We start from the raw sequence: 55,846 nt of genomic DNA on the forward strand, positions 1-55,846 counted from the left end.
CGCCGATCACGTCGATGCCGACGAACAGCAGGCCGCGCCGCCTGAGTTCCGGGCCCAGCGCTTCGCAGATTTCCAGTTCGCGTTCGGTCAGCACCGTCTTCGCGGCCGAACCGCCCACGGCGAGGTTGGAGCGGATCTCGCCCGCGCCGGGAATGCGGTTGACCGCGCCCGCGACTTCGCCGTCGACCAGCACGATCCGCTTGTCGCCTTCCGCGACGCCGGGGATGAAGGCCTGCACCATGAAGGGTTCGACCCAGGAGGATTTGAACAGTTCCACCAGCGCGGAGAGATTCGCGCCGGACCGCCCGACATGGAAGACGGCATTGCCCGCATTGCCGTAGAGCGGCTTCACCACGACTTCGCCATGCTGGGCGAGGAAGGACTTCACCTCCTCCAGGTCGCGGGTGATCATCGTCGGCGGCATGAAGCGCGCATAGTCGAGCACGAACAGCTTTTCCGGCGCATTGCGGACGGAGGCGGGATCGTTCACCACCAGCGTTTCTTCCTGCACGCGCTCCAGCAGGTGCGTGGCGGTGATGTAGCTGAGGTCGAAGGGCGGGTCCTGCCGCATCAGGACCACGTCGACGTCCCGGCCAAGGTCCAGCACCTCCGCCTCCCCGAAGGCGAAATGATCGCCCTCCACCTTCTGCACCCTGACCGGCCGCGCCCGCGCCAGCACGCGGCCGTCGCGATAGGTGAGGTCCGGGGCGAGATAATGATAGAGCCGGTGTCCCCGCGCCTGCGCCGCCAGCATGATGTGGAAGGTCGAATCGCCGCCGATCCTGATGCCCTCCATCGGGTCCATCTGCACGGCGACGGTGAGCGGGTTGAGTTCGGTCGTCATCGACTTGCTTTTCCTACCGTTCGGGATGGGCCTGTCGAAGCCCATCCCTTTCCTGAAGAGAAGTTTCGCCGTTGAGCAAGCTCGGCCCTCGGGTCGACAGGCTCAGGGCGAACGGAACGGGAGGATCGGTTCAACCTACCCCCCGTGCCAGACATTGGCCAGATGGCGCGGCGGGCGGCCCGGCGCAAGGAGCATCACGTCGATTCGCATGTCGTCGCCCGGTTTTGCAAGGTCGTGGAACAGGATTTCCGCCGCCGCCGCGACGCGGGAGAGGCGGCGTTCGTCTATGGCGAGGTGAAGATCGGCATCCGTCGCCCTTGCCTTGACCTCGACGAAGGCCAGCATCCTGCCGCGCCGGGCGACGAGGTCGACCTCCCCCGCGGGCGTGCGCAGGCGGCGGCCGACGATCTGCCAGCCCTTGAGCCGCAGCCACCAGCCGGCGATGCGCTCCGCCTGTTTTCCGCGCTTTTCGGCTGCCCGGCGCTTCACCCCCCGAGTTCCCGTCACCCCCTGAGTTCCAGCGCGCGATCGTAGAGGGCGCGGCGGTCGAGACCGAGCTTCTTCGCGACCTCCCCAGCCGCCTTGGACAGGGGGAGGCGTTCCATCGCCTCCAGCAGCGCCGCGTCGGCATCCTCGGCGCTGGGGGGCGGCGCCTCGCCGGGGGGGCCGACGGTGACGACGATCTCCCCCCTGGGCGGGGCGTCGGCATAGCGGGCGGAGAGTTCGCTCAGCGTGCCCGTGGCGGTTTCCTCGAAGGCCTTGCTGATCTCCCGCGAGACGGCGGCTTCGCGGTCGCCCAGATGCTCGGCCATGGCGGCAAGGCTTTCCGACAGGCGCGGGCCGCTTTCGTAGAAGACGAGCGTGGCGCGCAGGGCAGCGACTTCGGCGAGGACGTCGCCCCGCGCCTTCTGCTTCGACGGCAGGAAGCCCATGAAGACGAAGCGGTCGGTGGGCAGGCCCGACAGGGTGAGCGCGGCGATGGCGGCGCTGGGGCCGGGCAGCGTCGTGATCCTGCGTCCGGCGGCGCGGGCGTCGCGCACCAGCTTGTAGCCCGGATCGGAGATCAGCGGGGTTCCCGCGTCCGAGAGAAGCGCCACCGATTCGCGCGCCATCCGCTCGATCAGGCGGGCCCGCACCCCCTCCGCACTGTGGTCGTGATAGGGGACCATCGGCCGGTCGGACCCGGCATGGCGCAGCAGCCGTGCGCTGACCCGTGTATCTTCCACGGCGATCACATCGGCCAGACGCAGGACTTCGGCCGCGCGGGGGGTTAGGTCTGCAAGGTTGCCGATCGGCCCCGCAACGATGTAAAGCCCCGGTTCAAGCCTAGACGGTTCAGTTTCCATAAGGATGCCAGATGACAGAGACGGATGCCCCCCGGCAAGCGGACTTGTTCGCTTCGATGCGACGCGCCGGGCGGATTTTGTTCGCCGCGACGGCTTTGCTGGTCGCCGCCTGTCAGTCGATCGTGCCCAAGGGCCCCGGTCCGGCGCAGCCCAGCGGGCCGGTGCAGACGGGCCCGGACGTCACCGAAGGCCTGCCCACCGACACGCTGCGCCATCGCGTCGCGCTGCTGGTGCCAATGAGCGGTCCCAATGCCGGGGTCGGCCAGTCGATCGCCAATGCGACCACGCTGGCGCTGCTCGACACCAAGGCCGACAAGGTGCGCATCACCACCTACGACACCGGGGTCGGCGCGGCGGCGGCGGCGAACAAGGCGCTGGCGGACGGCAACAAGCTGATCCTGGGGCCGTTGCTGGCGGAGGATGCGCGGATCGTCGGCCCCATCGCGGCGCGGGCCAATGTGCCGGTCATCAGCTTCTCCAACGACACCAGCGTGGCCGGGAACGGCGTCTACATCATGGGCTACAACCCCAACCAGTCGATCGAACGGGTGGTGGAATTCGCCAGGGGCAAGGGCCTGTCCAAATTCGCCGCGCTGGTGCCCAAGGGAACCTATGGCGAGCGGTCGGGCACCGCCCTGTTGCGCGCGGTCGAGGGTGCGGGCGGAACCGTGGTGTCGATGCAGACCTTCGACCGCAGCCCCACCTCCATCACGGCGGCGGTCAGGAAATTGCAGGCGTCCTCCAGCTATGACGCGCTGCTGATCGCGGACAGCGGCCGGGTGGCGGTGCAGGTCGCGCCGATCGTGCGGAAGAATGGCGGCGCGACGGCGCGGCTGCTGGGCACCGAATTGTGGAATACGGACAGCGGCCTGGCGTCCAGCCCGGTGCTGCGCGGCGCCTGGTTCGCCAGCGTGTCGGATGGCCTCTACCGCCAGCTCGCGACCAAATATCGGGCGCGCTACGGCAATGCGCCGTTCCGGTTGTCGGCGCTCGGTTATGACGCGGTGCTGCTGACCGTGCGGATCGCGCGCGACTGGAAGCCGGGGACGACCTTCCCGGCGGCGCGGCTGCGCGATGCGGGGGGCTTTGCCGGGATCGACGGCGCGTTCCGCTTCGGCCGGGACGGCATTGCGGAACGGGCGCTGGAAGTATCGGAGATCGGCGCGGGCACCTTCACGGTCGTCGCGCCCGCGCCACGCGCCTTTGCCGAATAGCGTGCCGCGTGCTCCTGCAACGGCGGGAGCACGCCGCAGATGACGGTCAGGACGCGGTCCGCCCGGTCGGCAGGATCAATGGCCAGTCGCCATCCGTTTCTATGCGTGCCGAAATGCCGTACACTTTGGCGAGATGCCCTGCCGTCAGCACGTCCAGCGGCGCGCCGTCGGCCACCGGCGAGCCGCGATCCATCAGCACCAGCCGGTCGCAATAGCGCGCCGCCATGCCCAGGTCGTGCAGCACGGTGACGACCAGCGATCCCGCCCGCGCCTCTGCCCTGAGCAGGTCCATGACGTCGATCTGATGCCCCGGATCGAGCGCGGCCAAGGGCTCGTCCGCGATCAGCGCGGGCGCGCCGACCGCCAGCGCCCGGGCCAGCAGCACGCGGGCGCGCTCGCCCCCCGACAATTCGGTCGCCACCCTGCCCTTCAGATGCAGTGCGTCGGCGCGCATCAGGGCGGCGTCGATCAGCGCCTCATCCTCCACGGAAAGGCGGGACAGCGGCCCCAGATGCGGCAGACGGCCCAGCGCCACCAGCCGCTCCACCGCCAGCGGCCAGTGCAGCGTCTGTCCCTGCGGCAGATAGGCGATGCGCCGGGCGATCTGCTGCCGGCCGAGCCGCGCGCTATCGGCGCCGTCGATCAGGACGGAGCCGTTTTCCCGTTTCACAAGGCCCAGCATGGCGCGGATCAGCGTCGACTTCCCTGCGCCATTGGGACCGATGATGCCGACCAGCTCGCCCGGCCCGAGCGCAAGATCGACGCCGCTTACCGCCGGATGGCGGCCCAGCCTGACGGAAAGCCCCTGTGCGCGGATCGTCACCATAGCCGCCTCTCCCGCATCAGATGCATCAGGAACACCGGAACGCCCAGCAGCGCCGTCAGCACCCCCAGCTTGAGTTCGCTGCCGGTCGGTATCAGCCGCACGCCGATGTCCGCCAGCGTCAGCAGCGCCGCGCCGCCCAGCAGGGAGGGCAGCAATATGGCGGAGGGGGAGCGGTCTGTCAGCGGCCGCACCAGATGCGGCACGATCAGGCCGACGAAGCCGATCGCCCCGGACACCGCCACCGCGCCGCCGACGCCGATGGCGACGCCCAGCATCAGGCGGATGCGCGCCCGGCGAAGGTCGATGCCGAGCGCCTGCGCCCCATCCTCCCCCAGCGTCAGCGCGTCCAGCGTCCGTCCGTCCGCGATCAGCAGCGCCGCCCCCACCACGACGCAGGGCAGCGCGATCCAGACATGGCCGTAGGCGCGGTTTTCCAGGCTGCCCATCAGCCAGCTCATGATCTCCATGGCGGCGAAGGGATTGGGCGACAGGTTCAGCGACAGGCTGATCCCCGCCCCCGCCAGCGTCGCGATGGCGATGCCGGCGAGGATCAGCGTGAGCGGGCTTTCCGCGGGCCCCGCGAGCAGGAACAGCGCGGCTATGCCGATCAGGCCGGTCATGATGGCGAGCGCGGGAAGCGCCAGCGGGTGCGCCTGCGCCAGCCCGAAATAGAGCGCGCCGACCGCGCCCAGCGCCGCGCAGTTGGATGCCCCCAGGACCGAAGGTTCGGCCAGCGGGTTGCGCAGATAGCCCTGAAGCGCCGCGCCCGCCAGCCCGAGCATCGCGCCGACGATCAGGCCAAGCAGCATGCGGGGCAGGCGCAGGTCGAGAAGGATGGCGCGGGCGACGTCATCGCCGCCGCCGCCGAGGACGGCGAAGATGCGCGCCGGGGAGAGCGGAACCGCGCCAAGAGTGAGGGAAGCAAGGGCGGCCAGCAGCGCCAGCGCCGTCAGCGTGGGGATCAGCAGCGGATGGCGCCGGGCGCTCATGGCTTGCGCGTCCTTCCCTGCTTGCTACAGCGTGCCGTGCTCCTGCGAAGGCGGGAGCACGTTGGTTTGTTGAGGCACGATCCGGGAGCAGCAGCGTGCGGTGCAGAATGATCTTTACAGCGTTCTGCGCCCTGGCCCTGACCGGCGCGGCGCTCGCCCAACCCCGGCGCATCGTGTCGCTCAACACCTGCGCCGACCAATATGTGCTCGCTCTGGCGGACCCGGCGCAGATCGCCGCGCTCAGCCCCTATGGGCACGACCCGGAACTGTCGGCGGCGGTCGGCAGGGCCCGCGCCTTCCGCACCCTCAAGCGCCCGGCGGAGGAAGTGCTGGCGATCCGCCCCGACCTGCTGATCGGCTTTCCTTCCGGCGGCAGCGTCGTCGGCGCGCCGCCGGGCGAGTGGCGGACCCTGGGGCTGGCGAGCGCGGACAGCTATGCCATGATCCTGACGCAGATCCGGCAGGTGGCGGCGGCGGTCGGCCATCCCGAACGGGGCGAAGCGATGATCGCCCGGATGAACCGCGACCTGGCCGCCCTGCCCCCGCCGAAGCGTCGTGGGGTTGCCGCCTATTATCAGCGGCGCGGCTATATGACCGGCACCGGCACGCTGGTCGACGACCTGATGCAGCGGGTGGGCCTGATCAATCTGGCCCGCAGGCTGGGCAAGCCGGCGCTGTCGCAACTGTCGCTGGAGGAGATGATCGCCGCCCGTCCGGACTGGCTGATCGTGGAGACCGGCAGCGAGAAGGTGGTCGATCAGGGGACGGAAATGCTGCACCACCCCATACTGCGCGCCATCCCGCGCATCCGCGTGCCGCAGGCGTGGACGGTGTGCGGCGGCCCCGCCTATGTCGAGGCGGCGCGGGGCATCGCAGCGCAGCTTGACGGCGCTGCGCACAAGGGCACAGCGCAGCTTGACGGCGCTGCGCACCAAGGCACGGCGCAGCGCAAGGGCACGGCGCGGGTGAACGCCGCGCCGCGCCATTAGGCTATTTTCAGAAGCGCGCACGCACGCCGCCGAAGGCCGACCGGCCGTAGGTGCCATAGCCATGGACCGTGGCGTATTTCTCATCGGTCAGATTGTCGATGCGGCCGTAGATTTCCAGATTTTCCCGGATCGGGAAGGATGCCCGCACGTCCGTCACGGCATAGCCGTCCAGCCGGATCGCGTTGGTCGCATCGTTGAAGCTGTCGCCTACCATCGTCACGGTCGCGCCGGTCGACAGGCCGAAGGGCCAGACATAGTCCGCCGAAACGCTGACCGCATCGGCGGCGCGGCGCGGGAGCCGGGCGTCGGTATTGCGGTCGCGCGCATCGACATAGCTGTAGGCGGCGGTGACGGTCAGCGCATCGACAGGCTTCAGGGCCAGCATCGCCTCCACCCCCTTGGCGCGGGTGCGGTCGAGATTATTGTAACCGCCGTAAAGACCGATCGAATAATCATAGTTGATCTGGTCTTTGGTGTCGCGGCGGAAAGCCGTGACGGAGAGGATCGCCCGGTCGCCGTCCAGCCTTTGGTCGAAGCCGATGTCGTAGCTTTTCGACCGCTCCGGGCGCAGGCCCGCATTGCCGACGTCGGCGCCGTAAAGCTGGTAGAGCGAGGGGGCCTTGAACCCCTCCCCATAGCTCATGCGGATGTTGGTCGCGCCGGCGTTGGGCGTGTAGTTCGCATTGGCGCCGAAGGTGGTCGCGCCGCCGAACTGGCTGTGATCGTCATGCCGCGCGCCGGCGGTCAGCGACAGGCCGGCGACCGGCTTCACGATGGCCAGCGCATAGACGCTGTCCATATCGGCCCGGTGGCTTTCGGTCGAGCCGAAGCCGGAGAAGTCGTAGTCGGGCCGTTCATGTTCATAGCCGAAGACCAGCTTCGCCTGATCGACCGGCTGATAGACGCCCTCATATTCGAAGCGCAGATTGGTGCCCGAATAGCCATAAGGGCCGAATGCGGATGTATAGTCGCGGTCCATGCGGAACCAGGTCACGGCCGCCCGGTTGGTGAGCCTGCCGTCGAACAGCGACAGGTTCAGACCGGCATAGCCGACATATTGATCGGATTTCGAGCTGTCGGCGGTGCTGTCCACCACGCCGTTGTCGGTATCCAGATCGGCATGGATATAATAGCCGCGCAGGTCGAGGCTGAGCGTATCGGTAAAGGCCAGCTTGAGCTTGGCATTGGCGGCGATATTCTCATACCCGTCCTTTTCCGTGCCGCTGGCGGCGGAGGAAATGCCGTCGGTGTTGAAATAGGCGATGCCGACGCCGCCCGAAGCGATGCCGCTGCCGCCCGAAACATCCGCCTTGGCGTTCAGCGTATTGCTGTAACCGTAATCGACCGAGGCATTGCCCGCGAAACCGGCGGCAGGCGTGCCGGTCATGATGTTGACGACGCCGCCTATGGCCTGGCTGCCATAGGCGATGGAGTTGGACCCCCTCAAAATTTCGATTCGCCGGATATTGCCGGTCAGCAGATTGCCGAAGTCGTACATGTCGCCGATGCCGCTGGTGTCGTTGACCTTGACCCCGTCGATCAGCACCAGCGTCTGCGTCGTTTCCGCCCCGCGCAACGAAACCCCGGTCACGCCGCCAAGGCTGCCGCTGCGGTTGAAGCGCACCCCCGGCGTGGTGGCCAGCAGGTCGACGACGCTGACGCTCTGGCGGGTGCGGATGGTGTCGGCGTCGATGACGGTGACTGCCTGGCCGACCTCGTCGCGCGGCTGTTCGATGCCCAGCGCGGTGACGATGATCTCATCCTCCGCCAGGGCGGGAGCGGCCGCGAGCAAGGCGGCGATGGAAATGGAAATCCTCAACATGGCTATATTCCCCCTGAGCGCCGGTGCAACATGGCTCAGGGCGTCCGCTCGCGCGGCCGGACGGGGGAAATGGCCGGCGCCCGTGCCCTCCCCCCGCACCGATGCGGCCCTGCGCCGCTTCGTCGCTCAGACGGAGAACACCGTGCCATGGCCATACCCTGGACCAAGGCAAGAGCGACCATGCGCCGGCAGGTCTCCTGGCTCGCGGGTCAATGCGGCGATGCACGCCTTCCCGGACTTGCGTCCAGTGGCCGGCCCCTGGGCCGAAGTGCATCGCGCTCACCGCTTACAGTTGCAGGGACAGCCGCGGAATAGGACGGTTTCCCGTCCGCACCGCATTCCCGTTTTCAGCCCCCTTCGGGGCACCGGCGCGATCTTCTTTTTGCGCGCGAAGGCATTGCCCCGCCCGCGTCCCGCGCCATAAGGGAAAGCGGCGGCCATGCCAAGAGGCAGCCATGGAAGGAGATTGCATGCCGTTCGCCATCAGCCCCGCCGATGTCGAGGATGCGGCGCGGGTCATCGCCCCTGCCGCCATCCGCACGCCGCTGCTGGAAAATGCGGCGCTCAACGCCCGCTGCGGCCGGCGCGTGCTGGTGAAGTTCGAAGGCGCGCAGCACAGCGGATCGTTCAAGTTCCGCGGCGCCTACAACCGGCTGGCCCGCCTGGACGCGGCGGAGCGGAAGGCGGGGGTCGTCGCCTGGTCTTCGGGCAATCATGCGCAGGGCGTGGCCCTTGCGGCGCGGTTGCTGGGCATGGCGGCGACGATCGTGATGCCGGCCGACGCGCCCGCGATCAAGACGGCGAATACGCGGGCGCTGGGCGCCGATGTCGTGCCCTATGACCGCTTCACCCAAAGCCGGGAGGAAATCGCCATGAGGCTGGTGAACGAACGGGGCGCGGTGCTGGTGCCGTCCTTCGACGATCCCTTCATCATGGCCGGCCAGGGGACGATCGGGCTGGAGATCATGGAACAGGCCGCCGAAGCAGGGGCGGAGATCGGCCAGATCCTCGTCAATTGCGGCGGCGGCGGCATGGTGTCGGGAATCGCGACCGCCGTGAAGGCGCGCCAGCCCGGCGTCGCGATCCTGGCGGTGGAGCCGGAAGCGTTCGACGATACGGCGCGCTCGCTGGCGAGCGGCGTGCGGGAAAGCGTATCGCCCGATGCGCGGTCGATCTGCGACGCCCTGCTGTCTCCCGCGCCGGGGGCGCTGACCTTTCCCATCAACCGGGCCTATCTGGCGGGCGGCCTCGCGGTGAGCGACGATCAGGTGCGCGACGCGATGCGCTTTGCCTTTTCGGCGCTCAAGCTGGTGGTGGAGCCGGGCGGGGCCGCGTCGCTGGCGGCGATGCTGGCCGGGCTGGCTCCGGATGCCGAGGGGGCGAGCGTCGTGGTGATCTCCGGCAGCAATGTCGATCCCGACAGCTATGCCCGGATCATCGCGGGCGGCGCATGATGCGGCTGATGGGGGCGGTTCTGGCCGGCGGGCGGTCCAGCCGGTTCGGCAGCGACAAGGCGCGGGCGATGCTGGACGGGCGCAGCCTGCTGGAGCATGCGGTGGCGGCGCTGGGGCGGCAGGTCGAAACCGTGGCGGTCTGCGGCCGGCAGGTGGAGGGGATGATCGGGCTGGCGGATCGCCCGGCTGCGGACATGGGGCCGCTGGGGGGCCTGAACGCGGCGCTGCATCATGCGCGGGCGCTGGGTTATGACGCGGTGCTGACGACCGGATGCGACGTGCCCGCCTATCCGGACGGGCTGGCGGAGGCGTTGATCGGACAGGGAGCCGCCATCCTCAAGGGGCAGCAGCTGATCGGCTTCTGGCCTGCTTCCCTGGCTGGCGAGTTGGACGCGCATCTGGCGGAGGAGAATAACCGGTCGATCCGTGGCTGGCTGGAGCGGGTGGACGCGCGGATCGTGGAGCGGCCGGAGTTCGTGCTGCCCAACATCAACCGGCCGGAGGATCTGGAGGATCTGGCAAGGAGCGGTCGATAGGATAACAGGCTCCCGGGAAGGCGCTCGGACGAGACAAGTCGCTCGCGAGAGCGCGGTCCGCTATGATGACCCGGTCAGCGCGACGCTCGCCATGCTCTCCACCGGCGCATGCGTCCCGGCCACCGCCTCCCCGATCAGCAGCAGGGTCGGGTCGTCGTCGCTGATCGTCCGCACCAGAAAGGCGAGCGCCGACAGCTTGCCGCGGATCAGGCGTTCATTGGGCAGGGAGACGTTGACCGCCACCATCACCGGCGTTTCGGGATCGCGTCCGGCGGCGATCAGGCAGCGGCCGATCTCGCCCGCCGCCGCGCGGCCCATATAGATGCCGAGCGTGCCGCCCGGACGGGCCAGCGCTTCCCAGTCGAGCCGCAGCGGCTCGCCCGCCTTCAGATGCGCCGTCACCAGCGTCAGTCCCCGCGCCACCCCGCGCAGGGTGAGCGAGGCATGCCCGCTCGCCGCCGCCGCGCTGGCCGTGGTGACGCCGGGGCAGATGCGCACGGCAACGCTCGCCTCCGCCAGATGGGCCATCTCCTCCGCCGAGCGGCCGAAGACCGAGGGGTCGCCGCCCTTGAGGCGGACGACGCGGCGACCCGCCCTGGCGGCCGCGAGCAGCAGGTCGTTGATGCTGCCCTGCGCCTTCGAATGGCGGCCCGAACGCTTGCCGACGCTGACCCGCTCGACGCCTGAGGGGATGAGGTCGATCACGCCCGGCCCGACCAGCGCGTCGTGGAAGACGACATCCGCCGCCGCGATCAGCCTTTCGGCCTTGCGGGTGAGCAGGTCCGGATCGCCCGGCCCCGCGCCGACCAGCCAGACCTGTCCGGGGGCGATAAGATCATTCGGCTGCATGAAGCGTCTCCTGCATGTTTTGGGCAAGGATGTTGGCGAGCGCGGGCCGGCACGATCCGCAATTGGCGCCCGCGCCCAGCGCCCTGCCGATGGCGGGCACATCGACCAGTTGCCGTTCGCGGATCGCGGCGACGATCTGGTTGAGGCCGATGTCGAAGCAGACGCAGACGGTCGCGCCCTTGTCTCCAGCCGCGCCCGGTCCCCGCGCCGCGAGGACGGAGCCGCCCACCCCCTCTGCCTGCAACTGGCCGATCAGCCAGTCGCGCGAGGGCAGCAGGCCGCTGCGCGTCACGAACAGCACGCCGTTCAGCCTGCCTTCGCCGATGGTCGCGATGCGGCGCGTGCCGCGCGATGCGTCCATCGCCTCGACGCGGTCGCCCTTCGGAAGAAAGGCGTCGAGGCGGGCGGGGTCGCCATTGCCGGCGATTTCGTAGAGCGCGCCGCCCGGCACGGCGATCCGGGTGGACCAGAGGCAGGGCAGCTTCACCGGCTGCCCGATCCCTTCCCGATCGCGCAGGATGAGGAAACCGCTCCACTCGGTCGCGACCTTCCCGACGCTGGCCGGGGTGGATTTGAAGCCGGGCTGGCCCGAATGGGGATCGACCAGCGGACGCGGGAGCAGGCCGGTGCGCCCGCCGCTGGACGTCTGGTCCGTCCAGTGGATCGGGGTGAAGATTTCGCCGCGCCGCTGGCCTTCGTTCAGGCTGACGCGGAAGATGCTGTTGCCCTGCGCCGTCTCGACGCGGGCGAGGTCGCGGTCGGCAATCCCCAGCGCCGCCGCGTCCCGCGGGTGGATTTCCACCAGCGGCTCTTCGCGATGGCGGGCGAGTTTAGGGGACAGGCCGGTGCGGCTCATCGTGTGCCACTGGTCGCGATAACGGCCGGTGTTGAGCGTCATCGGCCACTGTTTCAGCGGCTCCTGCATGTCCATCTGCTTCGTCAGGACCAGCCGCGCCCGGCCGTCCGGCGTCGGGAAGCGGCCGTCGGCAAAGGGCGTGCCGCCCCAGCGGAACGGCTCCATGGCGTCATAGGCATCATTGCCGATGGCGGCCCAGGCGCGCAGGTTCAGCACCCGCTGCCCATCATTGCCATAAGCGGTGAGCCGCGCATGTTCGCGCCAGATGTCGGCGGGCCGATCATAGGCGAAGGCATTGCGCCACCCCATGCGGCGCGCGACCTCCTTGACGATCCACCAGTCCGGCTTCGCCTCTCCGGGCAGCGGCAGGAAGGGGCGCTGGCGGCTGATCGTGCGGTCCGAATTGGTGACGGTGCCGTCCTTTTCCCCCCAGCCGGCGGCAGGCAGGCGGACATGGGCATGCGCGCCCGTATCGGTGTCGGCCATGATGTCCGACATGACGACGAAGGGACAGGCGGCCAGCGCGTCCCTGACCCGGTTCGCGTCGGGCATGGAGACGGCGGGGTTGGTCGCCATGATCCAGAGCGCCTTGATCCGGCCTTCGTTGATGGCGCGGAACAGGTCGACGGCTTTCAGGCCCGGCTTGGTGGCCATGGCGGGGGCGGCCCAGAAGCGGCCCACCCGCTCTACATTTTCCGGCGCGAAATCCATATGGGCGGCAAGGCTGGAGGCAAGGCCGCCGACTTCCCGCCCGCCCATGGCGTTGGGCTGGCCGGTGATCGAGAAGGGCGCCGCGCCCGGCTTGCCGATGCGGCCGGTGGCGAGGTGGACGTTGATGATCGCGTTCACCTGATCGGTGCCGCGGATCGACTGGTTGATGCCCTGGCTGAACAGCGTCACCGTGCGCGGCGTGGCGGCGAACAGCGTGTAGAACTGCTCCAGCAGCGCGGGCGCGACGTCGCAGGTCTTCGCGGTCGTCCAGAGATCGTGCCCGGTGCGGACATGTTCCCAGAAACCCTCGGGCGCGCTGACATGATCGGCGAGGAAGGCCGGATCGGTGAGCCCCTGCTGCGCTATCCAGGCCAGCAGGCCGTTCATCAGGGCAACGTCGGTGCCGGGCTTCACCGGCAGATACAGATCGGCCCCTTCGCAGGTTTCGGTGCGGCGCGGGTCGATGACGACCAGTTTCGTGCCGCGCGCGGCGCGGGCCGCCTGTATGCGCTGATAGACGATGGGGTGGCACCAGGCGGTGTTGGAACCCACCAGCACGATCAGGTCCGCCTGCTCCAGATCGTCATAGCTGGCGGGCACGACATCCTCGCCGAAGGCCCGGTTGTGTCCGGCGACGGCGCTGGACATGCAGAGGCGGCTGTTGGTGTCGATGTTGGAGGAGCCTATGAAGCCCTTCATCAGCTTGTTGGCGACATAATAATCCTCCGTCATGAGCTGACCGGAGACGTAGAAGGCCACGCTGTCCGGGCCATGACGATCGATGGTTTCGCGAAAGCGCCGGGCGACAAGGTCCAGCGCCTTGTCCCAGCCTGCCCGCCTGTTGCCGATCATCGGGTGCAGCAGGCGGCCGGTCAGCCCTGTCGTCTCGCCCAGATGCGTGCCCTTGGAACAGAGGCGGCCGGCATTGGCGGGATGCGCCGCGTCGCCCCTGATCGTGACCGAGCGCGGGCCGGTCGGCGTCGCTGAGATGCCGCAGCCGACGCCGCAATAGGCGCAGGTGGTGCGGATGGCGCGCTCCATTCACCCCTCCCCTTCGGGTTCGCCTGTGGGGGCTGCCCCGGCCCCTCCCCTGAAGGGAAGGGGGTTTTTGCTGTGCCGGTTCACGCCGCCGCCCTCGCCTGCTCCGGCGGTGCTATCAGGATGCGGTCTCCTTCCATCCGCACCGCTATGGTCGGGGTGCAGCCCTTATCCCCGCCCTGCGCCTCGCCCGTTCTGAGCGCGATGGTCCAGTTGTGCAGCGGGCAGGCGACGCTGTGGCCGTGGACGATGCCCTGACTGAGCGGGCCTTTTTTGTGCGGGCATTCATTGACCAGCGCGAAGACATGGTCGTCGCCGGTGCGGAACACCGCGATTTCCTTCTCTCCTGCGATCTGCACGGTACGGGCGCCGCGCTGGGGAATGTCGGCCAGCGTTCCGATGTCGATCCAGTCGGTCATGTCGTTCACTCCGCAGCGATGGCGCCAAAGGGCATTGGGGGTTCGAGGGGCTGGTGCAGTTCGCTGTCCGCACCGGCTGCGCGCTGCGCCCAGGGATCATCCTGGGAGAAGCTCTGCGAATAGAGGAAGCGGCTGCGCAGCGCCTCGCGGCCTGCTTCGTCCTCGACGATCCGGCTCTTCACATAGTCGACGCCGACGCGCTCTATCCACGGCGCGGTGCGCTCCAGATAGCGGGCTTCCTCGCGGTAGAGCTGGATGAAGGCGGCGCAATGATCGAGCGCCTCCTGCTCGGTCGAAACCTTGCACAGCAGGTCGGTGGCGCGGACATGGATGCCGCCATTGCCGCCGACATGCAGTTCATAGCCCGAGTCGACGCAGACCACGCCGAAGTCCTTGATCGTCGCCTCCGCGCAGTTGCGGGGACAGCCCGACGCCGCGATCTTGAACTTGTGGGGCATCCACGATCCCCAGGTCATCCGCTCGATCCTGACCCCCAAGCCCGTGGAATCCTGCGTGCCGAAGCGGCACCATTCGGACCCGACGCAGGTCTTCACCGTGCGCAGCGACTTGCCATAGGCATGGCCCGACACCATGCCGGCGGCGTTGAGATCGGCCCAGACGGCGGGCAGGTCTTCCTTCCTGATGCCGAAGATGTCGAGCCGCTGGCCGCCCGTCACCTTCACCATGGGCGCGTTGTACTTCTCGACCACGTCGGCGATGGCGCGCAGTTCCCTGGGGCTGGTGAGGCCGCCCCACATGCGCGGCACGACCGAATAGGTGCCGTCCTTCTGGATGTTGGCGTGCATCCGTTCGTTGACGAAGCGGCTCTGCTGGTCGTCCCGATATTCGCCCGGCAGCGCGCAGAGCAGATAATAGTTCAGCGCGGGGCGGCAGGAGGAGCAGCCGTCCGGCGTCGACCAGTGCAGCAGTTGCATGACTTCCGGGATGGAGCGCATATTCTGCGCCACGATTTCCCGCCGGACATCGTCATGGGTGAAGCTGGTGCATTTGCACAGGGTCTTCGGGCCGGACTGGACCTCATCGCCCAGCACGACGCTCAGCAGATTTTCGACAAGGCCGGTGCAGGAGCCGCAGCTTGCCGACGCCTTGCAGGTGGCGCGCACCGCGTCGAGGCTGCACGCGCCCTTTTCGATGCAGGCGACGACCTGGCCCTTGGCTACGCCGTTGCAGCCGCAGATCTCGGCATCGTCCGAGAGCGCCGCAACGGCCGCCTTAGGGTCCAGCGCGCCCCCTCCCGAGGCGCCAAGGGCGGCATAAGCCTGACCGAAGATCAGCAGGTCGCGAATGCCGCTGACATCCTCCTCGCGCTTCAGCAGGTCGAAATACCAGCCGCCATCGACCGTGTCGCCATAGAGCACCGCGCCGACGATCCTGTCGTCCCTGACGACGACGCGCTTGTAGATCCCGCGCGAGGCGTCGCGCAGGACGATGTCCTCGCACCCCTCTCCGCCCGAGAAGTCGCCGGCGGAGAAGACGTCCAGACCCGCGACCTTGAGCTTGGTGGAGGTGACGGAACCCCTGTAGCCGCTATGCCGGTCGGTCAGGCCGTCAGCGAGGCTGCGGCACATCTCCCACAGCGGCGCGACGAGGCCGTAGACATTGCCGTCATGCTCGACGCATTCGCCGACAGCGAGAATATCGGGGTCGCTGGTGACCATATGGTCGTCGACCCTGATGCCGCGATCGACCTCCAGCCCGGCTTCGCGGGCAAGAGCGGTCGAGGGACGGATGCCCACAGCCATCACCACCAGACTGGCGGGGATTTCGCGGCCGTCCTTCAGCCGGACGCCCTCGACCTTGCCGTCGCCATAGATAGATTCGGTGTTGGCGCCGGTCAGGATGGTCTGGCCCCGGCCCTCCAGAGCCGACTTCAGCAGCCAGCCCGCCGCTTCGTCGAGCTGCCGCTCCATCAGCGTGTCCATGAGGTGGATGACGGTCACCTTCATGCCGCGCAGGGTCAGGCCATGTGCGGCTTCGAGGCCGAGCAGGCCGCCGCCGATCACCACCGCGTCGCCGCCCTTTCCGGCGGCCTCCAGCATGGCGTCGACATCCTTCATGTCGCGGAAGCTGATGACGCCGGGCAGGTCCTTCCCCGGAACCGGGATGATGAAGGGGTCCGACCCGGTGGCGATGAGCAGCTTGTCATAGCCGACGGTGCGACCCGATTGGCTCGTGACGGTCTTTCCGGCGCGGTCTATCGCCGTCACCGGATCGCCCGCGATCAGTTCGATATTGTTGTCGCTGTACCAGTCGCGGCTGTTGATGATGATGTCGTCGAAGCTCTTTTCCCCGGCCAGAACCGGCGAGAGCATGATGCGGTTATAATTTACATGGGGCTCCGCGCCGAAGATGGTGACGCGGTAACGGTCCCTGTCCCGCGCCAGCAGTTCCTCGACCGCGCGGCAGCCGGCCATGCCGTTGCCCACCACCACCAGATGTTCGCGAACATCGTCCGAAGGCATGAAGAGCGCCTCTTCACTGGCCGTTTCCGGTCCGGCGTTGTTCTGAAAATCCATCCTTCGACTCCAGAAAAGAAAAAGGCCGCCATCCGGACCCCCGGTCCTGAAACCGGAAGTCTGGATGGCGGCCTTGCCATCATAAGCGCCTTGATCGTCCGTCTGTGGACCACCGCGGCTATGGAAGAAGGACAACCCTGTCCCTTGCATTGCAGCATATGCTCTTGACGATTCGGGTCAAGCGATTCCTCGCAGCACGAGGTATTTTTGTTGCGGCGCCCCTGCGCCTTGCCGCAGGCGCGAAAAGGGCGGCGGCCTGTCGTGGGCCGCCACCTCCCTCTCCTTGCCGTAACCCGATCAGATGCGCGCTGCGCCGGTCCAGGTCGCGCGCCAGCGGGCGCGGACCAGCGTGATGCCGAGGAAGGCGGCCAGCGCAAGGCCCGCGAAGATCAGGAAGCCGGGCGCGAAGCTGCCGGTGAACTGCCTGGCGATGCCCAGCGACGAGGCGAGATAGAAGCCGCCAATGCCGCCCGCCATGCCGACCAGCCCGGTCATGACGCCGATTTCCGCCTGAAAGCGCTGCGGCACGAGCTGGAAGACCGCGCCGTTCCCGACGCCCAGCGCCAGCATCGCGGCGACGAAGAAGCCGAGGGCGGAGAGCAGCGTCGGCGCATAGGCGACGCCCGCCAGAGCCAGCGCGGCAGCGATATAGACCATCATCAGCGCCTTGACGCCGCCGATCCGGTCGGCCAGCGCGCCGCCCATCGGGCGCACCAGCGACCCGGCGAAGACGCAGCCGGCGGTGCAATAGCCCGCGACCACCGGGGTAAGGCCGAATTGATCGGTGAAGTAGATCGGCAGCGAGGCGGCCAGTCCCACGAAACCGCCGAAGGTCACCGAGTAGAAGCCCATCAGCCACCAGGCGTCGGCGCTTTTCAGCGGATGGAAATAATCGACCAGCCGCTTGGGCGCGGGCGCATCGGGCGCGTTGCGGGCCATGACCATATAGAGGATGAAGACGATGGTCAGCGGAATGCAGGCAAGGCCCAGCACCGCGTTCCAGCCGAACAGCCTGGCCAGCATCGGCGCGAACAGCGACGCCAGCACCGTGCCGGAATTGCCCATGCCGGCAAGGCCCATCGCCTTGCCCTGATGTTCGGCGGGATACCAGCGGCTGGCGAGCGGCAGCGCGATCGCGAAGCTGGCCCCGGCAAAGCCCAGGATCACGCCCAGCGCCAGCGTGCCGCCGAAGCTGTCGACGCCGAGAAGCCATGCCGTGAAGAGGCCGAGGATGACGACCGCCTGGCTGATCGCCCCCGCCTGCTTGCAGCCGATCCGATCGACCAGCAGGCCGTTGACGACCCGCAGCACGGCGCCCGCCAAAGTCGGGACGGCGACCATCAGGCCCTTTTCGGCCGGCGTCAGGCCCAGGCTTTTGGAGATGGAGGGGGCCAGCGGTCCCAGCAGCACCCACACCATGAAGGCAAGGTCGAAATAGAGGAAAGCAGCGATGAGCGTGGGCGTGTGCCCGGCCTTCCAGAAACTGGTCTGGCCGGCTTCTCCTTCAACCCCCGGAGCCTGGTCCTCCGGACGCTCCCAATATGCAGTTGCCATGATGACGTCCCTCGAATCTTGTGAAATGGGCACGAAAAAAGCCGCTTCCGGACCTCGCTCCTGCGAAATCCGGCCAGCGGCTTTGCTGTATGATCGGAGGGAGAACGCGATCCCGACCTTGGGAAGGGCTCATCCCGGAAAACGCGCCTCGTCGCGCGACTCTCATCTTATCTCGCGATTCGATCCATGTTGCAAGGCACAAATTGGCGAGCGCGAGGGCGGGATTTCAGAAGCTGGCGAGGAAATCCTCGATCCGCTCCGGATCGAATATCCGGCCGTCGAAGAAACGGTCCGGCCCCAGCGTCAGTTCGCCCCGTTTCGATCCCACCGCGAGCGGAGAGGCCACCGCCCCTTCCACCTTCATGCTGGCGCCCGGCATCGCGACGTCGCTGTCCGCCAGCGCCCGGCGGAAGATGTCCGGCCGGAACACCGACGCGGCCCGGGCGGCATTGTCCGCGCTATGGTCCACCATCTTCCAGCGGACGAGCTGCGAATAGATCCACAGCGCCTGGCTGCGCCACGGAAAGGGCGTCGCCTCCCGCGAGAAGAGCATGAAATCGGGCATGGAGAGCGGCGCCATGTCGATGCGGGGCACGATCCTGCCCGACAGCGCGCGCAGGATCACCTCCGCAGGCTGGTCCACATATTGGGGGCGCGAGAGAAGATGCGCCAGCGCCTCCTGATTTTCCGGGTCGTCGCACCAGCCCGCCGCCCGCACAAGCGCCCGCAGCAACCGGTCGACGCTGTCGGGATTCTCCTCCAGCCAGGGCGTGCGGAAAGCCAGCATCTTCTCCACCCCGCGCCGCCAGATGCGCTCGCCAATGGCCACGGCTTCGGCCAACCCTGCATCCACGGCCGCGCTGCCCCAGGGTTCGCCCGCGATGAAGCCGTCAATCTCCCCCGCCCCGATCGCCTCCACCGTCAGCGAGGGGGGAAGCACGCGCAGGATGACGTCGCGATCCGGATCGACCCCCGCGCTCGCCAGCCAGTAGCGCAGCATGACGGAATGGCTGGAAAAGCGATGGACGACGCCGATCACCGGCTTGCGCTTCCAGAGGCCGATGGCCGCCGCGAAATCATGCGCGGTGCCCAGCGGATCGTCCAGCCGCGCCGCTATGTCCGGGTCCAGCGCCTGCGCGAACGCGCTCGCCATCACCAGCATGTTGCCGTTGACGTTGAGCTTGTAGGGCGCGGCAAGCGGCGCGGCCTGCTGGCTCAACCCCAGGGTCACGGCGACGGCGAGCGGCGCCAGCATATGGGCGGCCTGCACCTGGCCGAACACCAGCCGGTCGCGCGACGTCGCCCAGCTTGTCGTGCGGACGAGGTCGAGATGCAGCCCCTCCTCCTCCGCGAAGCCCCTTTCCCGCGCCACCGCCAATACGGCGGCGTCGGTCAGCGGCAGGAAGGCGATGCGCAGGTCGGTCGTCATCACATCCCTCCCAACAGGTCGCTGGCGGTGATGAGGGCCTGGGCGACGTCCACGATCTTCTTTCCCTGATTCATCGCGCTCGACCGCAGCAGCGCATAGGCGTCCGGCTCCGAAAGGCCGCGCTGGCTCATCAGGATGGACTTGGCGCGATCGACTATCCTGCGGTCGGACAGCGCGGTGCGCGCCTCGTCCAGTTCGGACTGCAATTTCGCGAAGGCGTTGAAGCGCCGCACCGCCAGTTCCAGCACCGGCTTCACCCTCTCCTTCCGCAGCCCGTCGACGACATAGGCGGATACGCCCGCGTCGATGGCCGCGCCGATCATCGCCTCGTCGGACTGGTCGACGAACATGGCGATGGGACGGGCGAGCGCCCGGCTGACCGTCAGCATCTCCTCCAGCGTATCGCGGCTGGGGCTGCCCAGGTCCATCAGCACGACGTCCGGGGCCATGCGTTCCAGCCGCGCGACGAATCCGCCGCGCGGGGGGACGATATGAATATCGTCATAGCCCGCCTCGCGCAGCCCTTCCTCCAGAACCGTCGCGCGCAGGCCGCTGTCGTCGATGATGACGATTCGCATGAGACCCCAAGCCTTTTTCGCCACTCAGTGGCCGCGATGTTGCGCCGCGTCAATCGGGCGCGACCGACGACAGTTGCCAAGGATGACGCGCCGCTGTATCCCCCGATCCCGTTTCCCGGAGGATGACGCCATGGACAACTATCTGATCGCAAAGCCCAATCGCTCTGCCCTCAGGAAAGTTGCCGTCCATGCCCTCCATCGTCATTTCCCAGCTCGGCTGGTCCGCGCCTGACGGCACGGCCGTCCTTTCCGGGCTCGATTTTCGTTTCACCGCCGAACGACTCGGCCTTGTCGGACGCAATGGCGTCGGCAAGTCGACCTTGCTCGCCCTGATCGCCGGGCAACGCGCGCCCGCCAGCGGCACGATCCGCATCGACGGCGGCATCGCGACGCTGCGCCAAACCGTTCAGGTCGACCCGGAGGAACGCATTGCCGACCTGTTCGGCGCGCGGGAGGCGCTGGCCCTGCTCGGCAAGGCGGAGCGGGGCGAGGCCGATATGGCGGAGCTGGAGGCCTGCGACTGGACGCTGCCCGGGCGGATGGAGGAAGCGCTGGCCTCCGTCGGGCTGGCGGCCGATCCCGACACGCCATTGCTGGCCTTGTCCGGCGGCCAGCGCAGCCGCGCCGCGCTGGCCGGAGCGGCCTTTGCCCGGCCCGACTTCCTGTTGCTGGACGAGCCGACCAACAATCTGGATGCCGAGGGGCGCGCTGCCCTGTCCGACCTGCTTTCGCGATGGAAGGCCGGCGCGATCGTCGTCAGCCACGACCGCGCGCTGCTGGAGCAGATGGAGGCCATTGCGGAACTGACGAGCCTTGGCATCCAGCGCTATGGCGGCAACTGGACCGCCTATCGCGAGCGCAAGGCCGTCGAACTCGCCGCGGCGGGCCAGCAACTGGACCAGGCCGAACGGCGCATGACGGACATCGCCCGCCGGACGCAGATCGCAGCCGAGCGCAAGCAGCGCCGGGACGCCGCCGGAGCGCGCAAGGGTGCGAAGGGCGACATGCCGCGCATCCTGATCGGCATGCGGAAGAACCGGGCGGAAGGGTCCGGCGGCGATGCCGCGCGATTGGCCGACCGCCTGCGCCGGGAGGCGGAGGAGGCGGCGCAGGCGGCGCGCAGCCGGATCGAGATCGTCGAAAGCCTGACCGTCGCCATGCCCTCGACCGGATTGCAGGCTGACCGGCAGATCGTGCGGATCGACAGGGTGTCGGCGGGCTATCGCGCCGATGCGCCGGTGCTGCGCGACTTCAGCCTGCGGATCGACGGGCCGGAGCGGATTGCCGTCACCGGGCCCAATGGCGCGGGCAAATCGACGCTGCTGAAGCTGATCGCCGGTCTGATCCCGCCGCTGTCCGGTACGGTGCAGCTATCGGTCGATTGCGCGCTGCTGGACCAGGGCGTCGGCCTGCTCGACCCGCGGGCCAGCATTGCCGCCAATTTCGCCCGGCTGCACCCCCGCGCCACCGAAAATGCCGTGCGCGCGGCATTGGCGCGGTTCCGGTTCCGCGCCGATCTGGCGCTGCAGAGAGTGGGGACGCTCAGCGGCGGGCAGTTGTTGCGCGCCGGGCTCGCCTGCGTGCTTGGCGGCGACACATTGCCGCCGCTGCTGATGCTGGACGAGCCGACCAATCATCTCGATCTCGATTCCGTCGCGGCCATCGAGCAGGGGCTTGCCGCCTTCGACGGCGCGTTGATCGTGATCAGCCATGACGCCGCCTTTCTGGAAGCGGTCGGCATCGGCCGGGAGGTCAGCCTGGAATAGGCGCGCCGGTCAGTGCGCCGCCGAACGATCGACATTGCCGGTGGGGCGCGGGGCAAGCCACACCACGGCGGCGGCCAGGAACAGCACCAGCGCGGCGATGAAGAAGACATGGTTCATCGACACCACCTGCGACTGGGCGTCGACCAGATTGCCCACCGTCTGCCGCGCCTGTTCCTGCGTGAAGCCGCGGCTGGCCAGGTCGGCCATGGTCGCGTCGCCATGCAGCGTCCCGACCACCTCATTGCGCCACACCCGCTGCCCGTTCCCCCAGCCGGTCAGCACGATCGACGTGGAAATGGCGATGGCCAGCGTGCGCAGGAAATTCTGCATGCCCGCCGCAGAGGCGGTTTCCTCCGGCCGGACCGACCCCAGGGTCAGCGTCGTCAGCGGGATCATGAACAGGGGCATGCCGAAACCCTGGGCCAGTTGCGGAAGGGAGATCGTCCAGAAGTCCGCATCGGTGGTCCAGTGCGCCCGCCAAAGCGTCATCAGCCCGATCCAGGCGACACCGGTCGAAATCATCAGGCGCACGTCGACCTTGCTCACCAGCCGCCCGACAATGGGGGCCACGAGCATGGCGGTCATCGCCGTGAACGCCGTCGCCAGCCCCGCCCAGGCGGCGGTATAGCCCATCGAAATCTGCAGCCATTGCGGGATGACGACGATACCCGCGAAATAGGCCCCGAAGCAGAGCGCGAGCGTGAACACCCCGGAGGTGAAGCCGATATGGCGGAACACGCGCAGGTCGACGATGGGATGTTCCTCGGTCAGTTCCCAGATCAGGAAGACGCAGAAGCCGATGGCCGCCAGCACCGCCAGCGCGACGATCAGCGGATCGCCGAACCAGTCATGGTCGCGCCCGATGTCCAGCATGATCTGAAGGCAGCCGATCCAGAAGATGAGCAGCGCAAGGCCGATATAGTCGATGGGCAGCTTCATCCGATCCGTCTCCACCGGGGGCAGCAGCACCATGGCGGCAAAGACGCACAGGGCCGCGATGGGCAGGTTGATGAAGAAGATCCAGTGCCAGCTCCAGTTGTCGCTGATATAGCCGCCGACGATGGGACCGAGCGCGGGGCCAAGCAGCGTCGTCATCGCCCACAGCCCCATGACGCGCCCGCGCTGTTCCGGCGGGAAGATGCGCATCAGCAGGGTCTGCGACATCGGCATCAGCGGCCCGCCGCACAGGCCCTGGCCGATGCGGCAGACGACGATCATGCCCAGCGTCATGGACAGGCCGCACAGCAGGGAGAACAGGCCGAAGCCCAGCATGCCGAAGGTGAACAGCCGCACGGCGCCGAAGCGCTGCGCCAGCCAGCCGGTCAGCGGCACGCAGATCGCCTCCGCCACGGCGTAGCTGGTGATGATCCAGGTGCCCTGATCGGCGGAAATGCCCAGATTGCCCGCGATATGCGGCACCGAGACATTGGCGATGGTAAGGTCGAGCACGACCATGAAATTGCTGAGCGCCAGCGTCAGCCCCGCCAGCAGGCGATGACGGGGCGACAGGAGCGTGAAGGTTTCGGCCGGGCGGCTCACCACGGGCCTCCCTATTCGCCCGAAAGGTCGATTTCGGCTTCCATCGAAAGCCCGATGCGCAGGGGATGTTCGGCCAGTTCCCTGGGATCGAGCGCGATGCGCACGGGCAGGCGCTGCACCACCTTGATCCAGTTGCCGGTGGCGTTCTGCGCCGGGATCAGCGCCATCGACGCGCCGGTGCCGCCGGCGAAGCCGATCACCTTGCCATGATAGACGACGTCGCCGCCATAAAGGTCCGAAGTGACCGTGGCGGGCATGCCGACCTTCACCCGGCCGAGCTGGCGTTCCTTGAAATTGGCGTCGACATAGACCTGGGCGAGCGGCACGATGCTCATGATCGGGCTGCCCTGCGCGACGCGCTGGCCGACCTGCACCGACCGCCGGGTCACGACGCCGTCGATCGGGGCGCGGATGATGGAGCGGTCAAGGTCGAGCCGGGCATTGTCCAGCTTCGCCTTCGCGGCCAGCACGGCGGGATCGGTGTCGACGGTCGACCCGCGCACCAGCGCGTCATTGGCGGCAAGCTGGCCGCTGGCCGCGCCGCGTGTCGCCTCGGCCGTCGCCACCCCGGCCTTCGCCAGATCGAGCGCCGCCTGCGCCGCGGCATAGGCCTTGCGCGCGCTGGTCAGTTCCTCGCCCGAGACGGCGCCGTTGGGGGCCAGCGCCTCCCGCCGACGGAGGTCGATGCGCGCCTTGTCGAAATCGGCCTGCGCCGTCGCGAGCTGGGCCCGCGCCTGGTTGATGTCGGCGCCGCGCGCCTCCACCTGCGCCGCCAGCGAGCCGCTGGTCGCGAGGGTCTGGCGGAAGCGGCGGCGGGCTTCGGCAAGGTCGGCCTCCGCCTGCGCCACGGCGATGCGGGCGTTGGTGGGGTCGAGCTTCACCAATATGTCGCCGCGCTTGACCGCCTGGGTATCCGTCACCAGCACTTCGACCGCCTGGGCGGAAATGAGCGGCGTCACCTGCGCCACTTCCGCATTCACATAGGCATTGTCGGTGCTGACATGATTGCGGCCGACCAGCAGGTACCAGAGGGCATAGGCCGCGCCGACGACCAATATGACCAGCGCCAGCCGCACGAGCCATTTCCTGCGGGTTTCCATGCGCCGGGCGGCGGCATCGGCCGCATCGTCGGCCTTGCTCGCTTCGGACGTGAATTCGGGCTTGGCGTCAGCCATGGGGCGTATCCTTGGGCAACTGGAGCGGGTTCTGCGCATCGCTGGCGGCAAAGCCGCCGCCCAGCGCGCGGATGAGGGCGATGTCGAGCGTGAAGGCGCTGGCCTCCAGCTCCGCGACGGTCTGGCGGGCGGCCAGAAGCTGGTCCTCCACGTTCAGCACGTCGAGATAGGTGTTGAGCCCGCCTTCATAGCGCTGGCGGGCGATGTCATAGGCTTCCTCCGACGCGGTCAGCGCCGCGCGGGCATCGGTCAGCCGCTGGTCCAGCGTCCGCCGTCCGGTCACGGCGTCGGCCACCTGTTGATAGGCGCCGAGCACGGTCCGGTCATAGCTGGCCACCGCCTCTTCATAGGCGGCGCGGACGCCGCGATACTGGCCGCTGAGCGCGCCGCCATGGAAGATCGGCAGGCTGACCGCCGGCCCCGCATTGCCGAACAGCGAATCCTTCTTGAACAGCGTGTCCGCGAAGGAGCTCGATCCGCCGGAGAAGGCGCCGTTCTGGAGCACCGTCTGATAGCCGAGCGATTGCACGCCGATCAGCGCGCTCAGGCGAATGGCCGGAAAGAAGTCGGCCCGCGCCACCTTGATCCGCTTGGCCGCCGCTTCCGTCCGGGCGAGCGCCGCGGCGACATCGGGGCGGCGGGCGACCAGATTGGTGGTGACGTCCGCCGGCAGGCCGAGCGGACCGGGGCTGCCGAGCCGGGGCCTTGCAATGGCGAGACCCCGGTCGGGTCCGGCGCCGATCAATGCGGCGATCTGATGCTGGCGGACCGCAATCGCCTGGTCGGCAGCGGCGAGCTGCGCCTTGGCGGAGAATAGGGTGGCGTCGGCCTGCCGCTCGCTGCCGCGCGTTTCCAGCCCGTTGGCGCGGCGGTCCGCCACCAGCTTCTGGCTGGCGGTGCGGATTTCCAGCGCGCGGGCCTGAATGTCACGCTCGTCATAGAGCCGGGCGAGATCGGCATAGGCGTCGGCCACGCCGGCCGCCAGCGCCAGCCGGGCCTGCCGCGCATCGATCTCCGCCGCGCGGGCTTCCGAAGTCGCCGCCGCCAGCGCCGCCCGGTTCCTGCCCCACAGATCGAGGTCGAAGCCGAAATCCAGCGCCACCCGGCCGGTACCCAGCCAGCCCTTGGGAACGAATTCCTTGGGCATGCCCATATTATAGCTGGATTTGGTGACGCCGCTGCTGGCGTCCAGATCGACCGAAGGCAGCAACGGCGCGCCCGCCTGCTGCGCGGCGGCATTGGCCTGGGCGAAGCGGGCGGCGGCGGCGCTGACGTCCGGCGAACCCTTCAGCCCTTCCTCGATCAGCGCGTCCAGTTGCGGATCGCCATAGCCCTTCCACCAGCCTTCGGACGGCCATTGCGCGGAACCGTCGGCCTGAAGGCTGCGATCCGCCGCGATGCTGGCGGGCGCGCGCACGACCGGCTGGGGGCCAAGGTCGGGCACCGCCGCACAGGCCGACAGCAGGGCCACGCCCCCGGCAAGAAGCCCGGCGCGAGCGGACCGGGGAAAGGGATTTGGAAGGCGACTCACGGGCATAAAACCGTACCAAATAGTATGAAATGAGCCTTTGCGCCTGATGCGAATCCTTGTCAACCAAAATAGCGTACTATATGGTACGATTTCATGACGGAGCCCATTCCCCCGATCAGCCGCCGCGAAGCGCGGCGCCGCGACCGGCGCAAGACCATATTGAAGGTCGCGTCGCGTTCCTTCATGGAAAAGGGCTATGCCGCGACGACCATGTCGGGGATCGCCGCGGCGCTGGGCGGATCGAAGGGCACCCTGTGGAGCTATTTCCCGTCGAAGGAAGAGCTGTTCGCCGCCGTTCTGGACGACGCGACCACCGCTTATCGATCGCGCCTCGCTGAAATCCTCGATCCCGACGGCGACCTTGCAGGCACGTTGCGGACCCTGGGCGTCAACCTGCTGACGAAGATCACATCGCCCGAAAGCGTCGCGCTATACCGGCTGGTGGCGTCCGAAGCGGGCCGCTTTCCCGAAATGGGGGCGATCTTCTACCAACATGCGCCGGGCAATACCCGGCGATTGGTGGCCGAATTCCTGGAAAGGGCGATGGATCGCGGCCTTTTGCGCCGGGCAGACCCCGAACTGGCGGCGCGCACCTTCACGATGCTGATGCTTACGGGCTGTCACCAGTCGCTGGTCTGGGGACAGATCGAGCGGGCGACGGCAGAGCAGATCGAGGCCGATGTCGACAATGGGCTGGACTGTTTCCTGCGCGCCTATGCGCCGGAGCCGCGTTAACCATTTCTTTGCCCGCCGATCCTATGCTGCGCGGTGGCAAGAGGTGGGACGTCATGCAATTCTGGAAACGCGACAGCATCAGCAGGCCGCAACAGGCGCAGGGTCCGAACGGCGGACGCGCGCCACGGCGATTGCGCCTTCTGCTGGTCGATGAAGACGCCACGTCCCGCGCCGTCGTGGCGCGGCGGCTGTCGCATCTGGGCTATGACGTCGCGCTGGCGGAAAGCGGCTTCACCGCGATCAACATGCTGGTCACGCGGCCGGTGGACATCATCCTGATCGACATGGGACTGGCGCTGCTGCCCGGCCTGACGACGATGCGGAAGATCCGCGCGGCGGGACTGGCCGAAAATGCCTGCTTCGTCATGATCGGCGGGCGGAACGACAGGGTGTCCGCGGTCGACGCGCTGGATGCGGGGGCCGACGACCATGTGGTGAAGCCCTTCGATTTCGACCTGCTGGATGCGCGGCTTCGCCATTTGTGCGCAAGGGCGGAGCAGGTCGGTGCGCTGGCGCGGCATAATGCGGAACTGGACGCGCGGATCGCCCGCCGCGCGCTGGAACTGGGCGAAACGCGCGATGCGCTGGCGGAGATGCAGGCGGACCGGGCGCGGCTGGTGTCATCGATCCAGGCGCTGCATGACGAGATCGCCCGGCTCAACGCGGCACGGAACTAGGGCCTGAGGCCGTCATCCCGGCGCAGGCCGGAATGACGGGCCGGAATCACTTCAGCCACTGGGTCGCCGCGAACCAGCCGGCAATGCCGGCCGCCATGGCCATGCACACACCGACCACGCCCCAAAAGGCCCAGGGTTCATGGGCATAGGGTATGCCGTCCACATTCATCCCCAGCAGCCCGGTCAGGAAGGTCAGCGGCAGGAACACCAGCGCCACGACCGAGATGATCAGCGCCTGCCGGTTCATCTGCTCCGCGCGCAGGTCGGTCAGTTCTTCATGGGCGAGCGCCGACCGTTCGCGCACCGCTTCCAGCTCCTCCGCCATGCGGGCGCAGCGGTCCGCCGCTTCCTGGAGGTGCAACCGGTCGTCGGGTTCCAGCCATGACGCATCGGCGGCGGACAGTCTTTCCAATGCCTGCCGCTGCGGCGCGATGAAGCGGCGATAGCCGATCGCCGTCGCGCGGATTTCCGACACGCGCCGCCGCGCCTCCGCCGGGCCATGTTCGGTCAGCGCGCTTTCGATCTCGTCCAGGCCGTCGCCCAGCTCGGCGACCTCCGGGTCGAGCGCTTCGGTGATCTGCTGCGCGAAGGCGGCGATCAGGTCGCCCGGATCGCGGATCAGACCGCGCAGCATCTGCTGCATGACGGGCTCCATCGCCGCGAGCGGCCGATAGCTGACGGAAATGACCCGCGCCTCTTCGGCCCAGAGGCGGATCGACACCAGCGGGTCGCCCCCATCGTCATCCGCCGCGCCAAGCCCGCGCAGGTTCACCAGCGCGCCATGAGCCATCAGCGTGCAGCGCGGCCGGGTCTCCTGCGCCAGCAGCGCGGACAGCGCCGCTTCGGGCATATGGTCGCAGCGGGACGCGACGTGGCGGGCATCCTCCTTCCAGCCATCGGCATGGACCCAACTGAACGGCGCGTCCTGCGTCCGCGCGCAGAAATCGTCCAGCGAGATTTCCTGCGCCCGAGCGCCGTCGAAGAGGAAGACCCGGCTTATGGCGTCATCTCCATCCAGAGCGACAGGCCTGCCCCCGGATCGTCGGGCGGCGCGTCTGCCAGGATGCGCACGGCATCGGCCCGCGCCCTGTCCAGTATCGCGGCAGGCACGTCCGGCGCGTGATAGACGCGATCCGCCTCGCCCAGCAGGCGGGCGGCGCGCAGGCTGAGATCGTCGGGATCGCCCGACAGCAGGCGGATGTTTTCCAGCCTGTCGGCCCCGGTCCCGAGCCCGCCCCCTTCGGAAAGCCAGTGCGGCACGGCGTCCACGGCTTTGTCGGACAGCGGATCGATCGGCCCGCGCACGGCAAGGCCGGCGTCGATCGCCCGCCGCCTTGCCGCGGCATCGGGCCAGCGCTGGCGGATCGCGGCGCGCGCATCGTGAAGCGCCGTCGCCAGCAGCCCCAGACGGGCCGGCAGCAAAGCTTCGATGCGCTGCCTGAGCGCCTTGGCGAGACCCGCCGAAGCGCCGCCCGTGCCGATGGCGATCAGCACCGGCCCCCGGTCGACAATGGCGGGCAGGGTGAAGTCGCAAAGTTCCGGCCTGTCGGTCGCGTTCACCAATATGCCCCGGGCCCGGAGCCGCTGCACGGTCGCCGCATCGCCATCCGACACGATGGCGAGCGTGGCCTCAGCCGCCTCGCCCACGATCCGCGCGCCCGCCCGTTCGAGCAGGCGCCGCTTGGCGTCCGCCGCCTCCCCTTCGCCGGTCAGGATGACGGCCCGCCCTTGCAACCGCAGGAAAACGGGCAGGCTGTGCATCAGTCCTGCACATCCATCGACGCTACCCAGGCCGGAATGCTGTCCCCCTCGATCAGCGCCTCTACCGGCGGACGGGCGCGGACAACGGCCCATTTGTCGCCCGACACCAGCACTTCGGGCGTCAGCGCGCGGCTGTTATAGGTGCTCGCCATGGTCGCGCCATAGGCCCCGGCGGTCATGAAGGCGACCAGATCGCCCGCCCCCACCACATCCATGTCGCGGTGCATGGCGAAGGTGTCGCCCGTCTCGCACACCGGGCCCACCACATTGGCGGCGGCGCGCTCGCCCTTCGGTTGCACGGCGCGGATGTCGTGCCAGGCATCGTAGAGGCTGGGCCGCAACAGGTCGTTCATCGCCGCGTCGACGATCACGAAGGGGGCCTGCGCGCCCTGCTTCACCCGCACCACCTGCGACAGCAGCACGCCCGCATTGCCGACGATCAGGCGGCCCGGCTCGAACATCAGGCGGACGTTCCAGCCCTGCGTCACCCGCGTCACCATCGCGCCATAGTCGGCGGGGCTGGGCGGCAGCGGCTGCGAGGGATCATAGGGCACGCCCAGCCCGCCGCCGAGATCGGCGGTGCGGATGTCATGGCCTTCGCCGCGCAGCCTTTCGATCAGCGCGCCGACCTTGGCGAAGGCGGCTTCCAGGGGCGCGAGATCGGTGAGCTGGCTGCCGATATGCACCGCCACGCCCTGCACGTCGAGGCCGGGGAGGCCGCGCGCCGCGGCATAGCTGGCCAGCGCCCGGTCATAGGGGATGCCGAACTTGTTTTCCGACTTGCCGGTCGAGATCTTGGCATGGGTTCCCGCGTCGACATCGGGGTTGATGCGATAGGCGACCGGCGCCCTCTTCCCCATCGACAGGGCCACTTCGGAGAGCATTTCCGCTTCGGGCTCACTTTCCAGATTGAACTGGTAGATGCCCTTTTCCAGCGCGATGCGCATTTCGTCGGCCGTCTTGCCGACGCCCGAAAAGACGATGCGGTCCGCCGGAATGCCCGCCGCCATGGCGCGCAGCAGCTCGCCCACGGACACGACGTCGGCGCCGAGGCCCAGCTTCGCCAGCGTCGCCAGCACGGCGGCGTTGGGATTGGCTTTCACCGCGAAGGCGATCAGCGGATCATGGAGCTGCGACAGTCCTTCGCGGAACACGCCGACATGGCGGGTCAGGGTCGCGGTCGAATAGATGTAGACGGGCGTGCCGACCTGCGCGGCGATCTCCGCCATCGGCACCTGCTCCACCAGCATCGCGCCGTCGACATAGGTAAAATGGTCCAAGTCAGTCTATCCTAGAAATCTTATCGCCAAAATCAGCGGGGGTCGCTTTCGGGCGGCAGGTCGAACGGGTCGTCGCCGCGCACCTTCGATTGGGTCAGCAGTTCGACATTCCGTTCCGGCCGCGCCTGGATCGTGGGCGTGGTGAGCTGCGCGGCGGTGGGCGCCGTCGCCGCCCCCACCGGCACGGCGGGCAGGCGCTGCCCCTGCACCGGCTTCAGCGGCTGGCGACCGCCGCAGGACGCCAAGGCCAGCGCAAGCGCCGCCAGCGCAACTCCCTTGGCGATCCGTGCCGTCATCACTTCTTCTGCCCTTTCGCGTCGTTCCGGGCCTCAGCGATCCGCGCGCGCACCTGATCGGGCGCGGTGCCGCCATGGCTCCTGCGGCTGGCGACCGAGGCGTCGACCGTCAGCACCGCATAGATACGCTCATCGATCCGCGCATCAATGGCCTTGAGCGTTTCCAGCGGCAGATCGGCAAGCTGCACGCCCGCCGCCTCCGCCGCCGCGACCGCGCGGCCCGTGATATGATGCGCCTCGCGGAAGGGAATGTCGCCCTCCCGCACCAGCCAGTCGGCGAGGTCGGTCGCGGTGGCGAAGCCGCTTTCCGCCAGGCCGCGCATCCGGTCGGTGCGGAACGTCACCGTCTCGATCATGCCGGTCATCGCCGCGATGGACAGGCCCAGCAGGTCATGCGCCTCGAACACCGGCGGCTTATCGTCCTGCATGTCCTTCGAATAGGCGAGCGGCAGGCCCTTCATCGTGACGCAGAGCGCATTCATGCAGCCCATGATCCGCCCGGCATGGCCGCGCACCAGTTCGGCGGCGTCGGGATTGCGCTTCTGCGGCATGATCGAGCTGCCCGTCGAATAGGCGTCGGGCAGCTTGACGAAGCCGAAGGGCTGGCTCGCCCAGATGATGAATTCCTCGGCCAGCCGCGAGAGGTGCAGGCTGCACTGGGTCGCGGCCATGAGGTAATCGAGCGCGAAGTCGCGGTCCGACACGCTGTCGAGGCTGTTGTCGGTCGGCTTGGCGAAACCGAGCGCCGCCGCCGTGGCGTGGCGGTCGATGGGGAAGCCGGTTCCGGCCAGCGCCGCCGCGCCCAGCGGGCATTCGTTGAGGCGGGCGCGGGCGTCGGCGAAGCGGCTGCGGTCGCGGCGGACCATCTCATGATAGGCCATCAGGTGATGACCGAGCGTCACCGGCTGCGCGGACTGGAGATGGGTGAAGCCGGGCATCACCGCATCGGCATGCTCCTCTGCGCGGGTGAGCAGCATGGCGGACAGGCCCTGCAGGCCCGCCTCCACCTCATCGATGGCGTCGCGCACCCAGAGGCGGAAATCGGTCGCCACCTGATCGTTGCGCGAGCGCGCCGTGTGCAGCCGTCCCGCCGCCGGACCGATCAGTTCGGCCAGCCGCGACTCCGTGACCATGTGGATGTCTTCCAGGTCCAGATCGACCGGCACGCCGTCGGCTTCATATTCGGCGGCGATGCGGTTCAGCCCCTCGGTGATCGCCTGCGCGTCCTCTCCGTCGACGATGCCCTGTTTGGCGAGCATCGCGACATGCGCCTTCGACCCGGCGATGTCCTGCTTCCACAGGCGCTTGTCGAACGGGATCGACGCATTTATCTCCCGCATGACCGAAGCCGGACCGGCCGCGAAGCGTCCGCCCCACATGCTGTTGGAGCTTTTCCCCGTGCGATCATCCTTACGCTGCGTAATGACACTGCTCCTGCTGGCCGGCCTTGGCGCGTGCGATAAGCAATCCCCGCCCGCCGGGCAAGGCCCGAACGCCACCAGCGGCGAGGCGACGGGACCGACGCAAAGCGGGAAAGGCGCGTTCAGCTACACGCTCGACAGGTCGAAGGCCGGAACCCCTGCCCCCGATTTCACCTTCCAGAATCCGGACGGCAGCGATGCCAGCCTCAAGGATTTCGCGGGCAAGCCGGTGCTGGTCAACCTCTGGGCGACCTGGTGCGCGCCCTGCGTGGCGGAAATGCCGACGCTGGATGCCGTGGCGGCGGATTATGGCAGGAGGGGGCTCGCCGTCCTCACCATCTCCCAGGACAGCCAGGGGGAGACGGTGATCAAGCCCTTTTTCGAAAAGCATCCGTTGCCGCATCTGAAGGGCTGGATCGACCCGGAAAACCAGTTCGGCTTCCACTACAACACCGGCATGCTGCCGACGACCGTCATCTATGATGCGCAGGGCAAGGAAATGGTCCGGGTGGTCGGCGCGATGGATTGGGCCAGCAGGGAAGGCCGCGCGCTGATCGAAGCGGCGATGGCGAGCTGATCCCCTGCTCCCCCTGTCCACTCCTCATATCGATAGGTTCGGCATGACGAACAGGGGCAAGGTTTTCCTGAAACGAACTTCCGTCAAAAATCCGCCATATGCGCTGCTTGCAAAATGCGGCGCGCCACATGCACCCTAATCAATTGCCATTCTGCCTCATGACGTCGCAATCTGTCTGATTTTCCTCCTAGAAATAAAGAAGAAATATTTAATTTTTCTATTATTTTGTGCGATGCGGTAGAGGTTTCATCCTAAAAGTTCGTTGATCCCCCTGTCATGGATAAATGCAAAACAGGGGGCATAGATGACAAGATTATCCGCTCTTCGCCTTTCATTGGTGCTGGCCTCGTCCTGGTCGGCCTGTGCGATGGCGCAGGAGGCGCAGACCGCGCAAGCTGATGATGGCGCCGCCATCATCGTTACCGGCACCCGCGCCGTCGGCATGCAGGCGGCCGAAAGCGCCGCGCCGATCCAGGTGCTGAGCCAGGAGGCGATCAGCCATGTCGGCCAGCCGAACCTCAACCAGGTTCTGACCCAGATCGTCCCGAGCTTCACCGCCCAGACGCAGGGCACCGACCTTTCCAGCTTCTCCCTCTCCGCCCGTCTGCGCGGCCTTAGCCCGAACCACACGCTGGTGCTGGTCAACGGCAAGCGCCGCCACGGCAACGGCATCCTCCAGGTGATCTCCGGCGCCTTCCAGGGTTCGGCGGCGCCCAGCATCGACCTGATCCCGCCGGACGCCATCGCCCGCGTCGAAGTGTTCCAGGAAGGCGCGGCCGCCGTCTATGGCACGGATGCCATCGCGGGCGTCATCAACTTCATCCTGAAGGACAATAATGAAGGCGGCAGCTTCAAGGTCACGGGCGGCCAATATTATGACAGCGAAGGCGAATTGTTCTCCGCCTCCGGCAATATGGGCTTCAAGCTGGGCGAGGACGGCTTCTTCAACCTGAGCCTGTTCCACCGCCGCCAGGATTACACCACGGTGGGCACCGGGCAGGTCCAGATCACCAGGCCGGACGGCACGCTTCAGCCCAACACGCCCGCCCAATGGTCGAACCTGGCCGGCGACGCGCTGTCGGGCATCAACGGCGGCCAGCCCAAGACCTATCTGACCGAAGCCTTCTACAATATGGGCTATGATTTCGGCGGCATCGAACTCTACAGCTTCGGCGATTATGCCCGCCGCATCGGCTATGCCAAGCAGGGCTACCGCCATCCCAAGCGCATCTGCTACGAAACCGGCAATCTGGGCGGCAGCATCACGCCCGCGGCATATAATCCCAATATCTGCTATGGCGACACCGGCACCTGGGGCATGGTGCCGCTCCAGCATGTGATCGAGGATGAATATAGCTTCACGGTCGGCGCCAAGGGCGATTTCGGCGGCGACTGGAATTACGACATCAGCACGACCTACGGCTATCAGAAGGACGACATCTGGACCGAAGCGTCGGCCCATCGCGAAGTCTGGCAGGAAAGCTATGCCGCCTCCCTGCAGGGCATCGGCAGGCCCAATACGGTTGACAAGGCCTATGACGGCGGCTTCCGCCTGAGCCAGACCACCGTCACCGCCGACATCCGCAAGGAATTCGACGCCGGCATGGCGGGGCCGCTGACCCTGGCGTTCGGCGGCGAATATCGCCGCGACACCTATGAGATCGTCGCGGGCGATTATTACTCGACCTACAAGACGGGCGTTCAGTCCTTCCCCGGATACAAGGCGACCGATGCGGGCAAGTTCCGCCGCAGTTCGCGGGCGGGCTACATCAACCTGATCGCGGAGCCGGTTGAAAACTGGTCCGTCGACCTTGCCGGCCGTTACGAGGATTATACCGACTTCGGCGACACCACCATCGGCAAGATCACCACGCGCTACGACTTCAGCCCCGCCTTCGCGATTCGCGGCACGGTCAGCACCGGCTTCCGCGCGCCGACGCTGGCGGAACAGAAATATTCGACCATCAACGTCGGTCCGACCAGCGCCGTCGCGCAGCTTCCCGCCGGCACGCCTGCCGCCGCGCTGCTGGGCTTCAACTCGCTGAAGCCTGAAAAGTCGAAGAACTTCTCGGCCGGCGTCGTGCTGCGGCCGGTGCCGAAGCTGGCCATCACGGTCGACGGCTATATCATCAAGATCAAGGACCGCATCACCGGCACAGCGGCGCGCAACGCCGTCCTGAACGGCGTGCCGCAGCCGGGCGGCGCCGACATCCTGAACGCGCTGAACGCCGCCGGCATCGTCCTGGACAGCGCCCTGTTCACCAACGGCACCATCGGCGTGTCGAGCTTCACCAACGGCATCGACACCCGCACCTGGGGCATCGACTTCTCGGCCGCCTATCCGGTGGCGCTCGACTTCGGCACGCTGAACCTGTCGCTGACGGCGAACTACAACAAGACGAAGATCACCGACAACAAGGTCGGCTACCCGATCTTCAACGCGGCGTCGGAAAGCAATATCGAGCGTTCCAACCCCGACTACAAGATCGTGGCCGGCGCATTGTTCAAGAGCGGGAAGTTCGCGCTCAACCTGCGTGAGACCTTTTACGGCAAGACCAGCGTGCTGGTCCGCCCGGCCTTCACGCCCGGCGGCGGCTTCATCCCCAATGGCGGCTTCCTGATCGCGGACGGCGCCATCGTCAACGGGATCAACGCCAACCAGCTCTACTTCAACGGCGTGGTCAAGGCGACGGCGCTCACCGATCTGGAGGCAAGCTACGACTTCACCGATGCCGTCACCTTCTCTGTGGGTGCGAACAACCTGTTCAACAAGCGGCCGGAAGTGCCCGCGCTGATGCAAGGCGTCACGCCGGGCGCAGGCGTCTCGCCCTATATCAACGGCGCCGGGGCCTATAACAGCTATTATGGCCACGGACCCTACAGCACGTCGGGCGGCTATTATTACGCCCGGCTCGACTTCAAATTCTGACGCGTCACGAAGGAAGGGCCGGTCCGCCAAAGGACCGGCCCTTTTTGCATCGGGGAAATAGGCATATGAAGAAATGGTTCGCCCTGGTCCTGGCTGTTGGCGCCACGCCGCTGGCCGCGCAGCAGCCTCCCTTCTCCCCTGCCGTGCGGGCAGGCGATACCCTGTATCTTTCCGGCCAGATCGGCCGGGTGCCGGATGGCATGGACCCTCATAAGGAGGGCTTCGATGCCGCGGTCCGCAATTCCATGGATTCCATCGGCAAGATCCTGAAGGACAATGGCCTCGACTTCGGCCATGTCGTCAAATGCACGGTGATGCTGGACGACATGGCGGATTGGCCACGATTCAACGGCACCTATGTCAGCTATTTCCAGGGCAAGCGGCTGCCCGCCCGAAGCGCGTTCGGCGCGGACGGGCTGGCGATGGGCGCGCCGCTGGAGATCGAATGCATCGCGAGCTTCAAATAGCCGAAGGCCGTCCGGCTTTTGGGCCGCGTGGACAAATTCGGAATGTCGGGAAATGGGCAGTTAAGACCTTCCTTCTTCCTTGAGGGAGAAGGATGGGAGGCCTTCGACGAAGGAGCATGGGCGGTTTGGATAAGAGGGGAGCGGGACCGTGGTCCGCGCGATCCGTTGGGTCGCAACCCCCTCACCCAGCTACGACTAGGCAGCAAGCTGCCAAGTCTGCGCAGCCCTCTCCCTCGAGGGAGAGGGATAAAATGGGTATCCGATTACCACCTGGATCACTTAGTCCGGCGAGTCTCGGATTCATCTATGTCGCTTAGAGCATTTTCCTCGGAAAATGCGACAAAACAAAAGCTTAGAGCAGATGGCGCGCGCTCAAGGCTCGCCCCTGGATTCCTGCATCCGCCGCTCCGCGAACCATTGCTCCAGCGCCTTGGCGGTGCAGCCGGTGAAGCCGTTGCTGCCGATGGCGGAGCAACTGCCCGGCAGGGTCTGCCGCTGCACCTGCTCCATGGTCGCGACCTGGCTGCCCCAGCCGGGGCCGCCCGCCGGTTCAGGCTTTTCGCGCAACTTCTTGGGAATGCGATAGCGTTCGGATTCGGGCTTGCGGGCGCAGACGATGATCTCGTCGCCCTCGCCCTTTGGGCAAGGATCGTCGCCATAGACGATCAGGTTGAAGATTTTCTGCGGCGGCTCGGCATGGGCCGCGCCGCCGAAAGTCAGGGGAGCCAGCGCAACGGCGGCGAGGGAAAGGGCAGTGAGGAGACGCATCGATCCATAATCCTTGTTCGTCCCCTGTCCCGCCGGCCGGATTGCCCGGTTTCCGGCAGCCTTCTTCCAGACGCCGCGCCGCGGCAAATGCCGTCACTGCTGCGGCGGCGTTCCCTGTTGCGGTCCCTGCGCCGGAGCCGGCTGCTGTTGCTGGGCGGCCCGGGCCTTTTCCTCCGCCACGGCCTGCGCCTCGATCGCCTTGCTTTCCGCGTCGATGGTGGAAAGGCGCCGGGTCCGCTCCGCCTCGACCAGATCCTTCCAGCTCGCATTGTCCGCGGCCTGCCGCTCCGCCTTGGCAAGGCGCGCCAGTTGCGCGAAGCAGCCGGTGGCCCCGCCGCCGCCCACCGGCGAGCAGCTTTCGGTGCCGCTGCGCCCGACATATTCCATCGACTTCACCCGTTCGCCCCATGCCTGATGGCTGGGCTGGTTCGGATCGCCGCGCAACGGCTCGGGAATGCGGTAGCGCTCCTCCTCGCCCTTGCGGGCGCAGACGACGATGTCGCTGCCCTGGCTCTGCGGGCAGGGATCGTCGCCATAGACGATGACCAGATTGACGCGTTCCGACCCCGCCTGCGCGGCGGTGGGCTGGTCCTGCGGAACGCTGGGCCCCTGTTGCGCCATGGCCGGGAAGGCAGCGCCCAGCGCAAGCATGGCGGCGATCAGGCGGGTCTTCATCATGCTTCTCCTCAGATACGCTTCGACAGGGCGATGGCGGCACGACAGCCCAATCTGATGACGCCCGACAATAAGGGATAGACCGGAGCTTCCTCCGCGCCATGGGCGATGGCGGCGTCGCGATGCTCCACTTCCTCCGCCTGAAAATCCGCGATGACGGTGGAGAGTTCCGGATCGTCCTGACCCAATTGCTCGAGCTGCTCGGCATAGTGCCGGTCGATTTCGGTCTCGATCGCGGCGGTGCACGCCATGGCGGCGCGCGGCCCGATCGCCGCCGTCACCGCGCCCAGGGCGAAACCCGCCACGTTCCAGATCGGCTGCAGCGCCGTCGGACGCACGCCCCGGCGGGCGATCATCGCGTCGAAATGCTTGCGGTGCCGTTCCTCCTGCGCCGCCATGCCGGCGATGACGCGGGAATCAGGATGGCGGTCGCCCATGACGGCAAGCTGCCCGGCATAGATGCGGGTCGCACCGAACTCTCCCGCCTGATCGACGCGCAGCATGGAGGCGCGCTCCGCCCCGGTCACGCGGCGGCCGGGGCGTGGGAAGTCCTTTGCGCTCATGCCTTGCTTCCTTTTCCGATCAGCAGCGCCAAGATGAGGAGCGCGGCCACGCCCGACAAGAGGCCGTTATAGCCTGCCATGGAAATGCCGAACAGGCTCCACGGCGCGACGTCGCAGCGGGTAATCGGCGTCGCCATGATCTGGTTGAGGATGTCCGCCGGATTGCCGCCGGCCGGGCTGGTCGAGCAGGCGGTGAGCCCCTGCCACCAGCCATATTCGACGCCCGCATGGAACAGGCCGATGCCGCCACTGAGGCCAATGGCAAGGCCGGCGAGTCCGGTGAACAGCGCGCTCACGCAGGCCTTGCCGCGCAGCGCATAGGCGATCAGCGCCAGCGGAATGGCCGCCATATGCGCATAACGCTGCCACCAGCACATTTCGCACGGGTGCAGGCCACCGAGGAACTGGAAGGCATAGGCGCCGCCCAGCATGACCAGCGGGACGATCAGCGCCAGGGCGCGGGCGAGGGGCAAAGATTTCATGTCGCTCGCTTAAACCGTCACGTGGCTTTCGTCATGCTGAACTTGCGGGGTGAAGGGAGCCGGCCTGAGGGCCGCGCGATCCCCTCACCCAGCTGCGACCAGGCAGCGAGCTGCCAAGTCTGCGCAGCCCCCTACCTCAAGGGAGAGGGATAAAGCGGGTGTCCGCTTCCCGTCCAACGCAATCCGGCAAGTCCCGAACTGGTCCCCGCCCGCCAGGCGCGGCACGTCGATCCGCAACGATCAATGCGTCGCCGGCTTGCGGACGGGAGCGGCCTGAGCCACCGCCCCGCCCGGCTTTGCCGCCAGGCGCGCTATGGTCTTCAGCGCATAGTCGAGCTGGAAATCCTCGATCCCCTTCTTCTTCAGCTCCTCCGCCGTGGCGGCGAAGCGAGGATCGTCCTTGCTGTCCTCTTCCAGCGCCGCATTGTCGGTCTTGATCTCGTTGATCAGGTGCCGGCGCAGGTCGCTTTCCCGGAATTTCGGACGATTTTTGTAATCGGGGTCGCTAAGCTGCGGCACCCTGACATCGGGTTCGATCCCGCCTTCCTGCACGGAGCGGCCCGACGGCGTGTAATAGCGCGCCGTCGTCAGCTTGAGCGCCGTGGTGTTGCTGAGCGGCAGCATGGTCTGGACGCTGCCCTTGCCGAAGCTGCGTTCCCCCATCACCAGCGCGCGATGCTGGTCCTGCAGCGCGCCCGCGACGATTTCCGATGCGGAGGCGGAGCCCGCGTCCACCAGCACGATCACCGGCAGACCCCTCGCATCGTCGCCGGGCTTGGCATAATAGCGCTCGACATCGCCCTTGTTGCGGCCGCGCTGCGACACGATCTCGCCGCGTTCCAGGAAGGTGTCGCTGACCGACACGGCTTCGTCCAGCAGCCCGCCCGGGTTGGACCGCAGGTCGAGGATATAGCCGGTGGGCTTGCGGCCCAGCGACTTGTCGATGCTGCGGATCGCCTGGCGCACGTCGGCGCCGGTATTGGCCGAGAAGCTGACGATGTTGATCACGCCGATGCCGTTCTTCACCTCCCACTTCACCGGCTTCAACTGGATGATCTCACGCGTCAGGGTGAGGTCGATCGGCTTGTCGCGGCCGGGGCGGACGATGGTCAGCTTGATCTGCGTGCCCGGCGCGCCGCGCATCTTGTCGACCGCCTCGTCCAGCGTGCCGCCATAGATGAGCTGCCCGTCGAGATGGGTGATATAGTCGCCCGCCTTGATCCCCGCGCGCCAGGCCGGGGTATCCTGCGTCGGCGCGATCACCTTCACCGCGCCGTCCTCCTGCGTGACGGAAAGGCCAAGGCCGCCATAGCTGCCCTCCGTCTGGGTGCGGAGATTCTGGAAATCGCGGGCGTCGAGGAAGCTCGAATGCGGGTCCAGGCTGGCGAGCATGCCGTCGATGGCGCCCTTGATCAGCTTTTCGTCGTCGACCTTCTCGACATAGTCGCTGCGGACCTTCTGGAACACGTCCATGAACTCGTCGAGCGCCTTGTAGCTGCTTGCCTCCCCATCGGCGAGCGCCGCGGTGGTGGCAGGGATGAGCGCGAGCGCGCCAAGGGCGACGGCGCCCCGGAAGAAATTGGATTTCATGCGTGTCCTGAGTCCTGGCATCGAAGGGGCAATATAGGGCATTTCCGTGCAGACGCAAAAACCTTGGCTGGCGCCCCTTCCTAAACAGGCCGATGCCCCTTGCGCCATTTGGTGAACAGGTGCCGCGCCAGCATGGCGGGCGGCATTCTGAGCCAGTGGGAGCGCAGGTAGAAGGCGAAACGCAGCAGCCCGCGCCGTTCCCGTCCCCACCCGTCGCGCGCCAGCAGCCGGGCCTTGACGATCCGGTCGCGGAGCGTGAGCCGCGCCCCTTCGTCCCTCCCTTCGCCATAGAGCGCCATGGCGAGCCGCCGCGCCTGCCGCACATGGGGCAGCAGGCCATGGTGCGCCGCCCGCGCCTCCAGCGCCGTCCCGTCGACGCCATCGAGCAGGCAATATATGTCCCAGAGGTTGCGAAGCCCCCCGGCCAGATCGCCGTCGGCCAGCAGATGCGCCGCCGCGTGGCAGAGCCGGTCCTCGGGCGAGAGCATGGATAATTCGTTGGTGAGGGGAACCGCCTGCGCGATCATCGCCGCCGCGTCCGGCGTCTGCCGCGCCGTCAGCGGCAGGACGGTGTGATGCACGTCGATCATGCGGTCCCGCGCCGCATGGATCATCGGCGGCAGCTCATGCATCCATCGCCGGTAATAGGCGTCGTCATAAGGGTCGTCCTTGACCCATTCCCATCCCGCGCCGATCAGCGCCCGTTCCACCCGATCCATCGCATCGCGCGGCACCAATATGTCGAGATCGCCGATGAAGCGCCCCTGCCCGGCGCGCAGCCCCGCCGCCGCATAGGCCGTGCCCTTGAGCAGCACGACCGGCACGTCCAGGCCGGCAAGCGCCTCTGCCGCGCGATCCGCCTCCCACAGGGCCTGCAGGGCTTCGCGCGCCGCATCCAGCCGGGCGTCCGCCAATATCGCGCCCACCGCCGGGGGCACGGGCCGCTCCCCCATCCGCAGGGCGAGCGTGCCGATCAGCCGCTCCGCCCTCGCCATGGCGATGAGGGCGTTCCACCCGTCCGCATCCAGCGCCGCCACCTCGTCAGGGTCGCGCAAGGCGCGCACCAGCAGCCGGGCGCTCATGCCAGTTCCTCCCAGAGCCGCTCGACAAGGGCGATGGCCTCGTCGCCCGATGGAAAGTCGATGGCGCGCGCGGGGACATTCCCGACGAAACCGCTCAACGCCGCGAAGCCCGCTTCGCCCAGGGCGACATAGTTGGTCGATGCCTGGGTCAGCCGCATGAAGACCTCCCCCTGGCCGACCGGGCGCACGTCCGCTTCATGGCCGAAACGCGGGAACAGCAGCAGCGCGGGCGGCGCGCCCTCCGCCATCCGCCCGATCGCGTCGTTGCGCGGGATCAGGTGGCGAATGTCCCCCTTGGCCGTGCCGGCGAGCAGCGGCCCCATGCGCTCCGCCGGGGCTTCCGCCGCGATGACGTCGATGGCGCGGTTCTTGAGGGAGACGAGGCGCGGAAAGGGAAAGATCGCCCCCGTTTCCAGGTCGAGCAGCGCGAACTCGTCGCCCATCAGCCGCCAGCCCCGTTCCCCCAGTTGCGCGGCCAGCGTCGACTTGCCGGAACCGGACTCGCCGGTCATCACCAGCGCCCGCCCGTCCTTTTCGACGCTGGAGGCATGGAGCAGCAGGTGCCGCCGCCAGCCGAGCGCCATTTGCAGGTTCATCCCCATTTCCGCCGCCAGCAGCCCGTGGGCAAGGCTCATCGGCGCGGCGTCGGCCAGCCCATGATCGCCGGTGATGAAGATGGAGGGCCGGAACCAGCGCCGGAACGGCCCCGCAGGCTCCAGCCGCACGGTGAAATCGGCTATCGCGCCCGCCGGCATGGGATAATCGGCGTAGAGCCGCGCCAGCGCGTCCACCGGCTGGCGCCAGGCCGATCCGATGCGGAAGGTCGCCGGACCGATCTTCAGGGTCAGGGCATGGTTCACGCGATGCGGACCAGCCCAAGGGCGGCCAGTTCGGCCAGATGCGCCTCCACCAGCGGCAGGGCCTCCTCCGGCTCGCCCAGATCGTAAAGCTGGGCCAGCTGCCCTAACACCTCGCCCGCCGTAAGCGCCGCGCCGTCATCCAGCGCCGCCAGGATCTCCGGCACCGGGGCGATCGCCATATGGGTCTGTCCCGACGGCCGGTGGTAGAGCAGCACCATATCCTCCAGCACGCAGGATGCGATGGCGTCCGGGCTGTCCTGGCAATAGCGGGCTGGCATGATCGCGAAACCTGGCCTTTGGATGGGAATGTCGCGCCATCCTTAAGACAAAGGGGTAGCCAAGTGCCTAACGCGACAGGCTATTTTGCGCGACGCCCCGCCACCGCATGCCGCCGGATCGCGCCAGCCGGACAAAGGCCCGCAAATAGGCGTCGAGCGCGCTTTCGACGCCATGTTCCTTCACCGCCTCCGCCAGGCGCGCAGCCGGCGCGGGATGGTCGAGCGCCCAGAGGATCGCATCGGCAAAGGCATCGGCGTCGCCCACCGGCACCGGCGCATGCTGGCCCGCCGCGGCGAGCACCGGGCGGATATTCGGCGTCGAATCGGTCGCGACGACCCCCGTGCCGCAACCGAGCGCTTCGATGAGGGTCGCGACCAGCCCTTCCCAGCGCGAGGGTTGCAGCAGCAGATCGGCATCCGCCATCAGGGCAGCCAGTTCCGCCGGATCGCCGACGAAGCCCGGAAATTCGACCCGCCCGGCGATGCCGAGCCGCGTGCAAAGCGCCTCCAGATCGCGGCGCAGCGGCCCCTGCCCGACGATCTTCAGGCGCCAGTCGAGATGCTTCAGCCGGGCGAGCGCCAGAAGCGCCGTCGCCTGGTCCTTCTGCTCGACCAGCCGCCCGACCATCAGGAAATGCCATGGGCCGCCGCCGGCTCTGGCGGCGCGCTGCCGCCGCAGCCGTTCCAGCAGCGGCGTGACCGTCGGGCGCGGCAGCAGCGTCACCTGCCGGCCCGCGAGCGGCCCGGCCTGCGTCAGCGTCATCCGGTCCGCCTCGCCCATCACGATGGTCATGGCGCTGGTCCGGGCGATGGCGCGGAAACGGCTACGCCTGATCCAGGCGGACAGGCCGCGCTGGCCGGGCCGGATGATCGGGTTGGAAATCCGGCCGACCGCCCGCGTCGCCGTGCCCAGCGCCGCCAGCGCGCACAGCATGTTGCTCTGATTGCCCGCGGAATAGAGAATATCCGGGCGGAACCGCCGCACCATGGCGGCCAGCGCCGGGAATTGCGCGATCATCGACAGCCGCCGGGAGAAGGGCGGCGCCGGTACGCGGCGGACCGGCACGGCGGGATGGATAAGGCCCGCCACCGGGCCGTCCGTCCGCGTCATCCACAGTTCCACGTCCACGCCGCGCAGCCGCAGATGGTTGGCGAGCAGGATCGCCACCCGATCCAGCCCGCCATCGCCGGGTTCATAGAGGTAGATCGCGACCGAACAATCTTGTTTCACCCAATGGGGTGTATGGAACATGGGGTCGCCCTTGCTGCGCCTGACCGGATCGTCGAAGGCTCGACGCCGTCAACGCTGGCAAACCGTATAAGTTCGGGTGGAAATAAAGCCCTCGGCTCAGCGGGGCATTTGCAGCGATGCGTAGCAGGTGAAGCCGCTCGTCCCCGACTGAAGCCGCCGGATATAGTTGAGATAGGCCTGGTTCTGCTCATAGCTGGCGCCCGGCAGCCGGCCGCCGCGCAGCGCCTGCCGGACCTGTTCCCCGCTGAAGTTCTTGCCGGCGGGGAAGGCGCCCTGCGTTCCCGCCGGCACCACCTGCCCGTTGGGCGCGATATAATTGCCGGCCCGGCCCTGGTCGGGAACGGGTATCGTGCAGTTGAGCACCGACGCGGCCGTGTTCGCCAGCGCCGGCCGGATGGATATGATCGCGGAGGCCGCGACGGCGCCGCCCATCAGCAACTGGCGGCGCGACGGCGCGGCAAGGCCGTCGTCCTGCGACTCGGCTTCCTTCTGGGGGGGCAACGGCTCGCTCATGTCATCCTGATCCGCTATCGCGCTTGCCAAACTGTAAAAATTGCCGGCTACTGCGGCCCTCTTTGCAGCAAATGCGTCAAATTTCCAGCATGGTAACCATGAATCGCCTGACCGCCTCCCAGATCACCGCCTCGCTGGCCGTTCTGCTGCTCGGCACCGGGGGCGCGTTGATGATGGGCGCGGGGCCGCTCGACATCCTCCTGCCGGTGCTGGCGACGCTGCTGGTGCTCGTCATCTGCGCGGCCAGTCCGGACCGTCCGGAACCGGCCGTGTCGCCGCTGCCGGCGGAGGTTCCCGACATCATCGCCCATCCCGATGCGCGCGGCCTGCTGGAGGGCATAGCCGACCCGCTGATGCTGATCGAGCGGGGCCGCATCATCGCCGCCAACCGGGCGGCGCAGCGGCTGCTGGGCGCGCATATCGAGGGAGAGGACGCCCGCATCGCCATCCGCCATCCCGCCGCCGCCGAACGGCTCGCCAGCCAGGCGCCGCTGGCCGAACCGGTCATGATCGAGCTGGTGGGCCTGGGCACCCGCGACCAGCGCTGGCAGATGCGGATCGCGCCGGTGGGGGAGGACGGCCATGTCCGGCGGCTGGTCCATCTGGCCGACCATAGCGGCGCCCACGCGGCGGAGAAGATGCGCGTCGATTTCGTCGCCAATGCAAGCCATGAACTGCGCACGCCGCTGGCCGGCATATTGGGCTTCATCGAGACGCTGGCCGACCCCGATCTGGGCAAGGACGACGAAACGCGGCAGCGCTTCCTGAGGATCATGGACGGCGAGGCGCGGCGGATGCAGCGTCTGATCGACGACCTCATCTCCCTTTCCCGCATAGAGGCGGAGAAATATCGCCTGCCCGACAGCGCGGTCGACCTGTCCGGCCTGGTGGCCGAGGTGGTGGGCGTGTTCCGCACCAGCCATGGCGATCGGGGGCGGGAGGTGGAGATGGAGATCGCGCCCGGCCTGACCGACGTGCAGGGCGACCGCGCCCAACTGTCGCAACTGCTCCATAATCTGATCGGAAATTCGGTGAAATATGGCCGCGCGGGCACGCCGATCCACGTGTCCCTTTCCGACGGGCCGAGCGGCCTGTTGCGGCTGACCGTCGCGGATGAGGGCGAAGGCATCGGCCCCGATCACCTGCCGCGCCTCACCGAACGCTTTTACCGCGTCGATTCGGGGCGCAGCCGGGCGGTGGGCGGCACGGGACTGGGGCTGGCCATCGTCAAGCATATCGTGGAGCGGCATCGCGGCCGGCTGGACATCGCCAGCGTGCTGGGCAAGGGCACCACCATCTCCATCCTGCTGCCCCGCTTCGCCGTCGAGGAAAAGGCCGTCGCGGCAAAGGCTTGATCAAAAAAAGACAGCGACAGGCCGGGCTTCCGCCGTCAATGTCATAAAAGTGCAATCCCATTGTCACAAAGGCGCGACGTACCGCGGCTACGGCGCGTGCCCAGAGGGGGGCGGCGAGAAGCGAATCGCGGCCTTTGACGAAGGAGATTACCCGGTGAAGCATTTCGCTCTGATGGCCGCGACCGCCGCGGCGGCACTCACTCTCTCAGGCTGCGGCCAGCAGTCCGGCGGCGGGGCCGGCGGCACCCGCGACCAGATCCGCGCGGTCGGCTCCTCCACCGTCTATCCGTTCGCCACCGCGATTGCCGAGATGTTCGTCCAGGGCAATCCCGGCATGAAGTCGCCCATCGTCGAATCGACCGGCACCGGCGGGGGCATGAAGCTGTTCTGCGCGGGCGTCGGCGCCCAGCATCCCGACATCGCCGACGCCTCCCGCCGCATGAAGAAGTCGGAATATGAGGACTGCCGGAAGAATGGGGTCAAGGACATCATCGAAATCCAGATCGGCGTAGACGGTCTGGCCTTCGCGGAATCGAAGAACGGCCCGGGCCTGAAGCTGACCCCGAAGATCGTCTATGAGGCGCTGGCCGCCAATCCCTATGGCAAGGGTCCGAACAAGGCCCAGAGCTGGAAGGATGTCGACCCCAGCCTGCCCGCCACGCCGATCAGCGTCTTCGGCCCCCCGTCCACCAGCGGCACCCGCGATTCGCTGGCCGAACTGATCCTGACCAAGGGTTGCGAGACCGACCCGGCGATGGAAGCGCTCAAGAAGAAGAATGAGGACGAGTTCAAGGCCACCTGCACCCGCATCCGCGAGGACGGCAAATATGTGGATTCGGGCGAGAACGACAATCTGATCGTCCAGAAGCTGGGCGCCAATCCCAATGCGCTCGGCGTGTTCGGCTACAGCTTCCTGGAGGAAAACAAGGACACGCTGAAGGACGTTTCCATCAACGGCGTCGAGGCGACCTACGAAACCGTCTCCACCGGCCAATATCCCGGCGCGCGTCCGCTCTTCATCTATGTGAAGAAGGCGCATATGCAGGCCATTCCGGGCCTTCAGGCCTATCTCAACACCTTCGCCGCGAACTGGGACCCGAACGGCGCGCTGACCAAGCGCGGCATGGTCGCGGCGCCGGAAGGCGTGCGCAAGGCGAGCGCCGAGACCGTCAAGTCGCTGGCCGTGCTCGACGGTTCGCAGCTCAAATAAGACAGGCGATATGACAGGTCCTGCAATCCTTCTGCTGCTCGCCGGTCTGGGCGCCATCGCCTGGGTCAGCGCCCGCGCCCGCGCGATGCGGCTGCAAAGCGCCGCGCGGGCTTCGGGCCGCCGCGACGCCGTGCACAGCCTTCCGGGCTATCACGGCTGGTATGTCGCGCTCTGGACGCTGGTGCCCGCCGGCCTCTTCCTGGCGATCTGGGCCAATGTCGCGCCCGGCCTCGTCACGCAGGACGTGCTGGGCAGTCCGGCGGCGCAGAGCCTGCCCGCCGACGATTTCTCGCGCTCCGCCATATTGGGCGAGGCACGGGCGATCGCCACGGGGATGCAGGCGGGGGCGTTCAATCCGCTCTCGCAGGGACTGGTCGAACCCTATAAGCACGCCATCGGCCAATATGGCTTTGCCGGCGCCGCGCTGGCGCTGGTGCTGGCCTTTGCCGGGGGCGCCTATGCCTTCACCCGCGTGCGCCCGGATTTCCGGGCGCGCACGCGGGTCGAGCGGCTGGTAATGGCGACCCTGCTGATCGCATCGCTGCTGGCGATCATCACGACGCTGGGGATCGTCGCGTCGCTGCTGTGGGAAAGCTTCCGCTTCTTCTCCATGGTCAGCCCCGTCGATTTCCTGTTCGGCGCGAAATGGAGCCCGCAATCGGCCGCGCTCGGCTATGGCAATGACGACGCCTTCGGCGCGGTGCCGCTATTCTGGGGGACCATCTTCATCGGCGCGATCATCGCCATGGCCGTCGCCATCCCGCTGGGCCTGATCAGCGCCATCTACCTGACCCAATATGCCAGCCCCACCTTCCGCAAGTGGATGAAGCCGATATTGGAGGTGCTGGCGGGCGTGCCGACGGTCGTCTACGGCTATTTCGCGGCGCTCACCATCGCCCCGGCCCTGCGGGATTTCGCGGTCATGATCGGCATCCACGGCGCCTCTTCGGAAAGCGCGCTGGCGGCGGGACTTGTGATGGGCGTGATGATCATTCCCTTCGTCTCCTCCATGGCGGACGACAGCATCGCCGCCGTGCCGCAGTCGATGCGCGACGGCAGCCTGGCCATGGGCGCCACCACCAGCGAGACGATCCGCCGCGTGCTGATCCCCGCGGCGCTGCCCGGCGTGGTCGGCGGCGTGCTGCTGGCCGTCAGCCGCGCCATCGGCGAGACGATGATCGTGGTGATGGCGGCGGGTCTGGCGGCCAACCTGACCTTGAACCCCTTTGCCAGCGTGACGACGGTGACGACGCAGATCGTCCAGCTTCTGACCGGCGACCAGGAATTCGACAGCGCCAAGACGCTGGCGGCCTTCGCGCTGGGGCTGGTGCTGTTCATCGTGACGCTGCTGCTCAACATCGTGGCCCTGCGGGTCGTGAAGAAATATCGCGAGGCTTACGAATAATGAGTGCCGAACGCCTTCCCACCGACTGGAAGTCGGACGCGATGCGCAGGCGGATCGCCCGTCGCTATGCATCGGAACGCCGCTTCAAGGCGGCGGGCCTGCTCGCCGTCGCGCTCTCCGCCGCGTTCCTCGCCTTCCTGTTGTTCAGCATGCTGGGCAACGGCCTGCGCGGCTTCACCCGGACGGAAATCGCGGTGAAGGTCGACTTCCCCGCCTCCCCGCTGCTGCTCGACCCCAATGCCATCACGGATCAGGCGCTCGCCAACGCGAACCTGCCGATGGTGACGGGGGCGGTGGTGAAGAAAGCGCTGGGCGCGGATGCCGAGGAATGGGTGTCGCCCACCGCCTGGACCGTGCTGCGCGACGCGATCAAGGCCGATCCGAAGATCCTCGCCCAGACCGTGACGATCAAGCTGCCCGCCGCCACCGCCATCGACCTTGCCGCCAAGAGCAACGGTTCGCCCGAGGCGGAAGCGGCGGTGGCACGGCTCGACAAGGCGGGCGTGCTGACGACCGGCATCAACTGGGGATTCCTGACCGCGAGCGACGGCACCGATCCGACGCAGGTCGGCATCTGGGGCGCGTTCAAGGGATCGCTGCTGACCATGCTGGTGACGCTGGCGCTGAGCTTCCCGGTGGGCGTGGCGACGGCCGTCTATCTGGAGGAATATGCGCGCAAGAACTGGCTGACCGACATCATCGAAGTGTCGATCAACAATCTGGCCGCCGTTCCCTCCATCATCTTCGGCCTGCTGGGCCTGTCGATCTTCCTGAACTTCCTGCACCTGCCGCGTTCGGCGGCGCTGGTCGGCGGCATGACGCTGGCGCTGATGACCATGCCGGTCATCGTCATCGCGGGCCGCAACGCCATCAAGTCGGTGCCGCCCAGCATCCGCGACGCGGCGCTGGGCATCGGCGCCAGCCCGGTGCAGGTGGTGTTCCACCATGTCCTGCCGCTGGCCCTGCCCGGCATCCTGACCGGCACCATCATCGGCATGGCCCGCGCGCTGGGCGAGACCGCCCCGCTGCTGATGATCGGCATGCGCGCCTTCATCGCCACGCCGCCGGGCGGGATCACCGATCCGGCGACCGTGCTGCCGGTGCAGATTTTCCTCTGGTCGGACGAAGTGTCCAAGGGCTTCGTCGAAAAGACCTCCGCAGCCATCATCGTGTTGCTGGTCTTCCTGCTCGCGATGAACGGCATCGCCATCTACCTGCGCAACAAGTTCGAAAGGCGGTGGTGACCGCGATGACAGCCATGATGCATGAACAACAGACGCTGACCCCTGCGGTCGAAACCAAGATGACGGCCCGCGACGTCAAGGTCTTCTATGGCGATAAGCAGGCGATCAAGGGCGTGTCGATCGATGTCGACATGGACAATGTGACGGCCTTCATCGGGCCGTCGGGCTGCGGCAAGTCGACCTTTCTGCGGACGCTCAATCGCATGAACGATACGGTCGCCTCTGCGCGGGTGGAAGGCACGATCACGCTGGACGGTGAGGATATCTACGCCCCCAGCATGGACGTGGTGCAACTGCGCGCCCGCGTCGGCATGGTGTTCCAGAAGCCCAACCCCTTCCCCAAGTCGATCTATGAAAATATCGCCTATGGCCCGCGCATCCATGGCCTGGCCCATGCGAAGGCGGACCTGGACGTGATCGTCGAGAAATCGCTGCGCCGCGCCGGCCTGTGGGACGAGGTGAAGGACCGGCTGCATGACAGCGGCACCGCGCTTTCCGGCGGGCAGCAGCAGCGCCTGTGCATCGGCCGCGCCATCGCCGTCGAACCGGAAGTGATCCTGATGGACGAGCCCTGCTCGGCGCTGGACCCCATCGCGACGGCGAAGATCGAGGAGCTGATCCACGAATTGCGTGGCCGCTACGCCATCGTGATCGTGACCCACAATATGCAGCAGGCCGCCCGCGTGTCGCAGCGGACCGCCTTTTTCCATCTGGGCGAGCTGGTCGAATATGGCGTGACGTCGGACATCTTCACCAATCCCCGTCAGGAACGGACAAAGGATTACATCACCGGACGCTACGGCTGATCCGGGGGAGGAAAGACATGGCAGAACATACGATCAAGGCGTTCGACCAGGAAATGGACAAGCTCCGCGGTCTGATCGCGGAAATGGGCGGTCGCGCTGAATCCGCCATTGAGAAGGCGATGCTCGCGCTGCAACGCCATGACAAGGTGCTGGCGGCGGAGGTCGTGGCGGAGGACAAGCGCATCGACGCGATCGAGGCGGAGGTCGAGAAGCTCGCCATCGAGATCATCGCCCTGCGCGCGCCGATGGCCAACGACCTGCGCGACGTGATCGCCGCGCTGAAGATCGTCGGCGTGGTCGAGCGGATCGGCGATTATGCCAAGAACATCGCCAAGCGCGTGCCGCTGATCGCCGCCAACCAGCGGACGCAGGAGCCGATCGCGCTTCTTCCCTCCATGGGCCAGGTCGCGGGCGAGATGGTGCAGGATGCGCTGAACGCCTTTGCCGCGCGGGATGCCGACCTGGCCGTCGCGGTGGTGGAGCGCGATACGGTGGTCGACGATTTCTACAACAGCGTCTTCCGCACGCTCGTCACCTTCATGGTCGAAAATCCCAAGACGATCAGCGAATGCGCACATCTGCTGTTCATCGCCAAGAATATCGAACGGATCGGCGACCATGCCACCAATGTGGCGGAGATGGTCTATTATGCTGCCACCGGCCAGACCCTGCCCGACCGCGAACGCGGCGGCGCGGCGGCGGAGGGCTGAGCATGGCGCGGGCCAAGATGCTGTTGGTGGAGGATGACGCGGCGCTGGCCGAACTGCTCATCTGGCATTTCAAGCGCGAGGATTTCGAGGTCGCGCACACGGTCGACGGAGAGGAAGCGCTGCTTCTGGCGCAGGAGAATGTGCCCGACATCGTGCTGCTCGACTGGATGGTGGAAAGCCTGTCGGGCATAGAGGTCTGCCGCCGCCTGCGCCGCATGAACGGCACGGCCAACGTCCCGATCATCATGCTGACCGCGCGCGGCGAGGAGGAGGATCGCGTGCGCGGGCTGGAAACGGGCGCGGACGATTATGTGACCAAGCCCTTCTCGCCCCGCGAACTGGTGGCGCGCGTCGGCGCGGTGCTGCGGCGCGTGCGCCCGGCGCTGGCGGGCGAGACGCTGACCTTCGCGGATGTGGAGATGGACACGGTGGGGCACAAGGTCCGTCGCGGCGGCCAGGTGATCCCGCTCGGCCCCACGGAATTCCGCCTGCTCAAGCATTTCCTGGAGCATCCGGGCTGGGTCTTCTCCCGCGAGCGGCTGCTGGACAGCGTATGGGGGCAGGACAGCGACATCGAACTGCGCACGGTCGACGTGCATATCCGCCGCCTGCGCAAGGCGATCAATGCGGACGGCCGCTATCACGACATCATCCGCACGGTGCGTTCAGCGGGCTATGCGCTGGATACGGACGGGGTCGCGTAAAGGGCCGTCGCGGACAGACAGGGTCCGGTGGGGGTTCGTCACCCTGCTATGGACCGCGCCTCCCGCACGACCAGCACCGGGACGCCGTCGCGCACCGGAAAGGCGAGCCCCGCCGCCTCGGACAGCAATTCGCCCTGTTCCGCATCCCAGCGCAGGGGCGTGCGCGTCACCGGGCAGACCAGCTTCGCGAGCAGCGCCGGATCGATCCTGCCGCTCATTGCATCGTCGCCCCGCCGTCGCGTTCGATCCGCCCGACGATCTGCATCAGCTGGATGATCCGGTCGGCCCGTTCGCCCAGCGTATCCGCCTCCAGCAGGGTCTGCTTGGCCGCCGGATCGAAGGGCACGATCTGCGCGATCCCGTTCACCAGCGCCATGTCGTCGAGCCGCGACACCGCCGTCCAGTCGACCACATAGCCCAGCGCATCGGCAAAGCGCCGCGATTCCTGCTCCAGCGCCGCCCGCTCCACGGCGGAGAGGATTTCATCCCCTTGCGCAATGGGCTCCACATCCGCCTCGATCTGGCGAAAGGCGGTGGGGACGTCCAGTTCCCGCACCACACGAAAGCGCGCAAGCCCCTTCAGCAGGATGTTGTACCGGCCGCCCTCCAACGCCTCGATATGGGTGATGTGGCCCAGGCAGCCCACATCGAACAGCGCGGGCTTGGTTCCTTCCTCCCGCGGCTGGATCATGCCGATGCGCCGGTCCCGCGCCATGGCGTCATGGATCATCGCCTGATAGCGCGGCTCGAAGATATGGAGCGGCAGTTCCATGCCCGGCAGCAGCAGCGCGCCCGGCAGGGGAAAGATCGAGACGCGCGACATGACGCCTGCGCCGGTCAGGAAAACAGGATCTGGGAAAGCTTGCGCCGCTGCCCCGCGACCCAGGGATCTTCCAGCCCCGTCGCCTCGAAAAGCTTGAGGAGCTGCGCCCGCGCCGCGCCGTCATTCCACGTCCGGTCGCGCCGCACCAGTTCCAGCAACTGCTCCGCCGCTCCATCGCGGTCGCCATTGGCCATCAGGCCGTTCGCCAGTTCGAAGCGCGCCTCATGATCGTCCGGATCGGCGGCGACCTTCGCCTCCACACCCGACAGGTCAGCCACCGGCCGGGCATCGCGCGCCAGCGCAATGGCGGCGCGTGCGCGTTCCACCGCCTGGTCCTTGGCCACATCGGCGGGCAGAGCGGCCAACGCCGCTTCGGCTTCGTCGAACTGTCCCAACGCGACCAGCGCCCGCGCCGCGCCCGAAGCCACATCGGCATTGTCGGGCAGCATCTGATCGATCTGCCGGAACACGGACAGCGCCCGCTCCGCTTCGCCCCCGGCCATCAATTCCTCGCCCATGGCGATCAGGGGCGCAATCTCCTCCAGCTGCGCCTTCTCCTCCGATTCGATCGGCAACTGGCCCAGCAACTGGTCGAGATATTGCTTGAACTGCCCCTCGGTCCGCGCCTGGCTGAGGTCGGCCACCGGCTGGCCCTGGAACACGGCATAGACGGTGGGGATCGACTGGACGCGGAACTGGGCGGCGATGAACTTGTCCTCATCGACGTTGATCTTGACCAGCTTGACGCCCTTGGCCGCATAGTCGGCGCAGACCTTCTCGATCACCGGCGCGAGCTGCTTGCAGGGGCCGCACCATTCGGCCCAGAAATCGACGATCACCAACTGGGTGCGCGAAGGATCCACCACATCGCGGCGGAAAGCCTCCACCGATGCCTTGTCGGCCTCGCTCAGTCCAAGGGTCGCCACTTCTCTTATCTCCTGCTGCAAACGCGGTTGCCAAGCCGCCCTCATACAGCGCCTTATGTGGGGCGTCACCCCATAGGAACAAGGGAGATCGGCCGGGGATCAGCCGGAGATCAAAAGGTGTAGCCGACGCCGATCGCGCCGATCCACTGATTCCGGGAGCCCGCGACGGACACGATGGGCGAGGCGGCATAGTCGCCCAGGATCCGCGAATAGCTGGCTGCGGCGAAGATCGCCCAGCCATGGCGCAGGTCGCCCGACAGCGACTTGCCGCCCGCCAGGCTGAAATTCACCTTCTTGAACCCCGAACCATCGCCTGCCCCGCCATAGGCCGGCAGCCCCGATGCGGCGGCGCCCGCCGGATCGACGTCATAATAATAGCGGCCATATTTCCTGCCGACATAGTCCGCCGACACGCCCAGCCCGACGAAGGCCGTCTGCGACAGCGGCGTCATATATTCCACCGCGGGCGTGATGACATAGCTGCCATGCGCGCCCGCCACATCCCTGGTCACGGCGACGCGCGCCGACAGATTGTCATAGGCGCTGGTGATCACCCCGGTCTTGCCGATGCCGACGAAGCCGCCGACCTCCACCGCGATGTCGCGCTTGCCCAGCAGGCGCACGGCATCGTCCTTGATGTTCCTGCGGCTCGACCGGTCGAAGCGGACGTTGACCACCGGGCCCAGTTCGAAGTCGACGCCGTCGGGATCGCTGTTGGGGATCGCGTCGACATACAGGCCCGGACCGCGCGTCCAGAAGGCGAAGTCCTTCACCTTGCCGCGAAGCTGCGGGATGGGCAGCACGCGATAGTCGTCGGACCCTTCATAGCTCGGCACGGCGGCCACGCCCACGCCGATGGTCAGGCTGCTGCGATCATCCTGCTGGGCGAAGGCCGATGGCGCAAGGCAAAGGGCCGCGACGGCGAACGCCGCGGAAAGGCGACAGCGATGATGCATGATGACCCTGTTCAAAGAGATTGTCGGGCAAGATAATGTTTTTACGGCATTACCGTTCCGCAGCGCGACATTCAGAGGAAATATTTGACCCTGATGTCCTGCCGCACCGCCGCCCCCGCCATGGCGAACTGCGCCGAGCGGAAGCTGGGCGCGCCGAAGCGGATCGCCGGATTGCGCGAAAAGCCCACCCCCTCGCGCGGAATGCCGGCCAGCGTGTCCAGCTTGCCATTGCCATTCTCGTCATGAATGATGGCGATCGCATAGGTTCCCGGCTCCATCCGGCCGAGGGGCACGATGCCGGCGGTCGCGGGGACGGTGAAATGCCGCCCGTCCGGATCGCCCCGGCAATCGGGGAAATGATCCGCCTGCCGCGTCACGCAAATCAGGAAATTGCCCCTGGAGGACCGCAGGCCCTGCACGTCCATGCTGAGCGGCTGCGCCTGGTCGGCCACCGCCGCGCCCATGACCAGCGGGACCGCCGCCATCATCGCTGCCCTGCCCTTCACGCCCGTCCTTCCCTAAAAATGGCCCAATCCCCTGTCGGTCCCGCACAGCCGGTCCCAGATGCGGAAATACAGGCCGTAATTGCACGCATATTGTTCATGATGCCGCTGGTGATGGCTGGCGGTGATCAGCCAGCGGCCGGCCCGGCCCTGCACCATCCAGCGCGGAAACATCTCCCATCCCATATGGTTGCTGACGCCCATCACCGTCATGATCGTCAGCACCACGCCCAGCGCGCCGACATGGATCGGAATCAGGAAGACCAGCGCCGGGATCACCACCGCGCCGGTCGCCGCCTCCCATGGATGGAAGCTCATCGCGGCCCAGGCCGTCGGCGGGCGGCTGGCATGATGCACGGCATGGGCGATCCGGAACAGGCGCGGCCGGTGCATCCAGCGGTGGGTCCAGTAGAACCAGGCGTCATGGGCCGCAAGGTAAAGCAGCACGGACAGCGGCAGATACCAGAGGGGAAAGGCATGGACGTCGGCATAGACCCGCGTCCAGCCATGCGCCTGCCAGCCCCAGGCGGCGATGCCCGCCGGCACGCCGTAGATCAGCGCGGAGGCCAGCGACCAGGCGATTTCCCACCGGACCTGCCGGTCCAGCCCGGCATAGAGGCCCGGCCTGCGATAACGGGTCGCCAGCGCGAAGGCGCCGCTCGCCAGCAGATAGCGCACGCCCACGATCACGCTCATGGCAAGGGCCGACAGAAGGATCGCGGTGAACATCGGCCCGACCATAAGCGGTCTGGAGCCCGCCGTCACGCCCGGGCGCTCAGGTGCGCGGCCGCGCCTGCCGGTAGCTGCCGAGTATCCGCACCCATTTGGTGTGGAATTCCAGCTCCGCCAATGCCCGGTCGATGGCCGGATCGCCCGGCATCCCCTCTATGTCGCAGTAGAATTCCGTCGCGGCGAAGCTGGCGCCGCGCTGATAGCTTTCCAGCTTCGTCATGTTGACGCCATTGGTGGCGAAGCCGCCCATCGCCTTGTAGAGCG

Annotated in this window: 55 protein-coding genes and 1 riboswitch (2 of these 56 running past the window's edge); of the genes, 17 read left to right on the forward strand and 38 right to left on the reverse strand. The window is 67.4% G+C overall.

All coding sequences use genetic code 11. The features are described from left to right. The 3 genes from gshB to rsmI all read right to left on the reverse strand — a co-directional run. On the reverse strand, positions 1–844 hold the 5' portion of the coding sequence (gene gshB, locus A8G00_RS24215; protein WP_025547014.1) for a glutathione synthase. 134 nt of this gene lie to the left of the window's left edge; the window shows 844 of its 978 coding nt (coding positions 1–844); it begins with the start codon at positions 842–844; its stop codon lies beyond the left edge, outside the window. 135 nt (positions 845–979) lie between these two features. Then, positions 980–1,333, reverse strand: coding sequence for a YraN family protein (locus tag A8G00_RS24220; RefSeq protein WP_025547016.1), 354 nt, complete (start codon positions 1,331–1,333; stop codon positions 980–982). Between the two features lie 14 nt (positions 1,334–1,347). Continuing rightward, a complete protein-coding gene (rsmI, locus tag A8G00_RS24225) occupies positions 1,348–2,190 on the reverse strand; it encodes a 16S rRNA (cytidine(1402)-2'-O)-methyltransferase (protein WP_103001911.1) in 843 nt (280 codons plus the stop codon). Between the two features lie 56 nt (positions 2,191–2,246). On the opposite strand from rsmI, the gene A8G00_RS24230 reads away from it, so the two are divergent. Continuing rightward, positions 2,247–3,404 carry a penicillin-binding protein activator gene (locus A8G00_RS24230; protein WP_103001944.1) on the forward strand — a complete coding sequence of 386 codons (1,158 nt, stop codon included), beginning with the start codon at positions 2,247–2,249 and terminating at the stop codon, positions 3,402–3,404. Positions 3,405–3,450: 46 nt separating this feature from the next. On the opposite strand, the gene A8G00_RS24235 is transcribed toward A8G00_RS24230, so the two are convergent. Both A8G00_RS24235 and A8G00_RS24240 read right to left on the reverse strand, forming a co-directional pair. Continuing rightward, positions 3,451–4,230 (reverse strand): ABC transporter ATP-binding protein, encoded by a 780-nt coding sequence (locus A8G00_RS24235; protein WP_103001912.1) that lies wholly within the window; start codon positions 4,228–4,230, stop codon positions 3,451–3,453. Next, the gene (locus tag A8G00_RS24240; protein WP_099186128.1) at positions 4,224–5,219 is read right to left on the reverse strand and encodes an iron ABC transporter permease; all 996 of its coding nucleotides are present in this window, start codon (positions 5,217–5,219) and stop codon (positions 4,224–4,226) included. The genes A8G00_RS24235 and A8G00_RS24240 overlap by 7 nt, the downstream gene beginning before the upstream one ends. A gap of 95 nt (positions 5,220–5,314) precedes the next feature. Between A8G00_RS24240 and A8G00_RS24245 the strand changes: the two genes are divergently transcribed. Further along, positions 5,315–6,208, forward strand: a complete 894-nt coding sequence (locus A8G00_RS24245; RefSeq protein WP_103001913.1) for an ABC transporter substrate-binding protein — start codon at positions 5,315–5,317, stop codon at positions 6,206–6,208. 7 nt (positions 6,209–6,215) lie between these two features. On the opposite strand, the gene A8G00_RS24250 is transcribed toward A8G00_RS24245, so the two are convergent. Continuing rightward, positions 6,216–8,030, reverse strand: coding sequence for a TonB-dependent siderophore receptor (locus tag A8G00_RS24250; RefSeq protein WP_103001914.1), 1,815 nt, complete (start codon positions 8,028–8,030; stop codon positions 6,216–6,218). A gap of 169 nt (positions 8,031–8,199) precedes the next feature. After that, positions 8,200–8,415, reverse strand: a riboswitch (cobalamin riboswitch). Between the two features lie 85 nt (positions 8,416–8,500). Here A8G00_RS24250 and A8G00_RS24255 point away from each other — a divergent pair. Beyond that, positions 8,501–9,484: a threonine/serine dehydratase gene (locus A8G00_RS24255; protein ID WP_103001915.1), complete on the forward strand. Its 984-nt coding sequence runs from the start codon at positions 8,501–8,503 to the stop codon at positions 9,482–9,484. After that, positions 9,484–10,020, forward strand: a complete 537-nt coding sequence (locus tag A8G00_RS24260) for a molybdenum cofactor guanylyltransferase (protein ID WP_103001945.1) — start codon at positions 9,484–9,486, stop codon at positions 10,018–10,020. Before A8G00_RS24255 ends, A8G00_RS24260 begins: the two co-directional genes overlap by 1 nt. Positions 10,021–10,080: 60 nt before the next feature. On the opposite strand, the gene cobA is transcribed toward A8G00_RS24260, so the two are convergent. From cobA to A8G00_RS24295, 7 genes are all read right to left on the reverse strand, one after another. After that, entirely contained in the window at positions 10,081–10,869 is a 789-nt protein-coding gene (gene cobA / locus A8G00_RS24265) for a uroporphyrinogen-III C-methyltransferase (RefSeq protein WP_103001916.1), read from the reverse strand. Next, positions 10,856–13,477, reverse strand: coding sequence for a nitrate reductase (locus A8G00_RS24270; protein WP_103001917.1), 2,622 nt, complete (start codon positions 13,475–13,477; stop codon positions 10,856–10,858). The genes cobA and A8G00_RS24270 overlap by 14 nt, the downstream gene beginning before the upstream one ends. A gap of 80 nt (positions 13,478–13,557) precedes the next feature. Next, entirely contained in the window at positions 13,558–13,893 is a 336-nt protein-coding gene (nirD, locus tag A8G00_RS24275; RefSeq protein ID WP_025547035.1) for a nitrite reductase small subunit NirD, read from the reverse strand. 5 nt (positions 13,894–13,898) lie between these two features. Further along, positions 13,899–16,430, reverse strand: coding sequence for a nitrite reductase large subunit NirB (gene nirB, locus A8G00_RS24280; RefSeq protein WP_103001946.1), 2,532 nt, complete (start codon positions 16,428–16,430; stop codon positions 13,899–13,901). Positions 16,431–16,727: 297 nt separating this feature from the next. Further along, on the reverse strand, positions 16,728–17,984 hold the full coding sequence (locus tag A8G00_RS24285) for a NarK/NasA family nitrate transporter (RefSeq protein WP_103001918.1): 1,257 nt from the start codon (positions 17,982–17,984) through the stop codon (positions 16,728–16,730). A 226-nt stretch (positions 17,985–18,210) separates the two neighbouring features. Beyond that, complete coding sequence (locus A8G00_RS24290) at positions 18,211–19,413, reverse strand: ABC transporter substrate-binding protein (protein WP_103001919.1); 1,203 nt, start codon at positions 19,411–19,413, stop codon at positions 18,211–18,213. Then, positions 19,413–19,991: an ANTAR domain-containing response regulator gene (locus tag A8G00_RS24295; RefSeq protein ID WP_025547041.1), complete on the reverse strand. Its 579-nt coding sequence runs from the start codon at positions 19,989–19,991 to the stop codon at positions 19,413–19,415. Before A8G00_RS24295 ends, A8G00_RS24290 begins: the two co-directional genes overlap by 1 nt. A gap of 188 nt (positions 19,992–20,179) precedes the next feature. On the opposite strand from A8G00_RS24295, the gene A8G00_RS24300 reads away from it, so the two are divergent. Beyond that, on the forward strand, positions 20,180–21,757 hold the full coding sequence (locus A8G00_RS24300; RefSeq protein WP_103001920.1) for an ABC-F family ATP-binding cassette domain-containing protein: 1,578 nt from the start codon (positions 20,180–20,182) through the stop codon (positions 21,755–21,757). A 9-nt stretch (positions 21,758–21,766) separates the two neighbouring features. Here the strand turns inward: A8G00_RS24300 and A8G00_RS24305 are convergent, their stop codons facing one another. Genes A8G00_RS24305 through A8G00_RS24315 form a run of 3 tightly spaced genes read right to left on the reverse strand, consistent with a single transcriptional unit; the run spans position 21,767 to position 26,008 of the window. Further along, the gene (locus A8G00_RS24305) at positions 21,767–23,296 is read right to left on the reverse strand and encodes a DHA2 family efflux MFS transporter permease subunit (protein WP_025547043.1); all 1,530 of its coding nucleotides are present in this window, start codon (positions 23,294–23,296) and stop codon (positions 21,767–21,769) included. An 11-nt stretch (positions 23,297–23,307) separates the two neighbouring features. Next, entirely contained in the window at positions 23,308–24,471 is a 1,164-nt protein-coding gene (locus tag A8G00_RS24310) for an EmrA/EmrK family multidrug efflux transporter periplasmic adaptor subunit (RefSeq protein WP_048575462.1), read from the reverse strand. Then, a complete protein-coding gene (locus tag A8G00_RS24315; protein ID WP_103001921.1) occupies positions 24,464–26,008 on the reverse strand; it encodes an efflux transporter outer membrane subunit in 1,545 nt (514 codons plus the stop codon). The genes A8G00_RS24310 and A8G00_RS24315 overlap by 8 nt, the downstream gene beginning before the upstream one ends. Before the next feature lie 87 nt (positions 26,009–26,095). Here A8G00_RS24315 and A8G00_RS24320 point away from each other — a divergent pair, with 87 nt between their 5' ends. Next, the gene (locus tag A8G00_RS24320) at positions 26,096–26,737 is read left to right on the forward strand and encodes a TetR/AcrR family transcriptional regulator (RefSeq protein ID WP_025547049.1); all 642 of its coding nucleotides are present in this window, start codon (positions 26,096–26,098) and stop codon (positions 26,735–26,737) included. 53 nt (positions 26,738–26,790) lie between these two features. Continuing rightward, the gene (locus tag A8G00_RS24325) at positions 26,791–27,414 is read left to right on the forward strand and encodes a response regulator transcription factor (protein ID WP_172451969.1); all 624 of its coding nucleotides are present in this window, start codon (positions 26,791–26,793) and stop codon (positions 27,412–27,414) included. A 46-nt stretch (positions 27,415–27,460) separates the two neighbouring features. On the opposite strand, the gene A8G00_RS24330 is transcribed toward A8G00_RS24325, so the two are convergent. From A8G00_RS24330 to argH, 5 genes are read right to left on the reverse strand one after another with little or no spacing between them, the layout of a single operon-like run. Beyond that, the gene (locus A8G00_RS24330; protein WP_316252060.1) at positions 27,461–28,432 is read right to left on the reverse strand and encodes a zinc transporter ZntB; all 972 of its coding nucleotides are present in this window, start codon (positions 28,430–28,432) and stop codon (positions 27,461–27,463) included. Beyond that, positions 28,411–29,175: a bifunctional precorrin-2 dehydrogenase/sirohydrochlorin ferrochelatase gene (locus A8G00_RS24335; RefSeq protein WP_103001923.1), complete on the reverse strand. Its 765-nt coding sequence runs from the start codon at positions 29,173–29,175 to the stop codon at positions 28,411–28,413. The genes A8G00_RS24330 and A8G00_RS24335 overlap by 22 nt, the downstream gene beginning before the upstream one ends. Continuing rightward, positions 29,175–30,455: a diaminopimelate decarboxylase gene (lysA, locus tag A8G00_RS24340; protein WP_103001924.1), complete on the reverse strand. Its 1,281-nt coding sequence runs from the start codon at positions 30,453–30,455 to the stop codon at positions 29,175–29,177. Before lysA ends, A8G00_RS24335 begins: the two co-directional genes overlap by 1 nt. Positions 30,456–30,487: 32 nt before the next feature. Beyond that, positions 30,488–30,751, reverse strand: coding sequence for a hypothetical protein (locus A8G00_RS24345; RefSeq protein ID WP_025547053.1), 264 nt, complete (start codon positions 30,749–30,751; stop codon positions 30,488–30,490). Beyond that, positions 30,751–32,130 carry an argininosuccinate lyase gene (gene argH, locus A8G00_RS24350; RefSeq protein ID WP_044660176.1) on the reverse strand — a complete coding sequence of 460 codons (1,380 nt, stop codon included), beginning with the start codon at positions 32,128–32,130 and terminating at the stop codon, positions 30,751–30,753. The genes A8G00_RS24345 and argH overlap by 1 nt, the downstream gene beginning before the upstream one ends. Before the next feature lie 43 nt (positions 32,131–32,173). Here argH and A8G00_RS24355 point away from each other — a divergent pair, with 43 nt between their 5' ends. From A8G00_RS24355 to A8G00_RS24370, 3 genes are all read left to right on the forward strand, one after another. Continuing rightward, on the forward strand, positions 32,174–32,749 hold the full coding sequence (locus A8G00_RS24355; RefSeq protein ID WP_172451970.1) for a TlpA disulfide reductase family protein: 576 nt from the start codon (positions 32,174–32,176) through the stop codon (positions 32,747–32,749). 304 nt (positions 32,750–33,053) lie between these two features. Continuing rightward, positions 33,054–35,678: a TonB-dependent siderophore receptor gene (locus A8G00_RS24365; protein WP_025547059.1), complete on the forward strand. Its 2,625-nt coding sequence runs from the start codon at positions 33,054–33,056 to the stop codon at positions 35,676–35,678. A 65-nt stretch (positions 35,679–35,743) separates the two neighbouring features. Further along, the gene (locus A8G00_RS24370) at positions 35,744–36,145 is read left to right on the forward strand and encodes a RidA family protein (protein WP_025547061.1); all 402 of its coding nucleotides are present in this window, start codon (positions 35,744–35,746) and stop codon (positions 36,143–36,145) included. Positions 36,146–36,517: 372 nt separating this feature from the next. On the opposite strand, the gene A8G00_RS24375 is transcribed toward A8G00_RS24370, so the two are convergent. The 10 genes from A8G00_RS24375 to A8G00_RS24420 all read right to left on the reverse strand — a co-directional run bounded on the left by A8G00_RS24375 (position 36,518) and on the right by A8G00_RS24420 (position 44,208). After that, the gene (locus A8G00_RS24375; RefSeq protein ID WP_061939803.1) at positions 36,518–36,913 is read right to left on the reverse strand and encodes a hypothetical protein; all 396 of its coding nucleotides are present in this window, start codon (positions 36,911–36,913) and stop codon (positions 36,518–36,520) included. A 93-nt stretch (positions 36,914–37,006) separates the two neighbouring features. Beyond that, entirely contained in the window at positions 37,007–37,591 is a 585-nt protein-coding gene (locus tag A8G00_RS24380; RefSeq protein WP_048577186.1) for a hypothetical protein, read from the reverse strand. A gap of 8 nt (positions 37,592–37,599) precedes the next feature. Then, the gene (locus A8G00_RS24385) at positions 37,600–38,151 is read right to left on the reverse strand and encodes a demethoxyubiquinone hydroxylase family protein (protein WP_103001926.1); all 552 of its coding nucleotides are present in this window, start codon (positions 38,149–38,151) and stop codon (positions 37,600–37,602) included. After that, positions 38,148–38,633: a disulfide bond formation protein B gene (locus tag A8G00_RS24390; RefSeq protein ID WP_103001927.1), complete on the reverse strand. Its 486-nt coding sequence runs from the start codon at positions 38,631–38,633 to the stop codon at positions 38,148–38,150. Before A8G00_RS24390 ends, A8G00_RS24385 begins: the two co-directional genes overlap by 4 nt. A gap of 240 nt (positions 38,634–38,873) precedes the next feature. After that, positions 38,874–40,223, reverse strand: coding sequence for a S41 family peptidase (locus A8G00_RS24395; RefSeq protein WP_025548614.1), 1,350 nt, complete (start codon positions 40,221–40,223; stop codon positions 38,874–38,876). A gap of 80 nt (positions 40,224–40,303) precedes the next feature. Beyond that, complete coding sequence (locus A8G00_RS24400) at positions 40,304–41,305, reverse strand: nucleotidyltransferase family protein (protein ID WP_103001928.1); 1,002 nt, start codon at positions 41,303–41,305, stop codon at positions 40,304–40,306. Further along, positions 41,302–42,165 carry an HprK-related kinase A gene (locus A8G00_RS24405; protein WP_048577190.1) on the reverse strand — a complete coding sequence of 288 codons (864 nt, stop codon included), beginning with the start codon at positions 42,163–42,165 and terminating at the stop codon, positions 41,302–41,304. Before A8G00_RS24405 ends, A8G00_RS24400 begins: the two co-directional genes overlap by 4 nt. Further along, positions 42,162–42,443 (reverse strand): HPr-rel-A system PqqD family peptide chaperone, encoded by a 282-nt coding sequence (locus A8G00_RS24410; protein WP_103001929.1) that lies wholly within the window; start codon positions 42,441–42,443, stop codon positions 42,162–42,164. The genes A8G00_RS24405 and A8G00_RS24410 overlap by 4 nt, the downstream gene beginning before the upstream one ends. 67 nt (positions 42,444–42,510) lie before the next feature. After that, complete coding sequence (locus A8G00_RS24415; RefSeq protein ID WP_103001930.1) at positions 42,511–43,695, reverse strand: glycosyltransferase; 1,185 nt, start codon at positions 43,693–43,695, stop codon at positions 42,511–42,513. A 96-nt stretch (positions 43,696–43,791) separates the two neighbouring features. Next, entirely contained in the window at positions 43,792–44,208 is a 417-nt protein-coding gene (locus A8G00_RS24420; RefSeq protein ID WP_025548622.1) for a hypothetical protein, read from the reverse strand. Between the two features lie 98 nt (positions 44,209–44,306). Between A8G00_RS24420 and A8G00_RS24425 the strand changes: the two genes are divergently transcribed. The 7 genes from A8G00_RS24425 (at position 44,307) to phoB (ending at position 51,642) form a co-directional block, all read left to right on the forward strand. Then, positions 44,307–45,563, forward strand: a complete 1,257-nt coding sequence (locus A8G00_RS24425; protein ID WP_103001931.1) for an ATP-binding protein — start codon at positions 44,307–44,309, stop codon at positions 45,561–45,563. 154 nt (positions 45,564–45,717) lie between these two features. Beyond that, positions 45,718–46,773: a substrate-binding domain-containing protein gene (locus tag A8G00_RS24430; protein ID WP_025548626.1), complete on the forward strand. Its 1,056-nt coding sequence runs from the start codon at positions 45,718–45,720 to the stop codon at positions 46,771–46,773. Between the two features lie 10 nt (positions 46,774–46,783). Next, positions 46,784–48,178, forward strand: coding sequence for a phosphate ABC transporter permease subunit PstC (gene pstC / locus A8G00_RS24435; RefSeq protein ID WP_103001932.1), 1,395 nt, complete (start codon positions 46,784–46,786; stop codon positions 48,176–48,178). Then, positions 48,178–49,422, forward strand: coding sequence for a phosphate ABC transporter permease PstA (gene pstA / locus A8G00_RS24440; protein WP_103001933.1), 1,245 nt, complete (start codon positions 48,178–48,180; stop codon positions 49,420–49,422). The genes pstC and pstA overlap by 1 nt, the downstream gene beginning before the upstream one ends. Before the next feature lie 17 nt (positions 49,423–49,439). Next, entirely contained in the window at positions 49,440–50,228 is a 789-nt protein-coding gene (gene pstB / locus A8G00_RS24445) for a phosphate ABC transporter ATP-binding protein PstB (protein WP_061939805.1), read from the forward strand. A gap of 17 nt (positions 50,229–50,245) precedes the next feature. Further along, positions 50,246–50,938, forward strand: a complete 693-nt coding sequence (phoU, locus tag A8G00_RS24450; RefSeq protein WP_025548630.1) for a phosphate signaling complex protein PhoU — start codon at positions 50,246–50,248, stop codon at positions 50,936–50,938. A 2-nt stretch (positions 50,939–50,940) separates the two neighbouring features. Continuing rightward, positions 50,941–51,642 carry a phosphate regulon transcriptional regulator PhoB gene (gene phoB, locus A8G00_RS24455; protein ID WP_044660189.1) on the forward strand — a complete coding sequence of 234 codons (702 nt, stop codon included), beginning with the start codon at positions 50,941–50,943 and terminating at the stop codon, positions 51,640–51,642. 38 nt (positions 51,643–51,680) lie between these two features. On the opposite strand, the gene A8G00_RS24460 is transcribed toward phoB, so the two are convergent. The 7 genes from A8G00_RS24460 to A8G00_RS24490 all read right to left on the reverse strand — a co-directional run. After that, on the reverse strand, positions 51,681–51,860 hold the full coding sequence (locus A8G00_RS24460; protein WP_044660190.1) for a Trm112 family protein: 180 nt from the start codon (positions 51,858–51,860) through the stop codon (positions 51,681–51,683). Further along, positions 51,857–52,465: an LON peptidase substrate-binding domain-containing protein gene (locus tag A8G00_RS24465; protein ID WP_103001934.1), complete on the reverse strand. Its 609-nt coding sequence runs from the start codon at positions 52,463–52,465 to the stop codon at positions 51,857–51,859. Before A8G00_RS24465 ends, A8G00_RS24460 begins: the two co-directional genes overlap by 4 nt. A 14-nt stretch (positions 52,466–52,479) precedes the next feature. Beyond that, positions 52,480–53,391 carry a tetratricopeptide repeat protein gene (locus A8G00_RS24470; RefSeq protein WP_103001935.1) on the reverse strand — a complete coding sequence of 304 codons (912 nt, stop codon included), beginning with the start codon at positions 53,389–53,391 and terminating at the stop codon, positions 52,480–52,482. 110 nt (positions 53,392–53,501) lie between these two features. Further along, positions 53,502–54,362 carry a MipA/OmpV family protein gene (locus A8G00_RS24475; protein WP_253258086.1) on the reverse strand — a complete coding sequence of 287 codons (861 nt, stop codon included), beginning with the start codon at positions 54,360–54,362 and terminating at the stop codon, positions 53,502–53,504. 56 nt (positions 54,363–54,418) lie between these two features. Further along, complete coding sequence (locus tag A8G00_RS24480) at positions 54,419–54,835, reverse strand: DUF2141 domain-containing protein (protein ID WP_044660193.1); 417 nt, start codon at positions 54,833–54,835, stop codon at positions 54,419–54,421. 30 nt (positions 54,836–54,865) lie between these two features. Next, positions 54,866–55,579: a sterol desaturase family protein gene (locus A8G00_RS24485; RefSeq protein ID WP_103001947.1), complete on the reverse strand. Its 714-nt coding sequence runs from the start codon at positions 55,577–55,579 to the stop codon at positions 54,866–54,868. Positions 55,580–55,625: 46 nt separating this feature from the next. Further along, positions 55,626–55,846, reverse strand: partial view of a prephenate dehydratase gene (locus A8G00_RS24490; RefSeq protein WP_025548642.1) — the 3' portion only. Its footprint extends 670 nt past the window's final position; the window shows 221 of its 891 coding nt (coding positions 671–891); its start codon lies beyond the right edge, outside the window; the stop codon is at positions 55,626–55,628.

It is taken from the genome of Sphingobium sp. SA916, from assembly GCF_002894065.1.
GTDB lineage: Bacteria > Pseudomonadota > Alphaproteobacteria > Sphingomonadales > Sphingomonadaceae > Sphingobium > Sphingobium fuliginis.

What these genes read in the sequence shown, in the direction of transcription:
- A8G00_RS24460 (WP_044660190.1), bottom strand. Translation starts at nt 51,860, where the DNA reads ATGAGCGGCAGGATCGATCCGGCGCTGCTCGCGAAGCTGGTCTGCCCG.
- A8G00_RS24310 (WP_048575462.1), bottom strand. Translation starts at nt 24,471, where the DNA reads ATGGCTGACGCCAAGCCCGAATTCACGTCCGAAGCGAGCAAGGCCGAC.
- rsmI (WP_103001911.1), bottom strand. Translation starts at nt 2,190, where the DNA reads ATGGAAACTGAACCGTCTAGGCTTGAACCGGGGCTTTACATCGTTGCG.
- A8G00_RS24285 (WP_103001918.1), bottom strand. Translation starts at nt 17,984, where the DNA reads ATGGCAACTGCATATTGGGAGCGTCCGGAGGACCAGGCTCCGGGGGTT.
- A8G00_RS24300 (WP_103001920.1), top strand. Translation starts at nt 20,180, where the DNA reads ATGCCCTCCATCGTCATTTCCCAGCTCGGCTGGTCCGCGCCTGACGGC.
- A8G00_RS24385 (WP_103001926.1), bottom strand. Translation starts at nt 38,151, where the DNA reads ATGAGCGCAAAGGACTTCCCACGCCCCGGCCGCCGCGTGACCGGGGCG.
- A8G00_RS24365 (WP_025547059.1), top strand. Translation starts at nt 33,054, where the DNA reads ATGACAAGATTATCCGCTCTTCGCCTTTCATTGGTGCTGGCCTCGTCC.
- pstA (WP_103001933.1), top strand. Translation starts at nt 48,178, where the DNA reads ATGAGTGCCGAACGCCTTCCCACCGACTGGAAGTCGGACGCGATGCGC.
- A8G00_RS24400 (WP_103001928.1), bottom strand. Translation starts at nt 41,305, where the DNA reads ATGAGCGCCCGGCTGCTGGTGCGCGCCTTGCGCGACCCTGACGAGGTG.
- A8G00_RS24390 (WP_103001927.1), bottom strand. Translation starts at nt 38,633, where the DNA reads ATGAAATCTTTGCCCCTCGCCCGCGCCCTGGCGCTGATCGTCCCGCTG.
- A8G00_RS24415 (WP_103001930.1), bottom strand. Translation starts at nt 43,695, where the DNA reads ATGTTCCATACACCCCATTGGGTGAAACAAGATTGTTCGGTCGCGATC.
- A8G00_RS24380 (WP_048577186.1), bottom strand. Translation starts at nt 37,591, where the DNA reads ATGATGAAGACCCGCCTGATCGCCGCCATGCTTGCGCTGGGCGCTGCC.
- A8G00_RS24485 (WP_103001947.1), bottom strand. Translation starts at nt 55,579, where the DNA reads ATGTTCACCGCGATCCTTCTGTCGGCCCTTGCCATGAGCGTGATCGTG.
- A8G00_RS24345 (WP_025547053.1), bottom strand. Translation starts at nt 30,751, where the DNA reads ATGACGGCACGGATCGCCAAGGGAGTTGCGCTGGCGGCGCTTGCGCTG.
- A8G00_RS24325 (WP_172451969.1), top strand. Translation starts at nt 26,791, where the DNA reads ATGCAATTCTGGAAACGCGACAGCATCAGCAGGCCGCAACAGGCGCAG.
- A8G00_RS24335 (WP_103001923.1), bottom strand. Translation starts at nt 29,175, where the DNA reads ATGCACAGCCTGCCCGTTTTCCTGCGGTTGCAAGGGCGGGCCGTCATC.
- A8G00_RS24260 (WP_103001945.1), top strand. Translation starts at nt 9,484, where the DNA reads ATGCGGCTGATGGGGGCGGTTCTGGCCGGCGGGCGGTCCAGCCGGTTC.
- A8G00_RS24295 (WP_025547041.1), bottom strand. Translation starts at nt 19,991, where the DNA reads ATGCGAATCGTCATCATCGACGACAGCGGCCTGCGCGCGACGGTTCTG.
- A8G00_RS24250 (WP_103001914.1), bottom strand. Translation starts at nt 8,030, where the DNA reads ATGTTGAGGATTTCCATTTCCATCGCCGCCTTGCTCGCGGCCGCTCCC.
- A8G00_RS24355 (WP_172451970.1), top strand. Translation starts at nt 32,174, where the DNA reads ATGACACTGCTCCTGCTGGCCGGCCTTGGCGCGTGCGATAAGCAATCC.
- A8G00_RS24235 (WP_103001912.1), bottom strand. Translation starts at nt 4,230, where the DNA reads ATGGTGACGATCCGCGCACAGGGGCTTTCCGTCAGGCTGGGCCGCCAT.
- nirB (WP_103001946.1), bottom strand. Translation starts at nt 16,430, where the DNA reads ATGGATTTTCAGAACAACGCCGGACCGGAAACGGCCAGTGAAGAGGCG.
- phoU (WP_025548630.1), top strand. Translation starts at nt 50,246, where the DNA reads ATGGCAGAACATACGATCAAGGCGTTCGACCAGGAAATGGACAAGCTC.
- A8G00_RS24375 (WP_061939803.1), bottom strand. Translation starts at nt 36,913, where the DNA reads ATGCGTCTCCTCACTGCCCTTTCCCTCGCCGCCGTTGCGCTGGCTCCC.
- argH (WP_044660176.1), bottom strand. Translation starts at nt 32,130, where the DNA reads ATGTGGGGCGGACGCTTCGCGGCCGGTCCGGCTTCGGTCATGCGGGAG.
- cobA (WP_103001916.1), bottom strand. Translation starts at nt 10,869, where the DNA reads ATGCAGCCGAATGATCTTATCGCCCCCGGACAGGTCTGGCTGGTCGGC.
- phoB (WP_044660189.1), top strand. Translation starts at nt 50,941, where the DNA reads ATGGCGCGGGCCAAGATGCTGTTGGTGGAGGATGACGCGGCGCTGGCC.
- A8G00_RS24425 (WP_103001931.1), top strand. Translation starts at nt 44,307, where the DNA reads ATGAATCGCCTGACCGCCTCCCAGATCACCGCCTCGCTGGCCGTTCTG.
- pstC (WP_103001932.1), top strand. Translation starts at nt 46,784, where the DNA reads ATGACAGGTCCTGCAATCCTTCTGCTGCTCGCCGGTCTGGGCGCCATC.
- A8G00_RS24370 (WP_025547061.1), top strand. Translation starts at nt 35,744, where the DNA reads ATGAAGAAATGGTTCGCCCTGGTCCTGGCTGTTGGCGCCACGCCGCTG.
- A8G00_RS24315 (WP_103001921.1), bottom strand. Translation starts at nt 26,008, where the DNA reads ATGCCCGTGAGTCGCCTTCCAAATCCCTTTCCCCGGTCCGCTCGCGCC.
- A8G00_RS24420 (WP_025548622.1), bottom strand. Translation starts at nt 44,208, where the DNA reads ATGAGCGAGCCGTTGCCCCCCCAGAAGGAAGCCGAGTCGCAGGACGAC.
- pstB (WP_061939805.1), top strand. Translation starts at nt 49,440, where the DNA reads ATGCATGAACAACAGACGCTGACCCCTGCGGTCGAAACCAAGATGACG.
- A8G00_RS24395 (WP_025548614.1), bottom strand. Translation starts at nt 40,223, where the DNA reads ATGAAATCCAATTTCTTCCGGGGCGCCGTCGCCCTTGGCGCGCTCGCG.
- A8G00_RS24480 (WP_044660193.1), bottom strand. Translation starts at nt 54,835, where the DNA reads ATGATGGCGGCGGTCCCGCTGGTCATGGGCGCGGCGGTGGCCGACCAG.
- A8G00_RS24320 (WP_025547049.1), top strand. Translation starts at nt 26,096, where the DNA reads ATGACGGAGCCCATTCCCCCGATCAGCCGCCGCGAAGCGCGGCGCCGC.
- A8G00_RS24230 (WP_103001944.1), top strand. Translation starts at nt 2,247, where the DNA reads ATGCGACGCGCCGGGCGGATTTTGTTCGCCGCGACGGCTTTGCTGGTC.
- A8G00_RS24290 (WP_103001919.1), bottom strand. Translation starts at nt 19,413, where the DNA reads ATGACGACCGACCTGCGCATCGCCTTCCTGCCGCTGACCGACGCCGCC.
- A8G00_RS24465 (WP_103001934.1), bottom strand. Translation starts at nt 52,465, where the DNA reads ATGTCGCGCGTCTCGATCTTTCCCCTGCCGGGCGCGCTGCTGCTGCCG.
- A8G00_RS24255 (WP_103001915.1), top strand. Translation starts at nt 8,501, where the DNA reads ATGCCGTTCGCCATCAGCCCCGCCGATGTCGAGGATGCGGCGCGGGTC.
- A8G00_RS24240 (WP_099186128.1), bottom strand. Translation starts at nt 5,219, where the DNA reads ATGAGCGCCCGGCGCCATCCGCTGCTGATCCCCACGCTGACGGCGCTG.
- A8G00_RS24410 (WP_103001929.1), bottom strand. Translation starts at nt 42,443, where the DNA reads ATGCCAGCCCGCTATTGCCAGGACAGCCCGGACGCCATCGCATCCTGC.
- A8G00_RS24270 (WP_103001917.1), bottom strand. Translation starts at nt 13,477, where the DNA reads ATGGAGCGCGCCATCCGCACCACCTGCGCCTATTGCGGCGTCGGCTGC.
- nirD (WP_025547035.1), bottom strand. Translation starts at nt 13,893, where the DNA reads ATGACCGACTGGATCGACATCGGAACGCTGGCCGACATTCCCCAGCGC.